Origin of the sequence: Roseomonas sp. E05, assembly GCF_030063475.1 — a bacterium.
GTDB lineage: Bacteria > Pseudomonadota > Alphaproteobacteria > Acetobacterales > Acetobacteraceae > Pseudoroseomonas.
Window position 1 is genome coordinate 1 of record NZ_JASIRT010000041.1, and the last position, 42380, is coordinate 42380.

Sequence of the window (42380 nt, forward strand, 5' to 3'; positions counted from 1 at the left end):
TCAAGCAGTTCCGTCGCGTCGCAACCCGCTACGACAAGCTCCTCGCCAACTTCCGCGGCTTCGTTCTGCTCGCCTCAATCGCCATCCTACTCCGCTGAAATCGTCACCACCGCCTAGCCACGCTTACTGCACCCGGATGCCCCGGGCCCGCACGAAATCGCCCCACTTGTCGCTCTCGCGGCGGAAATAGGCGTCCCAGGCCTCCATCGGCTGCGCCTCGACCGTCACGGCCATGGATTGCAGGCGCGGCTGCATCTCCGCCGCGCGGAGCGCCGCCTCGCAGGCACGGTTGAGGCGCCGCAGGACCGGCTCCGGCGTGCCGGCGGGGGCCATCATGGCGACGTGCTCGACCACCTCGAAACCGGGATAGCCAAGCTCCTGAAAGGTCGGCACCTCGGGCGTCAGGGGGCTGCGCGTGGCGGTCGTTGCGGCCAGGGCGCGCAGGTCGCCGGACTGGATGTAGGGCATCACCGCCGCTGCCGGCATGAACAGCATGCCCGCCTCCCCTGCCAGCACCGCCTGGATGGCCGGCCCGCCGCCCCGGTAGCCGATCTCGTTGACCTCGATGCCCGCCATCTGCAGGAACATCTCGGTCGCCAGGTGCGAGGTGGCGCCGACGCCGGCATTCGCATAGTCCAGCCGGTTTCCGGGCTTCTTCGCCAGGGCGATGTAGTCCGCGACAGAATGCGCGGGCGAGTTGCGGGGCACCATCATGAAGAGGGGACTGGAGACCAGCAGGCCGGCGCCGATGAAGGCGCGCCGCGGATCATAGGACAGCTGGTAGAGATGCGGCGCGATCGCATAGGTGCTGTTGGGGACGATGATGACGGTGTAGCCGTCCGGCCTGGCGCGCGCAGCCGCGGCCATGCCGATCGTGCCATTGGCCCCGCCCCGGTTGTCGACGACGAAGGCCTGGCCGAGATCGGCGGTCAGGCGCTGCGAGATGACGCGCGCGAAGGCGTCTGTCGGGCCGCCGGGCGGCCAGGGAACAATCACGGTGACGGCGCGGTTTGGCCAATCCTGCGCCTCCGCCATGGCGGGCGCGGCGAGCGCCATCGAGGCCATGACCAGTTGTCTCCTGCGGAGCATGTCCAGTTTCCTTCCCCGATGCGCCGCGCCCTTTCCCGGCCGGGCGGGGCGGCATTCCTCTGATGGGCGGTTTCGCCCGGTCGGCGCCGCAGGCCGGCCCGGATCACCGGTCAGCCACGGCCCTGCGGAAGTTGCAGCAAATGGCGCTCGCAGTCGTCCCGGCCGCGGGGGTAAACGCTGTCGCCGCACCGGCCGCCTCCGGTCATGCCATGACATCGACGAAGAAGCGGAGCGATTCCTCGGGGCGGGGGGTCAGAAGCTGGACATGGCCCGGATAGGCCACGTCCATCGGGGGCACCGCCGATCAGGCCTCGTCGAGCGAGGCGATGTAGCGCAACCCGGCCTTCTCCAGCGCCGGGCGCATGTTGTAGAGGTCGAGCCCGAGCACGCCGGCGGCGAGCTTGGCGCGCTTCTCGCCCTCGTTCGCCTGGCGCTTTTCGGCAGCGGCCAGCACCGTCTCCGCCTCGGCGCGCGGGATGACCACCACGCCGTCGTCGTCGGCCACCACCAGGTCGCCTGGATGGACCGCAACGCCGGCGCAGACCACCGGCACGTTCACCGAGCCGAGGGTCGCCTTGACCGTGCCACGGGCCGAGATGGCGCGCGACCAGACGGGGAAGCCCATTTCCCGCAGTGTCGCCACGTCGCGCACGCCGGCATCGATGACCAGGCCGCGCACGCCGCGCGCCTTCAGCGAGGTGGCGAGCAGGTCGCCGAACATGCCATCGGTGTTGTCCGTGGTGCAGGCGACGACGAGGATATCGCCGGGCTGGCACTGCTCGACGGCGACATGGATCATCCAGTTGTCGCCGGGCTGCGCGAGCACCGTCACCGCGCTGCCCACCGCCGCCGCGCCGGCCCAGGCCGGGCGCATATAGGTCTTCATCAGGTTGGGCGCGCGGCCCGAGGCCTCATGCGCGGTGGAGACGCCGAGCGGCAGGAAGCGGTCGATGGTCGTGACCGGCAGGCGCGCGACCCGGGTGACGACGACGGGCGTCATGCCAGCACCTCGGCGGCGTCGGGGAAGATGGTCTGGTAGGCCTCGCCGTAGGTCATGGCCTTGCCCGAGTTGCGGCCGCCCTGCATGCCGCGGTTCAGCGCGACGCGCTCATAGTAGTGCCAGAGGTGCTTCTGCGCGGGAAGCTGCTCGAAGGCCTTCCACTTGGTCTCCCACACCTCGGTGATGTTGAGGATGCGGTTGGGCTTGAAGCCGCACTGTTCGGGCTGGTGCGGCTCGAACTGGAAGACCTGCGGCGCGGAATAGCTGACGCCTTGCTCCGGCTTGTGGCCGGCGGCCTGGGCGATGATGCGCGCCTCCTGCGCGAAACGGGAGGCCTCCGGATGGTCCACGTTGTAGGGATCGGCCACCGCATGGGTCAGGACGAAGGAGGGCTTCACCTCGCGATAGACGTCGATCAGCCGGTCGAGCATGGCCTCGGTGAGGCGCAGCGGATAGTCGCCGGCGTCGAAGAACTCGATCTCGGCGCCCAGCACCTCGGCGGCGGCTTCGGCTTCAGCGCGGCGGGCGGCCTTGCACTTCTCCAGCGTCATGCCCTCCTGCTTCCAGGCGCCCTGGCTCTCGCCACGCTCGCCATAGGACAGGCAGACGATCTTCATGCGGTAACCCAGTTTCGCGTGCAGCGCGATGGCGCCGCCCGCCCGCCAGACGAAGTCGCCGGGATGCGCGGTGACGACGAGGCCCGATTTCTGCGTGCCGGACATGGTGCTCTCCCCTCTCAGCGTGCCCAGTAGAGGCGGTCGGGATTGTCGATCAGGATCTTGCGGCGGGCCGCCTCGTCCTCCACGGCGAGGGCCAGGAGGTCCACGAGGTCGCCGTCATTCGGCATGTCGCCGCTGATGTTGGGGTGCGGGAAGTCGGTGCCCCAGAGGGTGCGGTCCGGCGCCACCTCGGCGAGCCTGCGCGCGAAGGGCACGGCGTCGTGGAAGGGGGCGCCGGCGGAGGAGACGCGCTCCGGCCCGCAGATCTTCACCCAGGCCAGCTCGTTCCGCATCAGCTCCAGCAGGCGGCGGAAGGGCTCCTGCTCCAGCCCGTTCTTCGCCTGCACCCGGCCCATGTGGTCAATCACGAAGGGCACCCTGATGCGCGCGATGCGCTCGGCATGCTCCAGGATGTCACCGGCATCGAGGTGCAGCACCACGTGCCAGCCCAGCGGCTGGATCCTGTCCAGCACACGGTCGAACACGTCGAGGTCCGGCGTGCCGCCCAGGTGCTTGACGAAGTTGAAGCGCACGCCGCGCACGCCGCCCGCGTCCAGCTCTTCCAGGCCCTTGTCGGTGATGCTGCCATCCACGATGGCGACGCCGCGATAGGCGCCCCCGCTCTTCTGGATGGCGTCGATCATCGCCGTGTTGTCGGTGCCGTGGCAGCTCGCCTGCACGATCACCGCGCGGTCCACGCCGATGGCGGCATGGACGCGGCGGAGATCCTCCACCGGCGCGTCGGGCGGGGTATAGGCTCGGTCGGGCGCGTAGGGGAACCTGTCCGCCGGGCCGAAGACATGGCAGTGCGCGTCGCAGGCGCCGGCGGGCAGCTTGTAGGAGGGCGTCCTCGGGTTGGGGTCCGGGGCCTTGCAGGTCTTGGTGCTCATTGCTTCTCGATTCCCGCCTTCTCGATCACGTCGCGCCACTTCGCGGTCTCGGTGCGCAGGAGCTGGCTCATCGCGGCCGGCGTGCCGCCACGGGCCTCCACGCCGGCGTCGAGCAGCTTCTTGCGCACCTCGGACTCCGCCAGCGCGGCGTTCATCGCGGTGTTGAGCTTGTCGATGACGGGCTGCGGCGTCTTTCCCGGCGCGACGAGGGCGTTCCAGGAGGTCACGTCGAAGTCCTTCAGCCCCTGCTGCTGCAGGGTCGGCACATCAGGCAGGTTGGCCGCGCGCTCGGCCGAGGTGACGGCGATGGCGCGCAGCGATCCGCCGCGGATCTGCCCCATCAGCGGCGCCACGATCTCGAAGGCCACCGTCACGTCGCCGCGCAGCAGGGCGGTCAGCAACTCGGGCGTGCTGCTGAAGGGCACCGTCACCGTCTCGATGCCGGTCGCCGTCTTGAACAGCTCGGCCGCCAGGTTCTGCGTGCTGCCGACGCTGATGGTGCCGATATTGGCGTTGGGGTCCTGCTTCAGCTTCGCCAGCAGGTCCTGCACGGTCTGCACCGGCGACTTGGGCGAGACCAGCAGGGCGATGGCGAAGCTGCCCATCAGCCCGACGGGGGCGAAGTCGCGCAGCGGGTCAAAGGGCAGGGTGCGGAACAGCGAGGGGCTGATGGCATGGGCGTTGGTCGCCACCATCAGGGTGTAGCCGTCGGCGGGGGCGGTCATCAGCGCCTGGCCGGCGACGATGCCGCCGGCGCCGGGGCGGTTCTCCACCACGACGGGCTGGCCGAGCCGGTCCGACATCGCCTGGCCCACGGTGCGGGCGGTCAGGTCGGCCACGCCGCCGGCGCCGTTCGGCACCAGCAGGCGGATCGGCTGACTGGGATAGGTGCCCTGGGCGGTGGCGGCCCAGGGGATAAGGCCGGGGGCGAGTCCGGCGGCGCCGGCCAGGGCGGCCAGCCGCAGGGCCTCGCGACGTCCGAGAGACATGGATGATCCTCCTTGTTGGGCCGCATCCTCGCGGGATGCGGCCGGCCGCCTATTCGGCGGCGGCCTTGCGCTGCGTCGTGGCGGCCAGGGCGGCGAGCAGCGCGTCGAGATCGGTGGTGCGCAGCGCCTCGGCGCCCATCTCGCGGCCGCGTGCGGCGGCCCAGTCCTGCCGCTCGGCGATGGGGGCGCTCAGCAGCGGGTCCACCCCCGCCTCCTGCACCGTGCGGGCGACCTCGCGCATCTCCTCCGCCCGCCGCCTGCCATGGATGAGGGCGCGGCTGATCACGTAGCGGGCCAGGCCCCGCCAGTCCTCGTGCGGCAGGGTATCGGAGAGCGAGCGCAGCACCTCCTGCTCCACGCCATAGTGGCGCGCGGCGAGCATGCATTCGGTGGTCAGCGCCTCCAGCCCCTTCACCATGACGCTGCGGCACATCTTCACCGAGGAGGCCTTGCCGATGGGGCCGGGGAAGGGGGTCAGGTTCATGCCGAAGGGCGCCATCAGCGCCTGGAAGGCCGCGGCGTGCGGGCCGCCCAGCAGGATGGGCGAGCGCAGGCCCTTGGGCGGCACGCTGGCCATCACCGCCGCCTCGACATAGCGGCCGCCGGCCTTCTCCACCGCCTCCGCCGCCGCCTGCTTGGTGGCGGGGGAGACGGAGTTCACGTCCACCACGAAGGGCGCGTGGTCCAGCCCGCCGGCCAGCGACTGCGCCGCCGCCAGCGCCGAGCCGGCGGTGACGGGTACGAAAACCACCTCGGCCTGCGCCGCCGCCGCGGCCGCGCTGTCATGCACCGTGGCGCCGGCCGCCGCCGCCCGCTGCCGCGCCGCCGGGGCGATGTCGAAGGCGTGGATGGCCTCGGCGCCGCCGGCGCGCAGGTCACGGGCGAAGATGCCGCCCACCTCGCCGAAGCCGATGATGGCGAAGCGCGTCATGGCTGTTCCTCTCTCGCTGCTCATTCGATGCCCGGCGGCAGGCCGTCCCAGACCTCGTCCACCGTCAGCGGCCGCGGCAGCATCGCCTGCCCGTCCATGTAGCGGAGCGCCAGCTCCAGCACCGGGCGCAACGCTGCGCGGCTGGCGGGCGGCGCGCCGGGCGCGCCGGGGGGCACGGGGGCGGCGGCGGCGCGCGCCAGCCGCACCACCTCGGCCACCAGCTCGGGGCGCCGCTCCGCCAGATCCCGGGTCACGGTCAACATGTGGTTGACGGGCACCAGGTGGTGGCGCTGCCAGAAGGCCTCGGCCGCCGCCGCCGGGTCCGGGAAGACCGTGCGCAGGGCGGGGTCCTCCGGCATGTCGTTGCCGACGATCACCGCATCCAGCTCGCCGGCGCGCAGCATGGCCAGCATCTCCTGGCCAGGCTGGGCGCGCTCGGCGAAGGGCGGGTCGGCGAGGCCGGCGACATGCGCGTCCTCGAAGGTGATCCAGCGGCTCTCCTCCGGACGCGGGCCGCCGTCCTCGGCGATGATGCCGCGCAGCCACATGCCGGTGGTCTGGCTGTAGGCGCGCACGCCGATGCGCCGGCCGGCGAGGCCCGCCGGGGAGCGGATGTCGCTCTCCCTGCGGCAGAGCAGCGCCGACTGCTGGAAACGCGCCGCCAGCACCACCGGCAGCAGCACCAGCGGCCGCCCGGCTGCGCGCGCCTGCAGGAAGGTGGCGATCGCCATCTCCGAGACGTCGAAGCGCAGCTCCCGCACCATGGGCGCGAAGGCGCGGCTGATCACCGGGATGTCGGCGAAGTCGAGGCGCAGCAAAGGGGAGGCGAGGCTGCCGTCCTTCAGCGCCTTGGTGCGGGGATAGGTACCGATCGCCGCGCGCAGCACGGCGGGAACTGAGGGGTCCGGGCCGGTCATGGATCTCAGCCCGGCAGCGGGGCGTTTGCCGCCCGGTCTTGCGATGCGGTCATGGGGCGTTTCCTTCGGCTCTGCCCCAGGGCGCGCTGCGCCACCGGAGCGGAGGTCACCGCTTCCCTAACGCTGTTTCCGGCGGGGCGTCCTATTGCTTTTCTCGCGCCTCTTATCAGCACTGGTTATATCGGCGAGGCCCCGCTGCCCGATTTCGGCGACATGGGCACGCAGGCAGGCGACGAAGGCCTGGCCGGCCGCCGAGAGTGGCCGGTCGCGCGGCAGGATCAGCCCGGCCGGCCGGGGCGGCGCCGGGATGGGCAGCGGCACCACCCGCAGCGTGCCGCGCAGCAGGTCGCCCGCCATCATCAGCCGCGGCATCACCGAGATCAGGTCGGTGGCGTGCAGCATCTCCCGGATGAAGCCATAGGAGCTGGAGCGGAGGGAAGGCGTGGGCTCCAGGGCCAGCATGTCCAGCAGCATGTCGATCTCCTGGCCGACGCGCTGGCTGACGGTCGGCAGCACCAGGTCGTAGCGGCGCAGCTCCTCCAGCTTCGGGGAACCATCCCCGAAGACGGGATGGTCGGCCCGGGCGAGGATGGAGATCGGCTCCTCCCAGAGCGGCTCGCGCGAGAAGCCATCGGGCACCGCAGGCTCGTAGAGGCGGCCGACGATCAGGTCGATCTCGCCGGCCGCCAGCTTGGGCAGCAGCTCCTCCGTGCGGCCCTGCTCCAGCCGCACGCCGATGCTCGGGTGCTCCGCCTTCAGCCGCGTCAGCGCGCCGGGCAGGACAGCCGTCGCCGCCACGGGAAGGGTGCCCAGCGCCACCGTGCCGCCCTCGGGGTCGGCGACGTGATCCAGGGCCTCGTCCAGCCGGCGCAACTCGGCCAGGATGCGGCGGGCGGACTGCGCCAGGAGCGTGCCGGCCTCGGTCGGTCGCACCCCGCGCGGCAGGCGGTCGAAGAGCCGCTGCTGCAGGATGTCCTCCAGCTCGCGCAGCGTCTTGGTCAGCGCCGGCTGGCTGACGCCGATCACCGCCGCGGCCCTGAGGATGCTGCGTTGGGCGACAATCGCCTCCACCGCGCGCAGGTGGTTCAGCTTCAGGCGCTGGTCAAGGTAACGGCGGACCGTCATGGGTGCGCTCCGGGGGGGTAGCTATTCCGCCGGATTATAGCTCGGGCGGAAGAAAGAATGCGATGGCCGCGCCGCGCCGCGCATAGGCTGCCCGCGACCCGGGCAAGACCGGGCAGGAGGAAGCGAAATGAAAGCCCCTGGTCGTGCGGCGGTGACCGCATCCTTGTCGCGCCGCGCCGCGCTGGGCGGGCTGCTCACAGTGCCGGCGGCCATCGCGCTGCCGCGCCCGACGCGTGCGCAGGGCGCCTGGCCGGATCGGCCGGTGCGCATCATCGTCCCCTTCACGCCGGGCGGCTCCACCGACATCATCGCCCGCGCCCTGGCCGCCGAGCTGCAGGCGGCCTTCGGCCAGCCCTTCGTGGTGGAGAACCGCGGCGGCGCCGGCGGCACGATCGGCACCGAGGTGGCGGCCCATGCGACGCCCGACGGCTATACGCTCCTGCTCGGGCATATCGGCACGCTCGCCGTCAACCCATCCCTCTACCCGAACCTGACCTTCGACACGGTGGAGTCCTTCGCGCCCGTCACGCTGGCCGCCGTGGTGCCGAACGTGATGGTGGTGAACCCGAAGAAGGTGCCGGTCAGCAGCATCGGCGAGCTGATCGCGCTGGCGAAGCAGAAGCCGCGCGCGCTCTCCTACGGTTCCGGCGGCAATGGCTCGGCGGCGCATATCGCCATGGCCGCCTTCAACCTGGCCACCGGCGCCGAGATGGAGCACGTGCCCTATCGCGGCACCGGGCCGATGATGAACGACCTGATCAGCGGCACCATCGATCTGACCTTCACCGGCGGCCCGCCCGCCCTGCCGCCGGTGCGGGCGGGGCTGCTGCGTGCGCTCGGCGTCTCCTCGCTGCATCGCCTCGCCGGCGCGCCGGAGATCCCGACCGTTGCCGAGCAGGGCGTCCCCGGCTTCGAGGCGAACCAGTGGTACGGGCTGCTCGCGCCCGCCGGGACGCCGCGCCCGGTCATCGAGCGCCTGAATGAAGCCTCCGCCCGCGCGCTGAGCAGCGAGACGCTGCGGAAGCGCCTGGAGACCGAGGGCGCGGAGGCCTCACCCGGCACGCCGGAGGCCTTCCGCGACTTCATCATCGCGGAGCGCAAGCGCTGGGCCGAGGTGGTCCGCCGCGCCGGCCTGCGTCTGGATTGAAAAGGAGAGAACCCATGGACGTGACGGACGGCGCTGCGCCGCAGCAGCATGGCGGGCCGGCCTTCGGCCGCCGTGCGGCGCTTGGCCTGACCGGCGCGCTCGGCCTGCCCGCCGCCGCCTGGGCGGCTTTCCCGGACCCCGACAGCCCTTTACTGGTCAGAGGATGGCGGGCCGCTGTCTCTGTCCCGTCCAGCGCCGCACAACGCCGGGGTCGATGTCGAAGAGGTCAAGCATGCGGCCCAGGGTGTGGTCCACCATGTCCTCCAGCGAGCCGGGATGGGTGTAGAAGGCCGGCACCGGCGGGTAGAGGACACCGCCTGCCTCTGTGACGGCCGCCATGTTCCGGATATGGCCGAGATGGAGCGGCGTCTCGCGCAGCATCAGCACCAGACGGCGCCGCTCCTTCAGCACCACGTCGGCGGCGCGCGAGAGGAGGTTGGGCGTGACGCCGGTGGCAATCTCGGCGAGCGTCTTCACCGAGCAGGGCGCCACCACCATGCCGAGCGTGCGGAAGGAGCCGCTGGCGCAGGCGGCGCCGATGTCGTTGTAGGGATGCACCACATCCGCCAGCGCTTCGACATCGGCCTGCTTGAAGCGGGTTTCCTGCGCCAGGGTGATGAGCGCGGCCGGAGAGAGCACGAGATGCGTGCGCACCGGCGTCTCGCGCAGCAATTGCAGCAGGCGGACGCCGTAGATGGCGCCGGAGGCACCGGTGATGCCGATGATGAGGCGCGGTTCGGCGCTGCTGCTTTTCATGGCGCCTTTCCGGGCGGGATGCGGCAGGATGGGGGCATGGAGGCCCCGCTCGACCTGGAGAATGCGTTCTGGCGCTTCTGCCTGACGCTGTACGCACAGCCCGGTGTGGCACGGGACTGCCTGGCCTTGCAGGAGCGCGCGGCGGCCGATGTGCTGCTGCTGCTCTGCGCGGCCTGGCTGGGGATGCGGCGCGGGGTGGCGCTAAGGCCGGAGGATGCCGCGCGGCTGGCAATGCGGGTGGCGCCCTGGCGCGGGGCAGCGGTGCTGCCGCTGCGCAGCGTGCGCCGCGCCCTCAAGGCCTCCCCGCTGCTGGCGGAGCCGCCCGTCGCCAGCCTGCGCGCGGCGGTGGCCGAGCAGGAACTGCGGGCGGAGCAGGTGGAGGCTGCGCTGCTGTTCCAGGCCGTCCCGGCGATGCCGGCGGGCGAGGCTGGACCGGCGCTGGCACATGCCAACATGGCCGCAGCCCTGGGCCAGGATGCGCCGGAACTGGCCCGCATCGCCGCGGCGGCCGTCAGCGGCCGATGAAGCGCGGCGCGCGCTTCTCGTGGAAGGCGGCAACACCCTCGGCAAAGTCCTCCGAGGTGCGCAGGCGCGAGTAGCAATGCCCCTCCAGCTCGATGGCGGTGGCGAGGCTGGCGTCCTCGGTATCGTTCAGCAGCTTCTTGGCGGTGCGCTGGGCGAGAGGGGAGAATTCCAGCAGCTCAGCCACCAGCGCGTCCGTCGCAGCCTCCAACTCGCCGTCTGGTACCAGATCGGTGGCAATGCCCCAGTCCAGCGCCTGCTGCGCCCTGATGCGGCGCGAGCGCATGACGATGTCCTTGGTGCGGGTGATGCCGACGATCTTCTGCAGCCGCGCCGAGCCGCCGGAACCCGGAATCTGCCCGAGCTTCTGCTCCGGCAGGGCATATTCGCAGGTCTCGGAGACCAGGCGGAAATCGCAGGCCAGCGAGATTTCGAAGCCGACGCCGAAGGTGTAGCCGCGGTTGGCGACGATCACCGGCTTCGAGCAGCGCGCCGGCGCGGCGATGTTCCAGGCGAGCTTCGAGACATGCTCCGGCGAGGCCTCCATGAAGCCCTTGATGTAGCCGCCGGAAGAGAAATGCTTGCCGAGGGCGCGCAGGACGATGATGCGCACCGTCGCGTTCTCGTCCAGCGCCTCGAAGGCGTGGCGGAGCTGGTCGCGCTGCGGCATGGAGATGGTGTTGTAGGGCGGCCGGTCGAGGATGATGTCGGCGCGCGGACCATCGATCACGACACGGAAGCCGTCGAGATCGGTGAGGCGGGGATCGGTCGCGCTCATGCGGTGGGTTCCTTTGCGGCGGGGTTCGGGGCGCCGGCGGGCGTGTAGTCGCCCTCCGTCAGCTTGCGGCGCAGCAGCTTGCCGACTGGCGATCGCGGCAGTGTCTCGACGAGGACGAAGGCGCGCGGGCGCTTGAAGTTGGCGAGGCCGGATTCGCGGCAGTGCCGGTCCAGCTCGGCGGAATCGACCGGCGCGGCGCAGCGGATGAAGGCGGTGACCACCTTGCCCCAGCGCTCGTCCGGCAGGCCGACCACGGCGACCTCGGCGACGGCAGGGTGCAGCGAGAGGCAGCTCTCCACCTCGACCGGCGAGACGTTCTCGCCGCCGGTGATGATCATGTCGTCCACCCGGCCGGTGACGAAGAGATCGCCCTCAGCGTCGAAAAAGCCGGTGTCGCCGGTCATGTACCAGCCCTGGCGCAGCGCCTTGGCATCGGCGTCCGGGCGGCGCCAGTAGCCCTCGAAGGCCTCGTCGCCGGCCAACAGCGCGGCGATCTCGCCTTCCTCGCCGGGCGCGGCGGTCTCGTCGGGCGAGAGGGCGCCCAGCTTCACCACGCGCAGGTTCTGGTTCAACCCGGCGCGGCCGGCGCTGCCGGGCTTGCGCGGCGCGTCCTGGTCGATGGCGCAGGTATAGACCTCCGAACTGCCGTAGTGGTTGACGAACAGCTCGGGTTTGAACGCCTCCTGCAAGCGCTTCAGCAGCCCGTCGGTCATCGAGGCGCCGGCGAAGCCGAGCTTGCGCACCGAGGAGATGTCGGTCTGCGCAAAACGCGGATGCGCCAGCATGTCGTGGTAGAGCGTCGGCACCAGATAGAGGTTGGTGATGCGCTCGGCCTCGATCAGCGCCAGCGCGGTGGCGACGTCGAAGCGCGGCAGGCAGATGAAGGCGCCGTTGAGCAGCGCCATGGCGAGCAGCGAGCGCACGCCCATGGTGTGGTAGAGCGGCATGACGCCAAGGGTGCGCTCGCCGCGGCGATAGAGGTTCTGCGCCACATGCGCGATGGCAGCGGCGCGCTCCGCCCGGTGCCGGCGCGGCACGCCCTTGGGGCGCGAAGTGGTGCCGGAGGTGTAGAGCATCAGCGACCAGTCCTCGGCGCCCGCGCGCGGCGTGGCGTCGGGGGCGCTGGCGTCCTGGAGCTCGGCGAAGGCCAGCTCGCCCGGCAGCGCCGTGCCGAGGGTGATGCGCGGCACCGCCGGCGCGCCCTCCGCCGCACGGACGGCGGCCGCCGAGACATCCTCGAAGATAACGGCACGGATCTCGGCGTCGCGCAGACAGTAGGCGACGTCGTCGGCGGTGGCGCGCCAGTTCAGCGGCGTCAGGATCACGCCCGTGAGCTGGCAGGCCCAGTGCAGCGTCGCCGCCTCCCAGCGGTTCTGCAACAGCGTCAGCAGGCGATCGCCGTGCCGCAGTCCGAGCCGGTCCAGCGCCGCGACCAGTGCCGAAACCTGCCGGTACCAGGCGCCGTAGCTCAGGCGGGTCGGGCCATCCACGATGGCGAGCGCGCCGGGATCGCGCGTGACACTGGCGATCAGGCTGGTGCCGAGGTCAAGCATGCTCCGCGTCCTTCAGGCGTTCGGCCGCGCGCCGCGCGGCGCGCAGGATGGGGGCGTAGCCGGTGCAGCGGCAGAGATGGCCGGAAAGGTTTTCCTTGAGGTCCTGCTCGCTGGGGGAGGGGTTCTCGCGCAGCAGCGCGTCCAGGCTCATCAGGATGCCCGGCGTGCAGAAGCCGCATTGCAGCCCGTGCTCCTCGCGGAAGCATTGCTGCAGGATGGAAAGGCGGTCAGGCGTGCCGAGCCCTTCCACCGTGCGCAGCGCCGCGCCTTCCACCTGCACCGCCAGCGTCAGGCAGGCGCGCGCCGGCACGCCATCGATCTGCACGGTGCAGGCGCCGCAGACGCCGTGCTCGCAGCCGACATGCGTGCCCGTCGCGGCAAGGCTGTGGCGCAGCACGTCGGAGAGCAGCGCGCGCGGCTCGCAATCCGCCTCCACCGCCACGCCGTTCAGGATGAAGGCGACGCGGTGGCGCCGCCCGGCTGGGAGGAGTGGCATGTCAGCGCACCTCCGCGGCGGCGCGGGCAATGACGGCGCGCCCGAGGCGCCGCAGCATGGCGCGGCGATAGGCGGCGGAGGCGTGCAGGTCGTCCCGCGCCTCCAGCTCCCAGCCCAGCGCTTCCAGCGCCGCGTCCAGCTCCGGGCTGTCCAGGCCGGGCATGGCGCGGGCCACGGGCCGGTCGGCCACCCCACCCACCGCCAGCCGCACCGCGCCCTCCCGCACCCGCGCGGCGCAGGCGATGATGGCGAAGTCGCCGTGCCGCCGGCCGATCTCGGCGAAGGCATGGCCCTCGCCCGGGTGGGCGAGCGGGATGTGGATGGCCTCGATCATCTCGTCCTCCTCGCGCGCGGTGCTCATCAGGCCGGTGAAGAAGTCCTGCGCCGCGACGCGCCGGGCGCGGCGGCGCGAGCGCAGCGCCACCTCGCCCTCCAGCGCCAGCAGCAGCAGCGGCAGTTCCGCGCTGGGGTCGGCATGGGCGATGGAGCCGCAGAGCGTGCCGCGGCTGCGGGTTTGGGCATGGCCGATCCAGGGCATGGCCTCGGCCAGCAGCGGCTGCTCGGCGGCGAGCCCGGGGCGCGCCAGCAGCGCCGCCTGCCGCGCCGCGGCGCCGATGCGGAGGCTGCCCTTCTCCACGGCGACGCCGTCCAGGCCGGGGATGCGCATGATGTCCACCAGTACGCGCGGCCGGGCCAGGCGCATGTTCAGCATCGGCAGCAGCGACTGCCCGCCGGCCAGGATGCGCGCCTCCCCGCCGGCGCGGGCCAGCGCCTCCAGCGCCTCCTCCTGCGTGGCGGCGCGCAGATAGTCGAAGGCGGCGGGCTTCATGCGCGCCACCCCAGCAGGCGCCGCAACCAGGCCCGGAACCCGCGCCGCGCCGGTGCCGCGCCGCCCGCCGCATGGCGCGCCAGTGCGGCGAAGAACTGGCCGATCACCACCCGCGCCGCGCCGTCCAGCAGCCGCCCGCCGATCGCCGCGACCTTGCCGCCCACCGCCGCCTCGTAGCGATAGGCGATGCGCGTCCCGCCATCCGGCAGCGGCTCCAGCGTGACGTGCCCCTCGCCGCCGCCGCCGCCGAGCGCGCCCTCCGCCGTGCCACGCAGCGTCACGGCGCGCGGCGGCTCGGGGTCCAGCAGTTCCAGCGCGACGGTGTAGCGCCCCTTCACCGGACCGACGCCCAGCGTCACCTCGGCGCGGAAATGCGTGTCGCTCACGCGCTCCACGCTGTGCGCGCCGGGGACGATGGCGCGCAGCGTCTCCGGGTCGAAGAGGATGGCCCAGAGCTTCTCGGGGGGCGCCGCCACCTCGGCCATGCCCTCGCCGAACAGGCCGCGCTCGCCGGGCTTCGCCGCCGGGCGCGCGGCGCGGCCGGCGGGCGGCGCCTCGGCCGGCAGCAGGTGCGCGGCGAGGCGGGAGGGCGTGACAGGCAGGGTGACGTCGGCCAGCCCCAGCGCGTCGGCCACCGCATTGCCGATACAGGCCGGCGTGGACATGCAGTTGCCCTCACCGACGCCCTTGGCGCCGAGCGGCGTGAAAGGCGAGGGCGTCTCGTGATGCAGGATCACCAACTCAGGCATTTCCGTCGGCGTGGGTACGAGGTAGTCGGCGAAGGTGCCGGTCTCCAGGCTGCCGTCGCCGGCGTAGCGGTGCTCCTCGTAGAGCGCGGCGCCCAGCGCGTGAGCGAAGCCGCCGCTGACCTGCCCCTCCACCATGCCGGGATGCAGGATGCGCCCGCAGTCATGCATGGTGACGTAGCGGTCCACGCGGATGGCCAGAGTCTCCGGGTCGATCTCGACACCGCAGAAATCGAAGATGAAGCCGTGGCAGAGCGAGGAGTTCACCTCGTCCGCCTCGTTGGGCGCGGTCAGTTCCGGCGGGGTCCAGAAGGCGGTCTCGCGGATGCCGTGCTCCAGCCCCTCGGGCAGCGTGCCCGGCGCCCAATGGCTGGCCGAGGCGACGCGGGCGAAGGGCAGCGCGTTCTCCGGGTTGCCGCGCGCGCGGATCTTCCCTTCCGCGAACTCCAGCGCCCCGGCCGGCAGGTTCATCTGCGTGGCGGCGATGCGCGCCAGCTTGTCCCGCAGGCGCGTGGCGGCGATCTGCGCCGCGCCGGCCACGGCGGGGGCGAAGCGGCTGGCATAGTTGCCCGAGGCGATGGACCAGGCATCCCGCGCCGTGTCCAACTCGGTGACGACGCGCACATCCTGCGGCCGCAGCCCGAGCGCGTCGGCCACCACCTGCGCCAGCACGGTGCGGTGGCCCTGGCCCTGCGGCACCGAGGCCACCTGCACGGTGATGCCGCCCAGCGGATCGGCGCTGACCGTCGCGGTGGCCTGGGCGCCGTTCTTCGGCCCGGCGCGGCGGCGCTCGGCAGGCGTCAGCACGGTGGAGATGTAGCCCATGTTGGAGACCGAGGGCTCCACCACCGCCGCGTAGCCGATGCCGTAGTGCTTTCCCGCCGCGCGCGCGGCCTCGCGCCGGCGCAGCAGCGCGTCATGCCCGCCCTCGCGCAGGGCGCGCTCCATGGCGGTGGCGTAGTCCCCGGAATCCAGCAGCGCGCCCGTCGCGGTGCGGTAGGGGAAGGCTTCGGCGGGGACAAGGTTGCGGCGGATCACCGCCAGCGGATCGAGCCCGAGCGTGACGGCGATGCGCTGCATCAGCCGCTCCAGCGCGAAATAGACCTGCGGCCCGCCAAAGCCCCGGTTGAGCCCGGTGGGCGCCTTGTTGGTCAGCACCACGCGGTTGCGCAGGGCGACGTGGCGGATGGCATAGGCCCCCGTCATGTTGCCGTGCATGCGGTAGAGCGTGGCGGGCTCCGGCGCGCGCAGATGAGCGCCGCAATCCTCGACCTGGTCCCAGTCCAGCGCGGTGACGCGGCCATCCGCCTCCACCGCCGCCTCCAGCCGGGTGACGCGGTTGGTGGCGCAGGAGGAGGCGGCAAGATGCTCCAGCCGGTCCTCCACCCATTTCACCGGGCGGCCGGTGGCGCGCGCGGCGGCGGCCATCAGCACCATGTAGGGAAACACGCCCTGCTTGACGCCGAAGCTGCCGCCGGAATCGGGCGGCGTGCGCAGCCGCAGCCGGTTGCCCGGCACCTTCAGCGCGCGCGCGATCACCGCATGAATGCTGAAGGGGCCCTGGAAGTTGGCGAGGATGTCGTAGCCGCTCTCGGCCGCGTCGTACTGCGCCAGCACGCCATAGGTCTCGATCGGCGTGCAGGCGTTGCGGGGATAGGCGATCGCGATGCCGATGCGGTGTGGCGCGGCGGCGAAGGCGGCCTCGGGATCGCCGTAGCGGAAGCGCCGGTCGCTGGCGAGGTTGCCGCCCAGCCCCTCATGCAGCACCGGGGCCTCCGCCGCCAGCGCGGCCAGGGGGTCGAGCACCGGCGGCAGCGGCGTGACGCGCAACTCGATCAGGTCCAGCGCATCCTCGGCCACGTAGCGGTCAACCGCCACCACCACCGCGACCGGCTCGCCCATGTAGCGCAGCCGGTCGGTGGCGATCGGCCAGCACTCGACGGGCGCCCTCACGCCGACCACCAGGCTGGCGGTCATCGCCTGGATCTCGGCGCCGGTCAGCACCGCCGCGACGCCGGGCAGGGCGCGTGCCTTGCTGGTGTCGATGCTCTCGATCCGCGCATGGCCATGGCCGGAGCGCAGGATGGCGGCGTGCAGCGTGCCGGGCGGGGTGCCGAGGTCGTCGATGTAGCGGCCGCGCCCGGTGAGCAGCGCGGCATCCTCCACGCGGGGCAGGGATCGGCCGGTCCAGCCGGCGGCTTCTGCGGTGGTGTCGGGCATGTGCGCCTCAGGCCGTCTCGGCCAGCGCCGGGCGTGGCGCGGCGGGGAAGCGGATGGCGCCGGGGTGCAGCGCCAGCGTCTCGCGCAGCGCCGCCGGCTCGGTGACGCCGCCCAGCGCCATGGCGCCGCGGATCTCCTCGCGGAACAGCGCGGCCACATGGTCTGCCCCCGGCGCGCCGAGCGCCGCGCCGCCATAGAGGAAGGCGCGTCCGGCCAGCACGGCATCGGCGCCCAGCGCCAGGGCGCGCAGCACGTCGAGCCCGCAGCGCACGCCGCTGTCCAGCAGCAGCGTGGCGCGTCCGGCGACCCGGGCGGCGATGGCCGGCAGCGCGTCGATGCTGGCCGGCGCCGCGTCCGACTGCCGCCCGCCATGGTTGGAGACCAGCACGCCATCCACGCCCAGCCGCACGGCGCGCTCGGCATCCTCCGGGTGCAGGATGCCCTTGACCACCAGTGCGCGCGGCCAGGCCTCGCGGAGGCGGGCCACCGCCTCCCAGGTCAGCGGCCCGGCCATCTTGTGGTAGGTGTAGCCGGCCAGCGACGCCGTGCTGGCCGGCGCCGGGACATACGAACAGAAGTTCTCGAAGCGTGGCTGGCCGCGGCGCAGCACCTCCAGCCCCCAGCGCGGCGCACGCAGCACGTCCAGCACCGTGCGCAGGCGCGGGCGGAAGGGCACGGCGAGGCCGTTGCGCACATCGCCCTCGCGCTTCTGCCGCGCCGGCACGTCCATGGTCAGCACCAGCACATGCGCGCCGGCCCGCTCCGCCCGCCGCACCAGCTCCAGCGAGACGGCGTGGTCGTCGCCGGGCAGGCCGTAGAGCTGGAACCAGAAGACGTCCGGCGCCAGCGCCGCCAGCCGCTCGATCGGCGCGTTCGCCACGGTGGAGCTGACATAGGGAATGCGGGCGCGCTGCGCGGCGGCGGCGAGGATCTCGTCGATGCCCGGCCAGGCGAGGCCGGCGAGCCCCATCGGCGCCACGCCGACCGGCAGGGCATAGTCGCGGCCGAACAGCGTGACGCCGGTCTCGATCCGCGTGACGTCGCGCCCGTAGCGCGGCACCAGTTGCACCGCGTCCAGCGCCGCACGGTTGCGGCGCAGGCCGTGGTCGCCGCCGACGCCGCCGGCGACGAAGTCATAGGCAAAGCGCGGTATGCGGCGACGCGCCAGTTGCTCCAGGTCGGCCACGCAGGGATAGCGGCGGCGCAGCTCTGCCGCGCGACCATCCAGCCCGCCGCTGCCCCAGCTCTGCGCCGCGCCCGCCATCGCCTCAGTACTCGCAGACGACGTTGAGCAGCGCCTGCCGGCCCTCGGCCAGCGCCGCCAGGGCGCGGCGCAGGGCGGAGGGCAGCTCGGCGGCCTGCTCGACGCGCTCACCATGGCCGCCGCTGGCCTCGGCGAGCTTCTCGAAGGCGGGGGAGGGGCCAAGCTCGGCCAGGATGCGCCCGCCGTCACGCGCCGCCAGCCCGTCGCGGTACATGGCGAGGGTGGAATTGCGCACCGCGCCGTAGAGCGCGTTGTTGAACACCACGGTCAGCACCGGCAGGCCATGCGCCTGCGCCACCCAGTGGCAGGCGGTCGGGTTGGCGAAGACATAGGCGCCGTCGCCCAGCGTGGCGACGACGGTGCGCTCCGGGGCCGCCAGCTTGGCGCCCAGCGCGGCACCGAAGCCCCAGCCGAGGCCCCCGGCCGGGCTCAGCCCGAAATAGGTGCCGGGCCTGCGGCGCAGGCAGTGCTCCTGCCGCAGCGGGTATTCGTTGACGATGATGGCCTCGTCATCCACCGCCTCGGCGATGCAGCGGCTGATCCATTCCGGGGTGATGGCGCCCTCGGGCGGGCGGGCTGGGGCGCGGGCGGCCTCGCGCCGGGCGGCACGCGCGGTGAGCGCCGCCCGGCGGGCATCGAGCCGCGCCGGCTCCGGCGCCGCGGCCTCCAGCGCCGCGATCAGGCCGCGCAGCCCGGCGCCCACCTCGGCGGTGATGGCGAGGTCCATGCGGAAGCTGCGCATGGGGTAGCGCTGGAAGGCCGGGTCCTCGCCCAGATGCACCACACGGCAGGTCTCGGGTGGCGCTTCCTGGTGCGGGATCCAGGGCACATCGCATTCCACCACCAGCACGAGGTCGGCCTCCTCCAGCAGCGGGCGCGGCTGGAAGCCGAAATGCATGGGATGGTCGCCGGGCAGGTTGGCGAAGCGGGGATGGAATTCCACGACGGGAATGGCGAAGCGTTCGGCCAGCTCGGCGAGGGCGGCGAAACCCTCCGCCCTGCGCCCGGCGCTGGCGGTGACGATCATCGGCCGCTCGGCGGCGGCGATCCAGCGCGCGGCCTCCGCCAGGGCGGTGGGGTCCGGGTGCGGCAGGCTGGGCGGGCGGCGGGTGCCGGCCTCCACGAGGGCGCTGCCAGCGGGGGCGGCCAGGATGTCGCGCGGCAGGGTGGCATAGACCGGGCCGCGCGGCGAGGTCATCGCCACCTGCGCGGCGCGCGCCACCAGGTCGGCGGCCTGCTCGGGCAGGCGCAGCTCGCCGTCCCATTTCACCGCCTCGCGCAGCATGCCGGCCTGGTCGAACATCTCCTGCGCCCAGTGGATGTAGCGCGTGCGGGCACCGTGCCGGCCACCCTCGGAATAGGGCGTCTTGCCGGCGAAGAGCAGCACCGGCGTCTGGTCGCGCCCGGCATCGAGCAGCGCGTTGATGGCATTGGCGGTGCCGACATTGACGTGCAGCATCACCGCCTGCGGCTGGCCGGTGACCATGTAGACGCCATGCGCCATGGCGACGGCGGCGTTCTCATGCGTCACCACCATCGGCTTCGGCACCGGGCGGTTGCTGCCGGCGGCGCGGGCGAAGGCCTCGGCGATGGGCGGGAAGTCGGTGCCGCCATTGGCGAAGAAGTAGCGCACGCCGCTGGCGGCAAGCTGCTGCAGGAAAAGGTCGGCGGCGCTCTGCGGAGTGCTGTCGGTGACGGCGTTCATGCCCGTTTCCTCGGTTGTTGCCACGGGCGATGATCAGCCGCCGAGCTGCGCTGTCCAGCGCGCCGGATCGGTCCGTTGCAGCACCGCGCCGAGCTCGATCTCGCGCTCCCCCGGCACGGCGATGCGGGTGAAGCGCATGGGCGGCGCGTCGAGCGGCACGGTGGCGTCCAGCCCCATCTTGGCGCCCAGCCCGTCCCGGGTGGAGGGGTCAAGCTTGGAGCCCTGCGCCTCGCGGATGACGACGAGGTCGCGATCGGCCTGGAAGCGCGTGGCGATGGCCCACTCGACCTCGCGCGGATCGTGGATGTCCACGTCCGTGTCCACCACCACCACCTGCTTGATGTCGTAGTGCCCGCCGAAGGCGCCCAGGATGACGTTCTTCGCCTCGCCCTCGCTGCGCTTGTCGAGCTGGACATGCAGGTGGTAGCGGCAGACGCCGCCCTTCGAGAGATGCACGTCCCGCACATGGGGGAAGGAGCGTTGCAGGTGGCTCAGCAGCGTCGCCTCGCGCGGGATGCCGCCGAGCAGCAGGTGCTCCAGCCCGCCGCCGACGATGGTGTGGAAGAGCGGGTTCCGCCGGTGGGTGACGGCCTCCACCTGGATGACGTGGCGCGGCGCGCGCTCGCCGTAGTATTGCGGGAACTCGCCGAAGGGGCCTTCCGGTTCGCGCGCCTCGCGCAGCACCCGCCCCTCGATGACGATCTCCGCCTCGGCCGGCACGCGCACGCGGTTGCTGCGGCAGCGCACGACGGGCAGCGGCGCACCGTGCAGCGCGCCGGCGATCTCCAGCTCGTCCTGGTCGAGCGGCGCGATGGCCTGGGAGGCCAGCAGCGTCAGCGGGTCCACCCCGATGGCGATGGCCACCTCCAGGTCGGCCTCCGCCTCCTCGGCCATCTGCAGATAGGCCATGGCGTGGCGCGGCAGCAGCAGCACGCCGAGCCGGTCCGGCCCGCTCACCTGCAGCCGGTGGATGGAAACGTTCTGCACGCCGGTGCGCGGGTTGCGCGCGATCAGCAGCCCGGCGGTGATGTAGGCGCCGCTGTCATGCTCGTTGTGCGTGGGGATCGGCAGCAGGGCCTGGAGGTCGATGCCGCTTGTATGCACCACCTGCTGGGCCGGCGCCTCCGAGGGCGAAACCTCGCGCCAGGGCAGGGGACTGGCGGCGGCGGCCTGGAAGCGCGCCAGCAGGGCCGAGGGGGCGACGCCCATCGCCTCCGCCATCCAGCCGCGGTCCGAGGTGAGGCCGGAGACGACACTGCCGGGATGGCCGTCCGGATGGGGAAAGAGGCTGGCCTGCCGCCCGTCCAGCCGGTTGGCGATGCCTGCCAGCTCGAAGCGCAGTGCCCGGCCGGGCTCGGCGATGGCGAGGCGGCCGCTCCGCGCCAGCCGGTCGATCCAGTCGCGCAGGCTGCGGCATGGGGCCGTGACGGGCGCCTCGCTGGCGGACATCGGGGTCTCCTCCTCCACGGCCACTGCGCTTCGGCCTTGACCCGGAGCCTAGGAGGGCGCGTTATCATGGAGAAATATGGATTCCTGATAGGGCGATCACCAACCGAGATGACCCCGCCGAGCAAGAGCCTCGATGCCAGCATGGACCTGCGGCAGCTCGAATGCTTCCTCTGCCTCTACGAGGAAGGCTCGGTGACGCGCGCGGCCCGCCGGCTCAACATCGTGCAGCCGGCGCTCTCCATGCGCATCGCCCGGCTGGAGACGGAGCTGGACCAGAAGCTTTTCGAGCGCAGCCCCCAGGGGATGCGCCCGACGCCGGACGGGCATCGCGCCTACGAGCTTTTCGCCCCCGTGCTGGCCAGCTTCCGCGAGGCGCAGAGCAAGCTGGCGCGGCGCGGGCCAGGCGGCACCGGACGGCTGGCGGCAGGCTTCGTCTCCACCGCGGCGGACAGCGTGCTGGCCTCCTCCATGGCGCGCTTCATCGCCCGCTTCCCGGATGCCGAGATCACCGCCTTCGAGGGCTACAGCACCCTGCTCTATGACTGGGTGCGCGCCGGGCTGCTCGACTTCGCCGTGGTCAACGATATCGCCGAGGATCCCGAGCTGCAGAGCCTGCCGCTGATCGACGAGCCCTTCCTGCTGATCGGCGCCGCCGGCACCGCGCTCGGCGAGGGGCCGCTGCCGCCGCACGCGCTGCAGGAGCTGCGCCTGGTGCTGCCGACCAAGCGGCACGGGCTGCGCGTCACCATCGACCGCGCGCTGGAACGGGAGAAGCTCGGCCTCGCCATCCGCCTGGAGGTGGACGCGCTGGGCGCCATCGGCCAGCTGGTGGCGGAGCCGGGCTGGTTCACCCTGCTGCCGGCCACCGCATTGAGCGAAGGGCTGCGCGCCGGCCGGCTGCGCTCCTGGCGGGTGGCGATGCCCGGGCTGCGGCGGCGGCTGGTCTGCGCCTATGGCGTGCGCCGCCCGCTGCGGCCGGCCGGGCATCGCTTCATCGAGCTGCTGCGCGAGGAATTGCAGAATCTCGCAAAACATCTGGTGCCGGGTGAAGCGGCGTCGCCCAAGGGAGGAGAGACCCATCCATGAGCGCTGAAGATGGCCTGCCGACGGGCCTGCGGGAGCAACTGCGCGCGCGGCTCGGCCCCAAAGGCATGGTGGAGGAGGCGGGCGACATCGTGCCGCATCTCAGCGACTGGCGCGGGCTCTATCATGGCCGGACGCCCTGCGTGCTGCGCCCGGCCAGCACGGTGGAACTCGCCGCGGCGGTGGCGCTGTGCCATGCGGCAGGCGTGCCGATGGTGCCGCAGGGCGGCAACACCTCCATGTCCGGCGGCTCGGTGCCCGATGCCTCGGGCCGGCAGGTGGTGGTCTCGCTGGCGCGGATGAACCGGCTGCGCGCGCTCGACCCGGTGGACATGACCATGACCGTGGAGGCCGGCATGGTGGTGCGCACCGTGCAGGACCTCGCGGTGGAGGCCGGCTGCCAGTTCCCGCTGGCCTTTGGCGGCGACGGCACGGCGATGGTGGGCGGCATGCTCTCCACCAATGCCGGCGGCAATACCACCGTGCGCTACGGCAATGCGCGCGAGCTGACGCTGGGCCTGGAGGTGGTGCTGCCGGACGGCCGGGTGATCGATGCGCTGCGCCGGCTGCGCAAGGACAACACGGGCTACGCGCTGCGCCAGCTCTTCATCGGCGCCGAGGGTACGCTCGGCTTCATCACCGCCGCCGTGCTGCGCCTCTTCCCGCCAGTGCGCGACAAGGCGCTGGCGCTCTGCGCCGTCGAGGCACCGGAGGCGGCGCTCGCCCTGTTCCGCCGCTTCCGCGACCGCGACGAGACGGCCTTGCGCGCCTTTGAATACATCAGCGGCTCCGCCATGCGGCTGGTGCTGGAACGGATCGAGGGCACCAGCCTGCCGCTCGCGGGCCCTGCGCCGCACTACGTGCTGATCGATCTCGCCGCATCCCACCCGCAGGCCGGGCTGCGCGGGTTTCTGGAAGCCGTGCTGGAGGAGGCGCTGGACGCCGGCGAGGTGACGGATGCGGTGGTCGCCGAGAGCGAGGCGCAGCGCCAGGCGATCTGGCGCCTGCGCGAAGAGACGCCGGAGGCGCAGCGTCGCGCCGGCGCCAGCATCAAGAGCGACGTCTCCGTGCCCGTCTCCCGCGTGCCGGAGCTGATCCGCCGCTGCTTCGAGGCCATGCCGGCCATCGTGCCGGGTGCCGAGCCGGTGGCCATCGGCCATCTCGGCGACGGCAACATCCACATGAACCTGCAGCAGCCCCCGCATCTCTCGGCCGAGGCCTTCATGGCGCATGCGGAGGCGGTGATGAATGCGGTGAACGAGATCACCGGCTCACTGGGCGGTTCCTTCTCCGCGGAGCATGGTGTCGGCCGCATCAAGGTGAAGACGATGGCGAAGTGGCGCGGCGGCGCCGAGCTGGAGACAATGCGGCGCATCCGCGCGGCGCTCGACCCGGAGGGGCTGATGAACCCCGACGTGCTCTTCCCGCCGGCCACAGGGCATCGCGCTCCCTGATAAGCTTGATCATGCCTCACGATTTGCCGTGATGGACCGTCGCCGATAGCGTCACCGCCACAACGACAAGGCCTGCTGCCCTGGGTTCCGGCGGGGCCGAGGGGACAGCGTCCGCCATCGCAGGAGGCAGGCGGCGCGCATTCGCGCGAGGCATGCGCGCCGATGCATGCCATCCCCCCAGCCCGGCCGGCGCCGCCCGGTGACGCCGCGCGTGGCGCACCGGAACCCCGGCCGGCCGCAAGGGAGGATGCGCATGATTTCTCGCCGGCTCGTCACCACAGGCCTGCTCGCGGCGCCACTCATCGGCCGTGCGCGGGCGGCGGAACGTTTCCCCAGCCGCTCGATCCGCTTCGTCTGCGGCTATCTGCCCGGCGGTACCACCGACATCATCTGCCGCATCGTCGCAGAGCGTCTGGGGCCGATCATGGGGCAGAATATCGTGGTGGAGAACCGCACCGGCGCCTCCGGCCTGATCGGCGCCGAGGCGGTGGCGAGGTCGGCGCCCGACGGCTACACGGTGTTCCAGAACTCCCTGGCCATGCAGACCATCATGCCGCAGCTGCCCGGCCAGGTGATGACCATCGACACCACCAAGGAGCTGTTCCCGCTCGCCAACCTCGGCGGCGTCTACAACACGCTCGTGGTGTCCTCGAAGGCGCCCTTCAAGGATGTGCCGGCGCTGATCGCTCATGCGAAGAAGCATCCGGGCCAGCTCACCTTCGGATCCGCCGGCATCGGCACCACGCACCACCTGGCGGGCGAGTTGTTCATGCATCTCGCGGGCGTGGAGATGCTGCATGTGCCCTACCGCGGTGGGCCCGCCGCCATCCTCGACATCACCGGCGGGCGCTGCGACATGATGTTCGGCAACCTGCCCGAGTTGATCGGCTTCATCCGCGAGGGTGCGCTGAAGCCGCTGGCCTTCGGTTCGATGCGCGCCAGCCCGCTCTTTCCGGACGTGCCGCTGATGTCCAGCTACCTGCCGGAATTCCAGTTCTCCAACTGGTTTGGCATGGCCGGCCCACAGGGGATGCCGCCGGAGGTTGTCTCCGCCTGGAGCAAGGCGCTGCTGGCGCTCGCCAAGGACGAGGAACTGGACCGGCGCTTCACCGAGAGCGGGATCGAGAACCTGATCGGTACGCGCGAAGCCTTCCAGGCGACGATCCGGAAGGACTGGGAGCGCTGGGGTGAACTCATTCGCAACGCCAAGATCCAGGCGGGATGAGAAAGAGCGGGGGGAAGGCGTTCCCCCCGAGCTACCCATCTTTTTCTGCTTGTGGGGGGAGGAACGGGAGACGCGGCGCGCCGTCAGGCGACGGGCGGCGGCAATTCCTGCGGGCTGGGCGGCGCCAGCGGCGGCACGTCGGGACCCGGCGCGGGGCTCGGAATGCCCGGCTCGGGCGGCGGGATGTCAGGGCCGGGCGGGCGCGGCTGTGGGATGTCCGGCCCTGGGCCGGGCATCGGCCCCCCCGGGTTGGGGGGGGTGATGTCGGGCCCCGGCGGGCGCGGCTGCGGAATGTCCGGCCCCGGTTCGGGCGGGCGGGGCGTTGGAGGCTGCGGCCGCGGCGGCCCCGGCGGCGCCGTGGGGTCCTGCGCGAGCGGTGCCGGGCTTTGTCGGATCATGGCGTGGCTTCCTTTCGATGAGGCGGACCCGGCGTCAGCGGATGAAGCGGTCCGGAAACCGCAGCCGGGCGGGCCCGTGAATGGACATCGCGTTAGCGCGGCTGCACGCGGGGGTCGCCGCCCGGCGAGCCAGGCGGCGGAATCACCGGCGTGGTGTTCGGTTGCGGGTCCGGCGCGGGCACATGGATCTGCGGATCAATCCCGGGCGGCGGCGGGATGACGCTGTCGCCCTGCGGGCCGGGGCCGCTGCGCGGCGGCTCGATGCGTTCCGGAATGGTCGGGCCAGGAGTGTTGGGGGGCGCAGCGGGCTGCGCCGCCGCGCCGCCGGCGAGCAGCGCCATCGTCAAGCCTCCGAGAAAGCCGCGGATCTGTCTCATGCCGGATGCACCATCCCGTTCGTCTCCTGTTGCACCGCAGCCTCGCGCCTGAGCGGCGCGGCGCGCGATCCGGAGGAAAGGAAAAACGCCTTGCGGTGCGGGGCGGTTGCAGGCGAGGGCAGCCCCCGGGGGCGTACACAGGGCGGAGAGGGTGGATTGCGAGGGTGAAGGCATACTAGTATACAAGTAGCCAAATAACCCTGTCCCGGAGGAAACGTGCCCCCAGTCTCCGCCGAGCTGCGCCTGCACCGTCGCGCCCCGATCGGGCGCGAGTTGTACGGCATGCTGCGCCGGCAGATCCTGACGGGGGTGCTGCGCCCCGGCGAATCCATCCCCGAGGCCACCCTGGCGGAGCGTGCCGGCGTCAGCCGCACCCCGGTGCGCGAAGTGCTGCGCCGCTTGGCTGATGAGGGCTTCGTCACCATCATCCCGCAGGTCGGCACCTATGTGGCGCCGATCCGTCTCGCCGCCGTCTACGACAGCCAATTCATCCGTGAGACGCTGGAATGTCGCACCATCCGTCTCGCCGCCGAGAACCTGACGGAGGCGGATGCGGCGGTGCTGCGCACCAACCTTGCGGCGCAGCAGGCCAGCCTGGAGGCCGGCGAGTCCGATGCCTTCTTCGATCAGGACGACGCGCTGCACGCCTGCCTCGTGCGCATCGCCGGGCGACCGGCCATCTGGGAGGTGATCCAGGGCGTCAAGTCACAGCTCGACCGCGTTCGCTACCTTTCCCTGCAGAGCGGCGACTGGCCGCCGGTTCTGGTCGAGGAGCACGCCACGCTGGTCGGCCACGTGCTGGCGGGGGATGCGGAGGGAGCCGAGGCGGCGATGCGCGCGCATCTGCGCACCGTCTTTGCCACCATCGAGCGGATCAGCCGCGTCAACGCCGATTTCTTCGAAAAGCCCGCGCCATGACGCGCATGCAGGCCGCCAGGCGCGGCTGAAGCCTGAAATCACACCCCGGAGCTGGAACGAGAGCATGGTCGCCATTGCGGTGAAAACGCCACATGTCCTGGAGCTGTTCGAGGCCGGGCCGGCCGCGCCGAAGGCGGGCGAGGTCGTCGTGCGTGTCGAGCGCGCCGGGATCTGCGGCTCCGACCTGCACATCTACCACGGCACCAATCCCTTCGCGAAATATCCCCGCATCATCGGCCATGAATTCGCCGGCACGGTGGAGGCGGTGGGCGAGGGTGTGAATGACCTCGCCGCCGGTGACCATGTGGTGGTGGACCCGGTGGTGAGCTGCGGCCACTGCTATCCCTGCCGCGTCGGCCGGCCGAACGTGTGCAGCAACCTTGAAGTTTTCGGCGTGCACCGTGATGGCGGCTTCCGTGACCGGCTCTCCGTACCCAGTCTCAATGCGGTGAAGGTGCGCTCGGACCTGCCCTTTGCGCTGGCCGCGCTGGCCGAACCCTTCTCGATCGCCGCCAATGTTCTCTCCCGCACTGGCATCGAGGCGCATGACACCGTGCTGGTCTATGGCGCCGGCCCGATCGGGCTGACCGTGCTGCAGGTGGCGAAGTTGCATGGCGCGCGCTGCATCGTCGCCGACATTGATGACGCGCGGCTGGAACGCGCCCGCGGTTTCGGCGCCGACGTGGTGGTGAACTCGCGCAGCACGCCGGTGCCGCAGGCGGTGGCGGGCGAGACCGACGGCCTCGGCCCGACCCTGGTGATCGACGCCGCCGGCGTGCCGGCGCTGCTGGAGGAGGCCTGCCGCCTCGCCAGCCCCGCCGGCCGCATCGGCCTGCTCGGCTTCTCGCCCGAGCCCTGCAACATCAGCCAGCAGGAGATCGTGAAGAAGGAGCTGACCCTGGTGGGCTCGCGCCTGAACCGCAAGCTGCTGCCGCAGGTCGTGCAGTGGCTGGAGAGCGGGCAGCTGCGCCCCGAGGCCATGATCACCCAGACCTTCGCCGCCGCCGACGCGCGGGAGGCCTTTGACCTCATCGAGAAGGACCCCGGCCGCACCGTGAAGGTGCAGCTGGCCTTCGGCGGCTGAACCGAACCCGAGGAGGAACCAGAACCATGACCATCATCACCCGCCGCGGCGCCACCCAGGGCCTCGCCGCCATCCTGGCGCTGGGCGCCGCGCCGCCGGTGCTCGCGCAGTCCAAGACCGTGCTGAAGCTCGGCCACCTCGCGAACGAGGACAACACCTGGCACAAGGCCAGCCTGAAGTTCGCCGAGGAGGTCGTGAAGCGAACCAACGGCGCCATCGAGATCCGCGTCTTCCCGAACGAGCAGCTTGGCAAGGAAACCGACCTGATCAAGGGCATCCAGCTCGGCACGGTGGATTTCACCATCACCGGTGAGTCGCTGCAGAACTGGGCGCCCTCCGCCGCGCTGCTGGCCGTGCCCTATGCGGTGAAGGACGTCGCGCATCTCGACAAGGTGGTACAGGGCAAGGTCGGCGAGGCCATTGCCGGCAATATCGAGGACAAGACCCGGCTGCGCACGCTCTGCTACTTCGCCCGGGGCCCGCGCAACCTCACGGCCAACCGCGTGATCGCCAAGCCGGAGGAGCTGAACGGGCTGAAGCTGCGCGTGCCGAACGTGCCGCTCTTCGTGAAGTTCTGGGACACGCTCGGCGCCAAGCCGACGCCGATGGCCTTCTCCGAGGTCTTCACCTCGTTGCAGAACCACACCATCGACGCGCAGGAGAACCCGCTGGCGCTGATCAAGTCGGCGAGCTTCTACGAGGTGCAGAGCGTGCTGAACCGCACCGAGCACGTGGTGAGCTGGATCTATCTGGTCGGCGGCAGCCGCAAGCTCGGCCGCCTGCCGGAGGCGCAGCAGAAGGCGATTGCCGAGGCGGCGAAGCTGGCGCAGGAGTATGAGCGCGAGCTGTTCCTGGCCGATGAGAAGAAGCTGGCCGAGGAACTGCAGGCGAAGGGCATGAAGTTCGCCGAGGTGGACAAGGAGGCCTATGCGGCGAAGGGCCGCCCGGCGGTGGCCGCGGCGCTCCCCGACGAGGTCCGCCCGCTCTACGAGCAGATCCTGGCCACGGCCTGATCCGCCGGCCCGGGGGCGCGCTTCGGCCGTCCCCGCCTTCCGCCCGCGGGGTGGCAGCAGTTCGAGGACAACACAATGCGCGCTCTCATCGGGGCGGTGCTGCTGGCGGTGCGGACGGTGTGCCGCATCGGCACGCTGACCGCCTTTGCCGTTCTGGTCGGCGTCGTCGTCGTCCAGGTGCTGGGCCGCGTGCCCGGCGTGCCCACCGTTCCCTGGACGGAGGAGGTCGCGCGCTTCGCGCTGGTCTACCTCGTGGGCTTCTCCTGCGGCCTCGCGGTGCTGCGCGGCGAGATGGTCAATGTGGACCTCTTCGTCGCACCGCTGCCGCCGCGCGGGCGCCGGGTGGCCGAGCGGCTGTCGGACATCGTCGTCCTCGGCTTCTCGCTGGCCATCCTGCCCGGCGCCTGGGACTATGTGGCCTTCAGCGCCGGCGAGCGGGCGCGCTCGCTGGATGTGCCGATGCTGCCGGTCTACGCGGTGATGCTGCTGATCCCGGGCGCGCTCGCCTTCTTCTCCTTGGTGCGCCTGCTCGGCTTCGGCCAGCAGGGCTCGCCTGCGCATGGTGAGACCACCTGATGCTTGTCGGTCTGCTCTTCGGGACCTTCGCGGTCTGCCTCATCCTGGGCGTGCCGGTCGGCATCGCGCTCGCCCTCGCCTCCACGGCCTATCTCTATGCCGCCGATATCGACCTCTCGGTGGTGGCGCAGTTCACCTATGCCGGAATGGACAGCTTCGTGCTGCTCTGCATCCCTGGCTTCGTGCTGGCCGGCAACCTGATGAACGGCGGCGGCATCACCGATCAGATCGTGCGCTTCGGCAACTCCCTGGTCGGCCATGTTCGCGGCGGGCTCGGCCTCGCCAACGTCACGGGTTCGATGATCTTCGCCGGCATCTCCGGCACGGCCGTCGCCGAGACCGCCTCGATCGGCGCGGTGATGATCCCGGCGATGCGCAAGTCCGGCTATGACGCGCCCTTCGCCGCGGCGGTGACTGCGGCGGCCTCCACGGTCGGCCCGATCATCCCGCCCTCGGTGCCGATGATCATCGTCGGCACGCTGACCGGCCTCTCGGTCGGCAAGATGTTCCTGGCCGGTGCCGTGCCCGGGCTGCTGCTCGGCGCCGGCATGATGCTCACGGTCTATCTCCTCTCGCGCAGGCGGGGCTACCCGAAAGGCACCTGGCAGGGCTTCGGCGAGGTGCTGCGCTCCTCCCGTGCCGCCTTCTGGGCGCTGCTGATGACGGCGCTGATCCTCTACGGCATCGTCGGTGGCGTCTTCACCCCCACCGAAGCCTCGATCGTCGCCGCGATCTATGCCTTTGTGGTGGGCCTCTTCGTCTACAAGGGCTTCGGCCTGCGCGACCTGCCGGGCATCGTGCTGGAGAGCGCCATCGGCTCCGGCGCGCTGATCCTGCTGGTCGGCTTCGCCAACGTCTTCGGCTGGATCCTGACCAGCGAGCAGATCCCGCAGGCCATCGCCCAGGCCATGCTGTCGGTCACCGACAACAAGTACCTGATCCTGCTGATGGTCAACGTGCTGCTGCTGATCGTCGGCACCTTCATGGAGACGATCGCGGCGCTGATCATCCTCTTCCCGCCGCTGCTGGCGGTGGCGCAGGCGGTGGGCATCGATCCCATCCACTTCGCCATCGTCGTTGTGCTGAATCTGATGATCGGCCTGACCACGCCGCCGGTGGGCGTCTGCCTCTTCGTCGCGGCCAACATCGCCAACGTGCCGCTCGGCGCCATCAGCCGCGCCATCGTGCCCTTCCTGATCTGCAACCTGCTGGTGCTGGCGCTGGTCTCCTACGTGCCCTGGATCTCCCTGTGGCTGCCCAGCCTGTATTTCAACTGAGCGGAGGCCCGAGATGAGCGAAACCCTGCCCCGCCTCGCCCCCGGGCGCCTCGCCGCCCTGCCGGCGGACGTCGCCCGCCCCGGCTACGACCGCGCCGCGCTGCGGCCGCGCATCGTCCATCTCGGCCTCGGCGCCTTCTTCCGCGCGCATGGCGCCCACTACACCGAGGACGTGCTGCAGAAGTCCGGTGGGGACTGGGGCGTGGTCGGCGTCAGCCTGCAGCGGCCGGACCAGCGCGACCGGCTGGCGCCGCAGGGCGGCCTCTACACCACCATCAGCCGTGACGCTTCGGGTGATGCTGCGCGCGTCGTCGGCTGCGTGCTGGAGGTGCTGGTGGCGCCGGAGGATCCGCAGGTCGTCCTGGCACGCATGGCCGCGCCGGAGGCGGCCGTGGTCAGCCTGACCATCACCGAAAAGGGCTATTGCCACGACCCGGCGAGCGGGCGGCTGAACCGCGAGCACCCGGACATCCGCCACGACCTCGCGCAGCCCCAGGCCCCGCGCTCGGCGGTGGGCTTCCTGGTCGAGGCGCTGCGGCTGCGGCGCGAGCGCGGGCTGCGCCCCTTCACCGTGCTCTGCTGCGACAACCTGCCGCAGAACGGCCGCCTGCTGGCCGGGCTGGTGCGCGACTTCGCCGCCGCGCAGGATGCGGATCTGGCGGCCTGGATCGCCGCCGAGGTGCAGTTCCCCTGCAGCATGGTGGACCGCATCGTGCCCGCCATGGTGCCGGAGGATCTGGAGGCGGCATCCCGCGCCATCGGCTGTTACGATGCTGCCCCGGTGGTGCACGAGCCGTTCCGGCAATGGGTGATCGAGGACCGCTTCGTGGACGGGCTGCGCCCGCGCTGGGAGGGGGTGGGCGCACAGCTCGTCGCCGAGGTCGAGCCCTTCGAGCACATGAAGCTGCGCCTGCTGAACGGCGCGCATTCGGCACTGGCCTATCTCGGCTACCTCGCCGGGCACGAGACCATCGTGGACACCGTCTCCGACCCGGCCTTCCGCGCTTTCGTGCAGCGGCTCTGGGCGGAGGAGATCATCCCCGAGGTGCCGCCGCCACCCGGCGTGGACCTCGCCGCCTATGCCGCCGAGCTGCTGGAGCGCTTCAGCAACCCGGCGATCCGCCACCGCACCTGGCAGATCGCCATGGACGGCTCGCAGAAGCTGCCGCAGCGCCTGCTTGGCACGCTGCGCGAGCGGCTGGCGCAGGGCCGCCCCATCCCGCTGCTGGCGCTGACCGTGGCGGGCTGGGTCCGTTATGTCGGCGGTGTGGACGAACGCGGCAACGCGATCGACGTGCGCGACCCCCTTGCGGCGAAGCTGAGCGCGGCGCTGGACACGGCCGGCGCGGACCCGGCGGCGCGGGTGCGTGCGGCGCTCGGCTTCACCGCCATCTTCGGCGACGACCTGCCGCGCAATGCGGCCTTCGTGCAGGCCGTCACCACCGCTTATGCCCGGCTGCTGACGGATGGCGCGCGCCAGCCTCGCCGCCTGACCGCCCCGACTTTCGATCCTGCGGAGAGCACCATGGAAGAAACCTGGCGTTGGTTCGGCCCCGACGACCGCGTCACCCTGCCGCATATCCGGCAGACGGGTGCGCGCGGCATTGTCAACGCCCTGCACCAGATCCCCTACGGCGTCGTCTGGAGCGAGGAGGAGATCCGCGCCCGGCAGGCGATCATCACCGCCGACCCTTCGCTCGGCCTGTACTGGCGCGTGGTGGAAAGCCTGCCGGTGCACGAGGCGATCCGCCGTGGCAAGGGCGACCTGGAGCCGCTGTTCGAGAACTACCGCATCTCGCTGCGCAACCTCGCGGCCTGCGGCATCAGGACGGTCTGCTACAACTTCATGCCGGTGCTGGACTGGACGCGCACGGAGCTTGCGCACCCCTTGCCCGGCGGCGCCACCTCGCTCCGCTTCAACTACCATGAGTATGTCGCGCTTGACGTCTTCATGCTGCGGCGGAAGGGCGCCGAGGACGGCGTGCCGGAGACTGTGCTGGCGCGCGCCAGGGCCTGGTACGATGCCGCCTCGGAGAGCGACAAGGCGAAGCTGCTGGCCAACGTCATGGCCGGCCTGCCCGGCGCCTATGACCGCTATGATATCCCCGGCCTGCGCGCCATCCTGGAGAGCTACGGCGAGACCCCGCCCGAGGCGCTGCGCGAGAACCTGGCGCGCTTTCTGCGCGCGGTGATCCCGGCCGCCGAGGAAGCCGGCGTGCGGATGTGCATCCACCCGGATGATCCGCCGCGCCCGCTCTTCGGCCTGCCGCGCGTCGTCTCCACGGAGGAGGACATCGCCGCCGTCTTCGCGATGGTGAACTCTCCCTCCAATGGCCTGACGCTTTGCACCGGTTCGCTCGGCGCTGGGCCGGCCAACGACCTGCCGCGCATCGCCCGCCGCTTCGCCGACCGCATCTGGTTCGCCCATCTGCGCAACGTGGCGAAGGAACCCGACGGCTCCTTCATGGAAGCCGAGCACCTCAGCGGGGATACGGATATGGTGGCCGTCGTGCAGATCCTCCTGGAGGAGCAGCAGCGCCGCAAGCAGGCCGGCAGCGACGAGTGGCGCATTCCCTTCCGGCCGGACCATGGGCACGAGATCGCCTATGACATTGGCCAGGGCACCTTCCCGGGCTATCCGCTGATCGGCCGCCTGCGCGGGCTGGCCGAGATCCGCGGCGTCATGGCCGCCCTGGCGAAGGTGAAGGGTCTGCCGCTGTAGGAAAAAGCCCCGACCGACAATCTTCTTTTTGCCGGCTCGCGCTGCACGGGCTGTCCGCCTGGGAAACCCGAAGCGGAAAGGTGGGAGGCCGGGGAATTCATTCCCCTCCCACCTTGGCACCTGACGAAACCCGCTCGGGGGCCTGGCTGAGGCATGGCAAAGCCTCTTGCCCCTGCCACCCGGCCCACTCCGGCACCGGGCTCCGGGCGATGCTCTGCGCGCGGGCTTTCAGCACCTCAACAAAGCCGGCCCGCCCCTTCCGTCGGACTGCTTGTGCGGACCTGCGCTCAGGGCTCCCGGGCAGGCGGAAGCGCGGCTGCCAGCAGGATCTGGCCGGCACGCTCCAGGGAACTGGCCGCCTCCTCGTTGCCGAGATAGGCCGCCGAGGCGGAGGCACCCTCCATCAGCAGGAGGACCGAGTCGCCCAGCTTCTCCGGTTCCGCTGCGCCAGCCTCGGCGCAGATCTGCCGGATGAAGTCCCGCACCTTCCGCTTGTGCGCGTCAGCGACCTTGCGGGCGGGGTGCTCGGGATCCGGGAATTCGGCGATGGCGAGGCCCAGGGCGCAGCCGCGGAAACCCGGCCTGCGCAGTCCGGCGGCGGCACGCGCCAGGAAGGCGGCGGGCCGCTCGCGTGGCGGCAGCTCGGCGGCCTTCGCCTGCTCGTACCAGCAGGCCATCTCCTGGCAGTCGTCCCGCAGGATGGAGGCGACCAGCGCATCCTTCGAAGGGAAGGCCCGGTACAGGCCGATCTTCGTCGTGCCGGCCACCCGGCACAGTTCCTCAACGCCCGTCGCCCGGATGCCCTGCCGATAGAACAGATCCTTCGCCACCTCGCGCAGACGCTGGGCCACGGGGCGACGCGGCGTGGTGGTCGGGGCATCGCTCACGATCGGGTCTCCTTCTGCTCGCCGGAATACAGCCTCTGGTGAAGGCCCTTGCAATGATACCGACCGGTTCGTATCAATGGTACGAACCGGTCGGTATCATCCGGCCTCTGGAGATTGGTCATGCCGACCCTGAAGCGCAAGACCCTTGCCCCCCTGGCCCTTTCCCTCATCCTCCCCATCCTGCCGCTGCAGGCGCAGCCCGCCCCGCCCGCCGTGACCGTCGCCGAGCCCCTGCGGCGCCACATCACGGAATGGGAGGAGCACATCGCCCGCCTGGAGCCTTCCGCCCGGGTGGAGCTGCGCGCCCGCATCTCCGGCCAGGTGGACCAGGTGCATTTCCAGGACGGGCAGATCGTCCGCGCGGGCGATCTGCTCTTCACCATCGATCCCCGCCCCTTCGACATCGCCATCGACAGTGCCCGGGCCGAGCTGGCGCGCGCCGAGGCCCGGCTTGAGCTGGCCCGGCAGGAGATCGACCGGACCGCCTCGCTGGTGCGCGACCGCTACGCGCCCCAGGCCCAGCTCGACACCCGCCGCGCCGCGCAGCGGGATGCCGAGGCCGGGATCGCCGATGCGCGCGCGAAGCTGCGCCAGGCCGAGCTGGAGCGGAGCTGGGCCGAGATTCGCGCGCCGCAATCCGGCCGCGTCTCCGACCGCCGGGTGGATCCGGGCAACCTCGTGCAGGCCGGCGCCACGCTGCTGACCACCATCGTGGCGCTGGACCCGATCTATGCCAGCTTCGACATGAGCGAGGCCGACTATCTCCGCCTCACCCGCAGCGGCGCGGTACGCCAGGGAGCCGGGGAGGACGATCCCGCCGTGCAGCTGCGCCTGGCCGATGAGACGGGCTGGGGTCGCCGCGGGCGGCTGGACTTCGTGGACACCGGCATCGATGCCCGCTCCGGCACCATCCGGGCCCGCGCCATGCTTGCCAACCCGGACCTGTTCCTGACGCCCGGCGTCTTTGCCCGCCTGCGCCTGCGAACCGGCGAGGGAGAGGTGCTGATGGTGCCCGATGCCGCCATCGCCGCCGACCAGGCGAGGCGGGTGGTGATGACCGTCGCCGCGGACGGCACGGTGGTCGCCAAACCCGTGGTGCTCGGCCCCGTGGTGGAAGGGCTGCGCGTGGTGCGCGACGGGCTGGAGCAGCGGGACCAGGTGATCATCGCCGGCCTGCATCTCGCGCGGCCGGGCAGCCGGGTCACGGCGGAGGCGGAGCCTTTGCCGTCACCGGCCCGCCTCGCAGAGACGCGCTGAAGGAGGGCCGCGCCATGCGCTTCGCCCAGTTCTTCATCTCGAGGCCGGTCTTCGCCTCGGTCATCTCCATCGCCATCGTGCTGATCGGCGCCATCGCCGGGTTCCGTCTGCCGATCAGCGAATATCCGGAGATCGCGCCGCCCACCGTCACCATCGCCGCGAGCTATCCCGGCGCCTCCGCCGCCGTGATCGCTGAAACCGTCGCCGCGCCGATCGAGCAGGAGATCAATGGCGTGGAGGGCATGCTCTACGTCTCCTCCCAGGCCACCGGCGACGGGCGGCTGACGGTCAACGTCGTGTTCCGCCAGGGCACCGATGTCGATCAGGCGCAGGTTCTCGTGCAGAACCGCATGGCGGTGGCCGAGCCGCGCCTGCCGGAGGAGGTGCGGCGCCTCGGCATCACCGTGCGCAAGGCCTCGCCGGACATCATGATGGTGATCCACCTCACCTCGCCCGATGGCTCGCGCGACGAGCAGTACATCTCCAACTACGCCATGCTGAACGTGAAGGACCGCCTCGCGCGGCTGGATGGCGTGGGCGACGTGCAGGTCTTCGGCGCGCGCGACTACGCCATGCGGATCTGGCTCGATCCCGACAGGGTCGCGGCGCGCGGGCTGACGCCGGGCGAGGTGGTGGAGGCACTGCGCCGCGCCAATGTGCAGGTGGCGGCGGGCGGGCTGAACCAGCCGCCCACCGGCGCCGGGAGCGGCGCCTTCCAGATCAACATCCAGGCACTCGGCCGGCTGCGCAGCGTGGAGGAGTTCTCCGACATCGTCGTGGCCACCGGCGAGGGCGGCGCGCCGCTGCGCCTGCGTGACATCGCCAGGGTGGAGCTGGGCGCCCAGGACTACACGCTCAGCGCCTATCTCGACACCGACAAGGCGATCGCCATCCCGGTCTTTCAGCGCCCGGGCTCCAATGCCCTCGACACCGCCAGGCGGCTGCGCGCCACGCTGGAGGAGCTGAAGCGCGACTTCCCGCCGGGGCTGGCCTACCACACGGTCTATGACACCACGCAGTTCATCGAGCAGTCGATGGAGGCGGTAGTCCACACCTTCGTCGAGGCGATCATCCTCGTGGTGCTGGTGGTGATCCTCTTCCTGCAGTCCTGGCGCGCCTCGATCATTCCGCTGGCGGCCATCCCGGTCTCCATCATCGGCACGCTGGCGCTGATGGGCGCGCTCGGCATCTCGCTGAACAGCCTCTCGATGTTCGGCCTGATCCTGGCCATCGGCATCGTGGTGGACGACGCCATCGTGGTGGTGGAGAACGTGGAGCGGCACATGGCCAACGGGCTCGACCCCGTGACCGCCACGCGCCGCACCATGGACGAGGTGGGCTTCGCGCTGCTGGCCATCGCGCTCGTGCTCTGCGCGGTCTTCGTGCCCACGGCCTTCATCGAGGGGCTGTCCGGCGCCTTCTACCGGCAGTTCGCCGTGACCATCGCGGTGGCGACGCTGCTCTCCGCGCTGGTTTCGCTCACCCTTTCCCCCGCGCTGGCGGCGCTGCTGCTGCGGCCGCACGGCCATGCGCCCGCGACGGGCTGGCGGGCCTGGATCGGGGCGCCTTTCGGCCTGTTCTTCCGCGGCTTCAACCGGCTCTTCGACCGGCTCTCCATCGGCTACGGCGCGCTGACGCGGCGGCTGGTGCGGCTCTCCGCGCTGCTGCTCGTCCTCTATGCCGGGCTCCTGGCCTTCACCGGCTACACGGTGGGGACCACGCCCACGGGGCTGATCCCGCCGCTGGACCGCGGCTATCTCATCGCCGCCTTCCAGCTTCCGCCCGGCGCGGCGCTGGCGCGGACCGATGCGGTGATCCGCCAGGCGTCGCGTGACGTGATGGCGGTGCCGGGCGTGTCGCATGCCGTGGCATTCACCGGCTTCGACGGCGCCACCTTCACCAATGCGCCGAACTCCGGCGTGATCTTTGTCACGCTGAAATCCTTCGAGGAACGCGAGGCGGAGCATCTGAGCTTCGCCGGCATCACCCAGGCGGTGCAGGCGAAGCTGATGCAGCAGCGCGATGCCCTCGCCCTGGTCATTCCGCCGCCTTCCGTGCCCGGCATCGGTACCGGCGGTGGTTTCAAGCTCTATGTCCAGGATCGTGCGGACCGCGGCCCACGGGCGCTGGAGGAGGTGACGAACCGCGTGGTCGCCGCCGCCAACCAGCGGCCCGAGATCGCCATGGCCTTCACCCTGTTCAACACCGCCACGCCAACGCTGCGGGCCGAGGTGGACCGGACCAAGGCCGAAATGCTGGGCGTGCCCCTCTCCCGCGTATCGGAGGCGCTCTCGGTCTATCTCGGCTCCGCCTTCGTCAACGACTTCAACATTCTCGGCCGAACCTACCGCGTCACGGCCCAGGCGGAGGAAGCCCAGCGCCTGACGCCGCGCGACGTCGCCCTGCTGCGGACGAGGAATGATAGCGGCGCCATGGTGCCGATCGGCTCCCTCGCCACGCTGGAGGAGGACACGGCCGCCTATCGCGTGCCGCGCTACAATCTCTATCCCGCGGCGGAGATTCAGGGCGCGGCGCGGCCGGGTGTCTCGACCGGGCAGGCCATCGCGGCCATGCAGCAGGTGCTGGCGCGGGAACTGCCGCCGGGCTTCGGCTTCGAGTGGACGGAGATCGCCCTGCAGGAGACGACGCAGGGCAACACCGCCCCGATTGCCTTCGGCCTGGCTGTGGTCTTCGTCATTCTCCTCCTGGCAGCACTCTATGAGAGCTGGCTGCTGCCTCTGGCGGTCGTGCTGATCGCGCCGATGTCGGTGCTGGCGGCCATGGCGGGCGTGACCTGGCGGGGCCTCGACAACAACGTGCTGGTGCAGGTCGGGCTGGTGGTGCTGATCGGCCTGGCGGCGAAGAACGCCATCCTGATCGTCGAGTTCGCCCGCGCGGCGGAGGCGGAAGGAATGAGCCGCTGGCAGGCGGCCGAGGCCGCGGCGCGCACCCGGCTGCGGCCGATCCTCATGACCTCGCTGGCCTTCATCCTGGGTGTGCTGCCGCTGGCGGTGGCAACCGGTGCGGGGGCGGAGATGCGGCAGAGCCTGGGCACCGCCGTCTTTGCGGGCATGCTTGGCGTCACCGCCTTCGGCCTGATCTTCACGCCGGTCTTCTACGTGGTCGCGCGCGCCATGGCCCGGCGCCAGCGCCACGAGCAGGCGGTTGTCCCGCTCTCGGAACCCGCGGCATAGCGGCCGGGGACGGTATGCCGCCCACCGCATCGGTGCTTGCGGAGGAAGGCGAGCACCGCGGTATTGAAGATCTCCGGCTGCTCCATCGGCACGGAGTGGCCGGCATCGGCGATGGTGAGCCACTCAGTCTGCGGCAGGCGCCGCACCCAGCGCCGCATCAGGGCGGGTGGCGCGAGCAGATCGGCGCTGGCGGCGATCGCCAGGGGTTCCCTCCTGCAAAGGCTGGGGGAACAGAGTTCCCCCAGGCCCCCTTACCTTTTGCAAGGTCTCGGGCACGCCCGTCGGTGTGCCCTCCGTGGCGGCTGCACGGACGGAAAAAAGAAGGGGTGGGCGCTGTGGAAGCGGTCGGCCATCCGCAGGGCCATGCGGCCGCCGGAGAAGGAAACGCCGGTGCACATGCTGCGATGCGTCAGCAGCACGTCGTCCGGCGTGCAGCAAGGTGCGGCGGGGCCCTGCGCGGCCGCGAGAAGGCCTCCCCAGCCTGGCCTTTGCGGCACGCCGGCACCTGCCTGCAGCGGAAAAGGGAGACCTTCACCATGCCCAGATAGTCATTAGGGCGCGGGTCCGGGTTGCCGGCCTGATCGATGCCATCCCTGCCCGCAATCTCGTGATCCTCAGATCGCGTGCCCAGAAGATGCCGGCAAAGCGCCATAGCTTCCGAAGCTCTTGCTGCGCCGCACAATCTCGTTGCACTGCCGCTTTGCAAACTCTAAACCGCAGGAATGCTGCACTGCAGCAACTTGGCGTCGGTCCTGGCGCCGAGCGGATTTTCGGGAGGGAATTGTGATGATGTCGACCCAAATCACGGCCTGGCAGCCGACGGCTGAAGCCATGTCCAAGACAACCCATGCTGTCACCGAGTTGGGCCGAGGCAACCTCGAGGCTCTGACGCGGTCTACCCAGGCCTATGTGACCGGCATGCAGGACCTCAACCGCCTTTATGTCACGGCGGTCCAGGGTCTGATGCAGCAGGCTGTGGAGAGCACCAAAGCCTTTGCCGCTGCGAAGACCCCGCAGGATGTTCTGGCCGTCCAGGCGGAGCTTACCCGCGCTTCCATCGGGCGCATCCTTAGTGAGGGTACGAAGCTGCAGCAGGCGGCCCAGAAGATGGCTGAGCAGATTTCTGCTCCGCTGACGCAGCGGGCGGCAGCGGCTGTCGAGCAGCGCAAGCTCGCGCAAGCGGCGTGAACGTCGGTGGCGCAGGGTGATACAACCCCTCGCCACAATGAGCGGCCGGGCTGAAGCGCCCCATCATCCCGGCCGTGCCGCGACCCGCGGGTTACTCACCCGCCACGCCGCACTTGGCGAGACGCGAGAACCTGACGGTCAGCCGAGCTTGCTCTGTCGGACACCAACGCCAAAGCATGGAGCAACAGAATGGGTCGCCTGCTCGTGGTCTCGTTCCAGCAGTACCGGACCTACCACCTCGAACTTCGAGACGCTGGCGGCGCGCAATGCGCCGTGATCATCCACCCGCCGGCTGGCAGAGGCGATGCGCACGCGGTTCCGCCGGGTCCAAAAGGCGTGGGGTTGGTGGAACTGATTGGCCGGGCCAAGGGGATGATCGACGGGATCCTCGGTCCCCGCCCGCCGCCCCGCGCCTTCGGGCAGCGCTACCAGCAGATTTCTCAGGGCTCGCGCCAGACCTGACGGCTGCGGCTGGAAGTAAGTTCAGCCGGCATCGTCAAGTTGTTGTTGCTGAGGACGGCGGGTGGCGTGCAGGAGGACGGAGGCGAGAAAAAGGTTAGGCCACGGCGGCGCAAGCCGTGGTCTCGGCCCAGGTCTCAAATGCGTGCATCCTGGCTCCAGGCAGCCTGCAGATGCGGAAAGGCTTCGAAGCCGCGCGGCATCCGCCTCGGTGTAGATCCCGAGCGCACGGCCTCGATCGCCTCCACGCTCTGGAGAAGGGCGCACATTTCATAGGGCTTCCGGAGATACCCGAGGGCGATGCCCTGCGCCTGGCGAGCGGCCAGCATCTCGCCACTTGCGAAGATCGCGACCAGCCCCCAGCGGGAGAACAACTCCCGCGCCACCTCGATCCCGGAGCTGCCATCCTGCAGATTGATGTCCAGAATAGCCAAGTCAGGGGTATGCGCCCGACACAGATCCAGCGCCACACTTGCAGTGGCGGCAGGTCCTATGACCGTGTGCCCTGCATCCTCCAGGTGCTCAACCATAAGTGAAGATATTAGGCAATCATCTTCAGCGATCAGGATCTGCATGGATTCCGACTCCTCCGTTTCTCCCCAGAACCGAAAAAGACAGGAGTCGTTCTGTGTCGCAATGCTCGAATTATTGTGAGTAACCACAACCTCTGATAGCGGCACTGCTCCCGCCGCCCTGCCGGCTCCCCGATCCCGGAAGAGTGCAACTGGGCCTCTCAGGCCGGCAGCCGGACCACAGCTGATTTCGCCCCCCACCGCGACGCTTGAGAGCACCAATTGGCGTCGCCATCGGGCGCGTCGTGTCAGGCCGGGATGGTGCATGACGGGGGCTCAACCCGGTCCAACAAACCGTCGCCAAAGATGGGTCCCACCACCCGGAGCGGGTCTGCCCCGAATGAGGCATCCTGGTGGGAACACCATGTTCCGCCGGATACGAGCGACGCCGCGGATCGCGGCCTTTGCCCGGCTCACCCCCCCCCGCTCCACTGGCAGTTGGAATGGCGACGGCACTGACCCAGGGCGCCTCATGCGAGGTGAGCAAGGCTCGGCCAGTGGCTCGGCAGTCCGTCGCAGCTGGTGCGCAGGATCCCGCTTCGGCCGAGGCTCAGGGCAGCCCGGATTGGCACGAATGGCGCTCCGCTCCTGAAGGAGAGGAGTGCGCCTTGCTCCGTCCTGCCCTGTCCTCGTGGCCCGGATCAGTTGATCTGAAGCAGGCCGGCTTCCGGGCCCTTGGGGCCCTGCACCACTTGCATCCGGACGGTCTGGCCTTCCTGGAGCGCGGAGAGGCCAGCCCGCTCCAGGGCCGTCGCATGGACGAAGACGTCCTTGCTGCCGTCCTGTGGGCTGATGAAGCCGAACCCCTTGTCGGGATTGTACCACTTCACGGTGCCCATCATCTCAACCGCAGAACTCAGATCGACGGACCGCCGCGCTTCCCGCGGCCGGGCCGGCCGGGTGCGGAACGCATCGCGCTGCGGCGCCGCTGGGCCGGCCGTGCTCTCGTCCACGGATAGGACCTGATCGACTTGTCGCCCTTTCTGTCCCTGCCCCACCCGCACCTGCATCGTCGCACCGGGGCTGACGGCCTGGATGCCGGAAGCCTGCAGGGTGTTGGCGTGGAGAAAGGCGTCACCCGATCCATCGGCCAGCTCGACGAAGCCGAAGCCTTTCTCGGCATTGTACCACTTCACCGTGGCCGCAAGCTCAGGCGCGGCAAACCCGCCGCCGAAGCTTGGCAGGGAGGGGAAGCTCGGGCGACCGGAGTAATCGTCATCATCGAAGCCTCGGCGGCGGGAAGGTCGCTGACGGTCGTTCCTGGGAGGTGACACGGGAGGCACTTTCAGCTGTTGAAAGGAAACGCGGGTATCGCCTCACTATAGCCCATCTGCCTGGCCACATCGATGCCGGTGGACTGGTGTCGAGGTCGTGTCCCGGGTGGTGGTGTAGGAGAGCCAGCACGGGGTGCGTAGCGAAGCCCCCTGGCTGAGCGGAGAGCGGAGCGCCCCGTGGACTTGCTTCGGTTTATTGGAGGGGCGTTGGATCAGTTTGCGGCCATCTTCTCGAACAGGGCCGGGCTTGTGAAGTCGGGCGCGGAGTGGCGCCGGACGGGGTTGTAGAAACCATCG

The 42380-nt window shown here is 71.0% G+C and carries 37 protein-coding genes and 1 pseudogene; 16 read left to right on the plus strand and 22 right to left on the minus strand.

Going from position 1 to position 42380, the window contains the following annotated elements:
• Window positions 1–98 (plus strand): annotated as a pseudogene (locus tag QMO56_RS23915) (IS5/IS1182 family transposase); the annotation flags it as partial.
• 25 nt (window positions 99–123) lie between these two features.
• On the opposite strand, the gene QMO56_RS23920 reads toward QMO56_RS23915, so the two are convergent.
• From QMO56_RS23920 to QMO56_RS23955, 8 genes are all read right to left on the minus strand, one after another.
• Entirely contained in the window at window positions 124–1089 is a 966-nt protein-coding gene (locus tag QMO56_RS23920; protein ID WP_283529782.1) for a tripartite tricarboxylate transporter substrate binding protein, read from the minus strand.
• Window positions 1090–1393: 304 nt separating this feature from the next.
• A complete protein-coding gene (locus QMO56_RS23925; protein ID WP_283529783.1) occupies window positions 1394–2089 on the minus strand; it encodes a 4-carboxy-4-hydroxy-2-oxoadipate aldolase/oxaloacetate decarboxylase in 696 nt (231 codons plus the stop codon).
• On the minus strand, window positions 2086–2811 hold the full coding sequence (locus QMO56_RS23930) for a PIG-L deacetylase family protein (RefSeq protein ID WP_283529785.1): 726 nt from the start codon (window positions 2809–2811) through the stop codon (window positions 2086–2088). The genes QMO56_RS23925 and QMO56_RS23930 overlap by 4 nt, the downstream gene beginning before the upstream one ends.
• 14 nt (window positions 2812–2825) lie before the next feature.
• Entirely contained in the window at window positions 2826–3698 is an 873-nt protein-coding gene (locus QMO56_RS23935; protein ID WP_283529786.1) for an amidohydrolase, read from the minus strand.
• Window positions 3695–4687, minus strand: a complete 993-nt coding sequence (locus tag QMO56_RS23940) for a tripartite tricarboxylate transporter substrate binding protein (protein WP_283529787.1) — start codon at window positions 4685–4687, stop codon at window positions 3695–3697. The genes QMO56_RS23935 and QMO56_RS23940 overlap by 4 nt, the downstream gene beginning before the upstream one ends.
• A gap of 49 nt (window positions 4688–4736) precedes the next feature.
• Window positions 4737–5618, minus strand: coding sequence for an NAD(P)-dependent oxidoreductase (locus QMO56_RS23945; protein ID WP_283529788.1), 882 nt, complete (start codon window positions 5616–5618; stop codon window positions 4737–4739).
• A 20-nt stretch (window positions 5619–5638) separates the two neighbouring features.
• Entirely contained in the window at window positions 5639–6535 is an 897-nt protein-coding gene (locus tag QMO56_RS23950; RefSeq protein ID WP_283529789.1) for an ABC transporter substrate-binding protein, read from the minus strand.
• Between the two features lie 117 nt (window positions 6536–6652).
• The gene (locus QMO56_RS23955; RefSeq protein WP_283529790.1) at window positions 6653–7660 is read right to left on the minus strand and encodes a LysR substrate-binding domain-containing protein; all 1008 of its coding nucleotides are present in this window, start codon (window positions 7658–7660) and stop codon (window positions 6653–6655) included.
• Between the two features lie 127 nt (window positions 7661–7787).
• Here QMO56_RS23955 and QMO56_RS23960 point away from each other — a divergent pair, with 127 nt between their 5' ends.
• Window positions 7788–8807, plus strand: a complete 1020-nt coding sequence (locus QMO56_RS23960) for a tripartite tricarboxylate transporter substrate binding protein (RefSeq protein ID WP_283529791.1) — start codon at window positions 7788–7790, stop codon at window positions 8805–8807.
• Window positions 8808–8963: 156 nt separating this feature from the next.
• Here the strand turns inward: QMO56_RS23960 and QMO56_RS23965 are convergent, their stop codons facing one another.
• A complete protein-coding gene (locus tag QMO56_RS23965) occupies window positions 8964–9563 on the minus strand; it encodes a UbiX family flavin prenyltransferase (protein ID WP_283529793.1) in 600 nt (199 codons plus the stop codon).
• Window positions 9564–9599: 36 nt separating this feature from the next.
• Here QMO56_RS23965 and QMO56_RS23970 point away from each other — a divergent pair, with 36 nt between their 5' ends.
• Window positions 9600–10088 (plus strand): TIGR02444 family protein, encoded by a 489-nt coding sequence (locus QMO56_RS23970; protein ID WP_283529794.1) that lies wholly within the window; start codon window positions 9600–9602, stop codon window positions 10086–10088.
• Here the strand turns inward: QMO56_RS23970 and QMO56_RS23975 are convergent.
• Genes QMO56_RS23975 through QMO56_RS24010 form a run of 8 tightly spaced genes read right to left on the minus strand, consistent with a single transcriptional unit; the run spans window position 10075 to window position 21125 of the window.
• Entirely contained in the window at window positions 10075–10863 is a 789-nt protein-coding gene (locus QMO56_RS23975) for an enoyl-CoA hydratase/isomerase family protein (RefSeq protein ID WP_283529795.1), read from the minus strand. The genes QMO56_RS23970 and QMO56_RS23975 overlap by 14 nt on opposite strands.
• The gene (locus QMO56_RS23980; RefSeq protein ID WP_283529796.1) at window positions 10860–12416 is read right to left on the minus strand and encodes an AMP-binding protein; all 1557 of its coding nucleotides are present in this window, start codon (window positions 12414–12416) and stop codon (window positions 10860–10862) included. Before QMO56_RS23980 ends, QMO56_RS23975 begins: the two co-directional genes overlap by 4 nt.
• Window positions 12409–12912, minus strand: coding sequence for a (2Fe-2S)-binding protein (locus tag QMO56_RS23985; protein WP_283529797.1), 504 nt, complete (start codon window positions 12910–12912; stop codon window positions 12409–12411). Before QMO56_RS23985 ends, QMO56_RS23980 begins: the two co-directional genes overlap by 8 nt.
• 1 nt (window position 12913) lies before the next feature.
• Window positions 12914–13741 (minus strand): xanthine dehydrogenase family protein subunit M, encoded by an 828-nt coding sequence (locus QMO56_RS23990; RefSeq protein ID WP_283529798.1) that lies wholly within the window; start codon window positions 13739–13741, stop codon window positions 12914–12916.
• Window positions 13738–16707: a molybdopterin cofactor-binding domain-containing protein gene (locus QMO56_RS23995; protein WP_283529800.1), complete on the minus strand. Its 2970-nt coding sequence runs from the start codon at window positions 16705–16707 to the stop codon at window positions 13738–13740. Before QMO56_RS23995 ends, QMO56_RS23990 begins: the two co-directional genes overlap by 4 nt.
• Before the next feature lie 7 nt (window positions 16708–16714).
• Window positions 16715–17971 carry an alpha-hydroxy acid oxidase gene (locus tag QMO56_RS24000; RefSeq protein ID WP_283529801.1) on the minus strand — a complete coding sequence of 419 codons (1257 nt, stop codon included), beginning with the start codon at window positions 17969–17971 and terminating at the stop codon, window positions 16715–16717.
• 4 nt (window positions 17972–17975) lie between these two features.
• On the minus strand, window positions 17976–19676 hold the full coding sequence (locus QMO56_RS24005) for a thiamine pyrophosphate-requiring protein (protein WP_283529802.1): 1701 nt from the start codon (window positions 19674–19676) through the stop codon (window positions 17976–17978).
• A gap of 33 nt (window positions 19677–19709) precedes the next feature.
• A complete protein-coding gene (locus QMO56_RS24010; RefSeq protein ID WP_283529803.1) occupies window positions 19710–21125 on the minus strand; it encodes a UbiD family decarboxylase in 1416 nt (471 codons plus the stop codon).
• Between the two features lie 108 nt (window positions 21126–21233).
• On the opposite strand from QMO56_RS24010, the gene QMO56_RS24015 reads away from it, so the two are divergent.
• The 3 genes from QMO56_RS24015 (at window position 21234) to QMO56_RS24025 (ending at window position 24887) form a co-directional block, all read left to right on the plus strand.
• Window positions 21234–22211 (plus strand): LysR family transcriptional regulator, encoded by a 978-nt coding sequence (locus QMO56_RS24015; protein WP_283529804.1) that lies wholly within the window; start codon window positions 21234–21236, stop codon window positions 22209–22211.
• Window positions 22208–23662 carry an FAD-binding oxidoreductase gene (locus QMO56_RS24020; protein WP_283529805.1) on the plus strand — a complete coding sequence of 485 codons (1455 nt, stop codon included), beginning with the start codon at window positions 22208–22210 and terminating at the stop codon, window positions 23660–23662. The genes QMO56_RS24015 and QMO56_RS24020 overlap by 4 nt, the downstream gene beginning before the upstream one ends.
• A 253-nt stretch (window positions 23663–23915) precedes the next feature.
• Window positions 23916–24887 (plus strand): tripartite tricarboxylate transporter substrate binding protein, encoded by a 972-nt coding sequence (locus tag QMO56_RS24025; RefSeq protein WP_283529806.1) that lies wholly within the window; start codon window positions 23916–23918, stop codon window positions 24885–24887.
• Between the two features lie 83 nt (window positions 24888–24970).
• Here the strand turns inward: QMO56_RS24025 and QMO56_RS24030 are convergent, their stop codons facing one another.
• Window positions 24971–25285, minus strand: a complete 315-nt coding sequence (locus QMO56_RS24030) for a hypothetical protein (protein WP_283529808.1) — start codon at window positions 25283–25285, stop codon at window positions 24971–24973.
• 92 nt (window positions 25286–25377) lie between these two features.
• On the minus strand, window positions 25378–25626 hold the full coding sequence (locus tag QMO56_RS24035; protein WP_283529809.1) for a hypothetical protein: 249 nt from the start codon (window positions 25624–25626) through the stop codon (window positions 25378–25380).
• A 252-nt stretch (window positions 25627–25878) separates the two neighbouring features.
• Between QMO56_RS24035 and QMO56_RS24040 the strand changes: the two genes are divergently transcribed.
• The 6 genes from QMO56_RS24040 to uxuA all read left to right on the plus strand — a co-directional run bounded on the left by QMO56_RS24040 (window position 25879) and on the right by uxuA (window position 33252).
• Window positions 25879–26580, plus strand: a complete 702-nt coding sequence (locus tag QMO56_RS24040; RefSeq protein WP_283529810.1) for a GntR family transcriptional regulator — start codon at window positions 25879–25881, stop codon at window positions 26578–26580.
• Window positions 26581–26644: 64 nt separating this feature from the next.
• Entirely contained in the window at window positions 26645–27664 is a 1020-nt protein-coding gene (locus tag QMO56_RS24045; protein WP_283529811.1) for a Zn-dependent oxidoreductase, read from the plus strand.
• 26 nt (window positions 27665–27690) lie between these two features.
• The gene (locus QMO56_RS24050; RefSeq protein WP_283529812.1) at window positions 27691–28677 is read left to right on the plus strand and encodes a TRAP transporter substrate-binding protein; all 987 of its coding nucleotides are present in this window, start codon (window positions 27691–27693) and stop codon (window positions 28675–28677) included.
• A gap of 75 nt (window positions 28678–28752) precedes the next feature.
• Window positions 28753–29253, plus strand: coding sequence for a TRAP transporter small permease (locus QMO56_RS24055; protein WP_283529813.1), 501 nt, complete (start codon window positions 28753–28755; stop codon window positions 29251–29253).
• Window positions 29253–30530, plus strand: a complete 1278-nt coding sequence (locus tag QMO56_RS24060) for a TRAP transporter large permease (protein WP_283529815.1) — start codon at window positions 29253–29255, stop codon at window positions 30528–30530. The genes QMO56_RS24055 and QMO56_RS24060 overlap by 1 nt, the downstream gene beginning before the upstream one ends.
• A gap of 13 nt (window positions 30531–30543) precedes the next feature.
• Entirely contained in the window at window positions 30544–33252 is a 2709-nt protein-coding gene (gene uxuA, locus QMO56_RS26945; RefSeq protein ID WP_349362383.1) for a mannonate dehydratase, read from the plus strand.
• A 287-nt stretch (window positions 33253–33539) separates the two neighbouring features.
• Here the strand turns inward: uxuA and QMO56_RS24075 are convergent, their stop codons facing one another.
• A complete protein-coding gene (locus QMO56_RS24075) occupies window positions 33540–34139 on the minus strand; it encodes a TetR/AcrR family transcriptional regulator (protein WP_283529816.1) in 600 nt (199 codons plus the stop codon).
• 120 nt (window positions 34140–34259) lie between these two features.
• Between QMO56_RS24075 and QMO56_RS24080 the strand changes: the two genes are divergently transcribed.
• From QMO56_RS24080 to QMO56_RS24095, 4 genes are all read left to right on the plus strand, one after another.
• Window positions 34260–35396 carry an efflux RND transporter periplasmic adaptor subunit gene (locus tag QMO56_RS24080; protein ID WP_283529817.1) on the plus strand — a complete coding sequence of 379 codons (1137 nt, stop codon included), beginning with the start codon at window positions 34260–34262 and terminating at the stop codon, window positions 35394–35396.
• A gap of 14 nt (window positions 35397–35410) precedes the next feature.
• Window positions 35411–38590 (plus strand): efflux RND transporter permease subunit, encoded by a 3180-nt coding sequence (locus QMO56_RS24085; RefSeq protein ID WP_283529818.1) that lies wholly within the window; start codon window positions 35411–35413, stop codon window positions 38588–38590.
• Between the two features lie 786 nt (window positions 38591–39376).
• Window positions 39377–39778 (plus strand): phasin family protein, encoded by a 402-nt coding sequence (locus QMO56_RS24090; protein ID WP_283529819.1) that lies wholly within the window; start codon window positions 39377–39379, stop codon window positions 39776–39778.
• Window positions 39779–39967: 189 nt separating this feature from the next.
• On the plus strand, window positions 39968–40240 hold the full coding sequence (locus tag QMO56_RS24095; protein WP_283529820.1) for a hypothetical protein: 273 nt from the start codon (window positions 39968–39970) through the stop codon (window positions 40238–40240).
• 134 nt (window positions 40241–40374) lie between these two features.
• On the opposite strand, the gene QMO56_RS24100 is transcribed toward QMO56_RS24095, so the two are convergent.
• Both QMO56_RS24100 and QMO56_RS24105 read right to left on the minus strand, forming a co-directional pair.
• Window positions 40375–40812, minus strand: a complete 438-nt coding sequence (locus QMO56_RS24100; RefSeq protein WP_283529821.1) for a response regulator — start codon at window positions 40810–40812, stop codon at window positions 40375–40377.
• Between the two features lie 638 nt (window positions 40813–41450).
• Complete coding sequence (locus QMO56_RS24105; RefSeq protein WP_283529822.1) at window positions 41451–42083, minus strand: cold-shock protein; 633 nt, start codon at window positions 42081–42083, stop codon at window positions 41451–41453.
• Between the last annotated feature and the right edge of the window lie 297 nt (window positions 42084–42380).

What these genes read in the sequence shown, in the direction of transcription:
- QMO56_RS23920 (WP_283529782.1), bottom strand. Translation starts at nt 1,089, where the DNA reads ATGCTCCGCAGGAGACAACTGGTCATGGCCTCGATGGCGCTCGCCGCG.
- QMO56_RS23925 (WP_283529783.1), bottom strand. Translation starts at nt 2,089, where the DNA reads ATGACGCCCGTCGTCGTCACCCGGGTCGCGCGCCTGCCGGTCACGACC.
- QMO56_RS23930 (WP_283529785.1), bottom strand. Translation starts at nt 2,811, where the DNA reads ATGTCCGGCACGCAGAAATCGGGCCTCGTCGTCACCGCGCATCCCGGC.
- QMO56_RS23935 (WP_283529786.1), bottom strand. Translation starts at nt 3,698, where the DNA reads ATGAGCACCAAGACCTGCAAGGCCCCGGACCCCAACCCGAGGACGCCC.
- QMO56_RS23940 (WP_283529787.1), bottom strand. Translation starts at nt 4,687, where the DNA reads ATGTCTCTCGGACGTCGCGAGGCCCTGCGGCTGGCCGCCCTGGCCGGC.
- QMO56_RS23945 (WP_283529788.1), bottom strand. Translation starts at nt 5,618, where the DNA reads ATGACGCGCTTCGCCATCATCGGCTTCGGCGAGGTGGGCGGCATCTTC.
- QMO56_RS23950 (WP_283529789.1), bottom strand. Translation starts at nt 6,535, where the DNA reads ATGACCGGCCCGGACCCCTCAGTTCCCGCCGTGCTGCGCGCGGCGATC.
- QMO56_RS23955 (WP_283529790.1), bottom strand. Translation starts at nt 7,660, where the DNA reads ATGACGGTCCGCCGTTACCTTGACCAGCGCCTGAAGCTGAACCACCTG.
- QMO56_RS23960 (WP_283529791.1), top strand. Translation starts at nt 7,788, where the DNA reads ATGAAAGCCCCTGGTCGTGCGGCGGTGACCGCATCCTTGTCGCGCCGC.
- QMO56_RS23965 (WP_283529793.1), bottom strand. Translation starts at nt 9,563, where the DNA reads ATGAAAAGCAGCAGCGCCGAACCGCGCCTCATCATCGGCATCACCGGT.
- QMO56_RS23970 (WP_283529794.1), top strand. Translation starts at nt 9,600, where the DNA reads ATGGAGGCCCCGCTCGACCTGGAGAATGCGTTCTGGCGCTTCTGCCTG.
- QMO56_RS23975 (WP_283529795.1), bottom strand. Translation starts at nt 10,863, where the DNA reads ATGAGCGCGACCGATCCCCGCCTCACCGATCTCGACGGCTTCCGTGTC.
- QMO56_RS23980 (WP_283529796.1), bottom strand. Translation starts at nt 12,416, where the DNA reads ATGCTTGACCTCGGCACCAGCCTGATCGCCAGTGTCACGCGCGATCCC.
- QMO56_RS23985 (WP_283529797.1), bottom strand. Translation starts at nt 12,912, where the DNA reads ATGCCACTCCTCCCAGCCGGGCGGCGCCACCGCGTCGCCTTCATCCTG.
- QMO56_RS23990 (WP_283529798.1), bottom strand. Translation starts at nt 13,741, where the DNA reads ATGAAGCCCGCCGCCTTCGACTATCTGCGCGCCGCCACGCAGGAGGAG.
- QMO56_RS23995 (WP_283529800.1), bottom strand. Translation starts at nt 16,707, where the DNA reads ATGCCCGACACCACCGCAGAAGCCGCCGGCTGGACCGGCCGATCCCTG.
- QMO56_RS24000 (WP_283529801.1), bottom strand. Translation starts at nt 17,971, where the DNA reads ATGGCGGGCGCGGCGCAGAGCTGGGGCAGCGGCGGGCTGGATGGTCGC.
- QMO56_RS24005 (WP_283529802.1), bottom strand. Translation starts at nt 19,676, where the DNA reads ATGAACGCCGTCACCGACAGCACTCCGCAGAGCGCCGCCGACCTTTTC.
- QMO56_RS24010 (WP_283529803.1), bottom strand. Translation starts at nt 21,125, where the DNA reads ATGTCCGCCAGCGAGGCGCCCGTCACGGCCCCATGCCGCAGCCTGCGC.
- QMO56_RS24015 (WP_283529804.1), top strand. Translation starts at nt 21,234, where the DNA reads ATGACCCCGCCGAGCAAGAGCCTCGATGCCAGCATGGACCTGCGGCAG.
- QMO56_RS24020 (WP_283529805.1), top strand. Translation starts at nt 22,208, where the DNA reads ATGAGCGCTGAAGATGGCCTGCCGACGGGCCTGCGGGAGCAACTGCGC.
- QMO56_RS24025 (WP_283529806.1), top strand. Translation starts at nt 23,916, where the DNA reads ATGATTTCTCGCCGGCTCGTCACCACAGGCCTGCTCGCGGCGCCACTC.
- QMO56_RS24030 (WP_283529808.1), bottom strand. Translation starts at nt 25,285, where the DNA reads ATGATCCGACAAAGCCCGGCACCGCTCGCGCAGGACCCCACGGCGCCG.
- QMO56_RS24035 (WP_283529809.1), bottom strand. Translation starts at nt 25,626, where the DNA reads ATGGCGCTGCTCGCCGGCGGCGCGGCGGCGCAGCCCGCTGCGCCCCCC.
- QMO56_RS24045 (WP_283529811.1), top strand. Translation starts at nt 26,645, where the DNA reads ATGGTCGCCATTGCGGTGAAAACGCCACATGTCCTGGAGCTGTTCGAG.
- QMO56_RS24050 (WP_283529812.1), top strand. Translation starts at nt 27,691, where the DNA reads ATGACCATCATCACCCGCCGCGGCGCCACCCAGGGCCTCGCCGCCATC.
- QMO56_RS24055 (WP_283529813.1), top strand. Translation starts at nt 28,753, where the DNA reads ATGCGCGCTCTCATCGGGGCGGTGCTGCTGGCGGTGCGGACGGTGTGC.
- QMO56_RS24060 (WP_283529815.1), top strand. Translation starts at nt 29,253, where the DNA reads ATGCTTGTCGGTCTGCTCTTCGGGACCTTCGCGGTCTGCCTCATCCTG.
- uxuA (WP_349362383.1), top strand. Translation starts at nt 30,544, where the DNA reads ATGAGCGAAACCCTGCCCCGCCTCGCCCCCGGGCGCCTCGCCGCCCTG.
- QMO56_RS24080 (WP_283529817.1), top strand. Translation starts at nt 34,260, where the DNA reads ATGCCGACCCTGAAGCGCAAGACCCTTGCCCCCCTGGCCCTTTCCCTC.
- QMO56_RS24085 (WP_283529818.1), top strand. Translation starts at nt 35,411, where the DNA reads ATGCGCTTCGCCCAGTTCTTCATCTCGAGGCCGGTCTTCGCCTCGGTC.
- QMO56_RS24090 (WP_283529819.1), top strand. Translation starts at nt 39,377, where the DNA reads ATGATGTCGACCCAAATCACGGCCTGGCAGCCGACGGCTGAAGCCATG.
- QMO56_RS24095 (WP_283529820.1), top strand. Translation starts at nt 39,968, where the DNA reads ATGGGTCGCCTGCTCGTGGTCTCGTTCCAGCAGTACCGGACCTACCAC.
- QMO56_RS24100 (WP_283529821.1), bottom strand. Translation starts at nt 40,812, where the DNA reads ATGCAGATCCTGATCGCTGAAGATGATTGCCTAATATCTTCACTTATG.